We start from the raw sequence: 56,214 nt of genomic DNA, 5'->3' as shown, positions 1-56,214 counted from the left end.
GGGCCATTCACACAGCCCGAAAAGGGCGCGCTGTTCGAGGTGGCTTTCAAGTTTCTTGGGGCCAAAACACCCAACCGGGGACCACAGAACGCGGGTTAGAAAAGGAAAGACGCATGTTTGCGGTCCTCAAGACTGGCGGCAAGCAGTACAAGGTTCAGGCGGGCGATATCCTCCGCGTTGAAAAACTGGCTGCCGACGCAGGTGAAAAAGTTCAATTCAACGATGTTCTGATGCTGGGCGGTGACGCTCCGGTCGTTGGCGCACCTTTCGTTGCAGGCGCAGGCGTTCAGGCCGAAGTGATCGAACAGATCAAAGGTGACAAGGTCATCAAGTTCGTCAAACGCCGTCGTAAGCACAGCTCGAAGCGTACCGTTGGCCACCGTCAGAAACTGACACTGGTCAAAATCACCGACATTCTGGCGTCGGGCGCCGACAAATCCGGCATCAAAGCTGCAACCGGTTCCGCTCCGGCTGGCGAGGCGGCACCCGCTGCAAAGCCTGCCAAGAAAGCCGAAGCCAAGGCTGAAGCACCCGCTGCTGTCGCTGCTGACGATCTGACCCAACTGAACGGTGTCGGCCCTGCCGCCGCCAAGAAGCTGGTTGAGGCCGGTATCGAGAGCTTTGCCGCTCTGGCCGCCTTGTCGGATGAGCAGATTGCTGCTATCGAAACGGTCAAAGTGAAACCCGAATGGGTTGAGCAAGCCAAAGAATTGGCTAAAGGCTAAGGAGAGAGAGAATGGCACATAAAAAAGCTGGCGGTTCCTCCCGTAACGGTCGCGACTCAGCTGGTCGTCGCCTTGGCGTAAAACTGTATGGTGGCCAGGCCGCTATCGCAGGCAACATCATCGTGCGTCAGCGCGGCACCAAGTTCTGGCCGGGCGAAGGCGTAGGCATTGGCAAAGATCACACCATCTTTGCAACTGTCGATGGCGCCGTGAAGTTCCACAAGGGACTTAAAAACCGCACCTTTATTTCGGTCCTGCCAGTGGCGGAGGCCGCAGAGTAAGCCGAGACCCAGAAGGTTTAAGAAAAATTCATGGGGGACCGGCACAAAGTGCCGGTCCCCTTTCTCGTTTTAACGCAGTCGTGATCGAAAGAACCGATGACAGTCGCAACCACCAGTTTCCTGATCTTTGCCGCCTCTCAGGTCGGTACGCCGGGGCCGGCCAACATGGTCCTGCTGGGAACGGGTGCGCGCTATGGGTTTCGTGCCGCATTACCTTTTGTGGCCGGTGTCGTGCTTGGTAAGCAGCTGATTATCTGGCCCGTGGGCTTTGGTCTGCTGGAACTGGCGGAACAGGTTCCGACGGCCTTTGCGGCGCTGAAATATGCTTCGGCTGCATATATTTGCTGGCTGGCGTGGAAGATCGCGAATTTGCGACTGTCGCGCGAAACTGCGGTTGGTGATGCTCCGGGATTCTGGGCGGGGTTGATCGTGCATCCGCTGAATCCAAAAGCCTGGGCCATGATTGTTGCAGGTTTTACGGGCTTTGTCGCGGCGGGGACGTCCAGCTTTGACGCAACGCTCACGATCGCTCTTAGTTTGTTGATCTGCCAGATTGTTCTGCACCCGATCTGGACTTTTGCGGGGGATAGAATCGCGCATGCGGTTGAAGGTCGCCCGGCGGAAAAATATCTGATGTGGACGTTGGCGGGTCTTACGGTCGCGTCCGTACTATTCGTGTTGTTCGGAGGAGGAACACACCAATGAAGCTTGAGACAATAATAAATCAGCCGGTCATTGAAACCGAGCGGTTCGACCTGCGACCCCTGCGCCGGTCGGATATGGGCCTTATCGAGCATTACGCAGGTGATGAGCGCGTGGCGCGGATGACCACCAGTATTGCACATCCACTGGCCCCCGGTTCGATCGAAGCCTTTGTAACCCGTTCGATGGCTGACAACCGGGACGAGGACGTCTGGGTCATGGATGCCACCAAGGACGGTGGCCCGGAACTGATCGGTGTAATTTCGCTGAAACGGCTTGATCGGAATCAGTCTGAAGTCGGCTATTGGGTCGCGCCGATCTATTGGAACACGGGCATTGCCTCGATGGCTGTGGAAGCGCTTGTTAACGCCAACCCGCTGGAAAACGCGACGATGTTTGCCAGTGTGTTTCAGGATAATCCGGCCTCGGCCCGGGTCCTGACCCATTGCGGGTTCCAGTATCTGGGCGATGCGGAAAGCTATTCGGTGGCGCGCGATGCGAATGTGCCCACCTGGACATACAGTAAAAAACTCTGACTTGTGGCCGATGGGGCCTTTGCAGTAGGGGACACACATGAAATTTCTCGATCTCGCAAAGGTCTACATCCGGTCCGGGGCCGGCGGTAGCGGCTGCGTCAGCTTCAGACGCGAAAAGTTTATAGAATACGGCGGCCCCGATGGCGGGGACGGCGGCAAAGGCGGGTCTGTCTGGGCCGAAGTTGTGGATGGGCTAAACACCCTAATCGACTTCCGCTATCAGCAGCACTTCTTCGCCAAAAACGGGCAACCGGGCCGGGGGCAGCAACGCACCGGCAAGGATGGGGACGATATCGTTCTGCGTGTGCCGGTTGGCACTGAAATCCTGGACGAAGACGAAGAAACCGTCATCTGCGACCTGACCGAAGTCGGGCAACGTGTTCTGCTGGCCAAGGGCGGCAATGGCGGGTTTGGCAACCTGCATTTCAAATCTGCCACAAATCAGGCCCCGCGCCGCGCCAATTCGGGGCAGGCGGGGATTGACCGCACAATCTGGCTGCGGCTCAAGCTGATCGCCGATGTGGGTCTTTTGGGTATGCCGAATGCAGGCAAGTCGACCTTTCTGGCGGCCACGTCGAATGCGCGGCCCAAGATTGCCGACTATCCGTTTACCACGCTGCACCCCAATCTTGGCGTTGTCGGCGTGGACAACGTCGAATTTGTTGTGGCCGATATCCCGGGCCTGATCGAAGGTGCTCATGAAGGCCGTGGCATTGGTGACCGTTTTCTGGGTCACGTGGAACGCTGTGCCGTGTTGTTGCATCTGGTCGACGGCACCTCTGCGACGGTCGCCGATGATTACCGCACGATCATTCACGAGTTGGAAGCCTATGGCGGCGAGCTGGCTGAAAAGCCCAGGATCACTGTTCTGAACAAGATTGACGCGCTGGATGACGAAGAACGTGCCCTTGCCGTCGCAGAGCTTGAGGAGGCCGTGGGCGGCCCCGTCATGACGATGTCCGGTGTGGCGCATCTGGGTGTAACCGAAGTTCTGCGGGCGCTGCGCAGCCAGATTGACGACAACCGTGTGCGTCAGAAACCCGCTGAGGAGGCACAGCCTTGGCAACCCTGACCTCGGCACGCCGTCTGGTGGTAAAAATCGGGTCGGCTTTGCTGGTTGATCGCGACACCGGCCTGCTGCGGTCTGACTGGCTGCTGTCGTTGGCGCAGGATGTTTCCTGGCTCAAGGGGCAGGGGAAAGATGTAATCCTTGTTTCGTCCGGTTCGATTGCACTGGGTCGCGGCGTTCTGGGCCTGCCGATGGCGGCGCTGCCCTTGGAACAGTCACAGGCAGCTGCTGCGGTTGGGCAAATCCGGCTTGCACGCGCTTATGAAGAAGCGTTGGCACCCCATGGGATCACCACGGCGCAGGTTCTGGTGACGCTTGAAGACAGCGAAGATCGCCGCAGGTATCTGAACTCACGCGCAACCTTGGAAACTCTGCTTGGGTTGGGCGTCGTTCCGATCGTCAATGAAAACGACACGGTTGCAACGGACGAAATCCGGTATGGCGACAATGACCGTCTGGCCGCGCAAATCGCCGTGACAGTAGGGGCCGACCAACTGATTCTGCTGTCGGATGTGGATGGCTTCTATTCGGGCAATCCTAAGGAAGACACTTCGGCGAAGCGCTTCGAGACAATCGACAGGATCACACCCCAGATTGAAGCCATGGCCGGTGATGCGGGCTCGGGCCTGTCAAAAGGCGGGATGAAAACAAAACTGTTGGCGGCCAAGATGGCAACCGCGGGCGGTTGCGCCATGGCGATTACCGAAGGGTCGGTTCTGAACCCTCTGAAAACGCTTGAAAACGGTGCCAATTCCACATGGTTTACTGCGACATTGGATCCACATGCAGCCCGCAAACGCTGGATTTCGGCAATGAAACCTCGGGGTGAGATCACAGTGGACGAGGGGGCGGCCAAGGCACTGGCCAATGGCAAAAGCCTGCTACCTGCCGGGATTGTGGAAGTGACCGGAGATTTCGGTCGTGGCGATCCTGTCGCCATCCTTGATCTGGAGTCCCGTCGTCTGGCTCAGGGGATCAGCCGGTATACGGCGCAGGAAGCCGATGCGATCAAGGGGCGTAAGTCTTCTGAGATTGAATCGACGCTGGGCTATCCAGGCCGCGCAGCCCTCATCCACCGGGACGACCTGGCCCTTTAACTTTCAATAAGATGATCTGAAAGGCACGCGATATGAAAGACTTCGACAGCATTCCTGCTCTGATGGAAGATCTTGGGAAACGTGCCAAAGCCGCTTCGCGTGAACTGGCTTTCGCAACAGCTGAACGAAAGCACGCAGCGCTGATTGCAGCCGCAGATGCGGTTTGGGCCAATCGGGCACGGATCATCGAAGCCAATCAAAAAGATCTGGAATTCGGCCGCGACAAGGGTCTGAGCCCCGCAATGATGGATCGCCTGATGCTTGATGAGGCGCGTGTTCAGGGCATGGTGGACGGGCTGAGAACCGTCGCGGAGCAGGCCGACCCGGTGGGTGAGGTTCTGTCTGAGTGGAATATGCCCAAGGGCCTTAACATCCAGCGCGTCCGGACGCCGTTGGGGGTTATTGGCGTGATCTACGAAAGCCGACCCAACGTGACTGCGGATGCCGGGGCGCTGTGCCTGAAATCGGGCAATGCGGTAATCCTGCGTGGCGGATCCGAAAGCTTTCATTCCTCAACCGCGATCCATGCCTGTCTGGTCGAAGGGCTGAAGGCCGCGAACCTGCCTGAAGACGCCATTCAACTTGTGCCCACACGCGACCGCGCTGCGGTGCAGGAGCTGCTGACGCTGACCGACTATGTCGACGTCATCGTTCCACGCGGAGGCAAGGGACTGGTGGGCCTTGTACAACGAGAGGCCCGTGTGCCGGTCTTTGCCCATCTCGAAGGCATCGTGCACATTTACATCGACAAGGCTGCTGATCCGCAGAAAACGCTGGAAGTGGTACTGAATGCCAAGACTCGCCGCACTGGTATTTGCGGAGCCGCTGAATGCTTGCTGGTTCATCAGGATATCGCCGACACACTGGGGCGTGACGTGGTTGCGGCACTGGTCCAGTCAGGCGTCGAGGTTCACGCCGACGGTGTCCTCGCTGGGGAGGGTACAGTTGCTGCTACGGCGGAAGACTGGGGAAAAGAGTTCCTCGACAGCGTGATCGCGGCGAAGCCCGTTGCCGATATTGATGCCGCGATTGCTCATATTCAGCAATACGGCTCGAACCACACCGATTGCATCATGACCGAGGATGACGCAGCAGCGGCCCGTTTCTTTGAGCGTCTGGACAGCGCAATCCTGATGCACAATGCCTCGACTCAGTTTGCGGATGGTGGCGAGTTTGGCATGGGGGCAGAAATCGGAATCGCGACGGGCAAGATGCACGCGCGCGGACCGGTTGGGGCGGCGCAATTGACCAGTTTCAAATATCTCGTGCGCGGGAACGGAACGATCCGGGCTTAAAACCGAAGTGACACGCGGGTTGCCGAGGTTTCAACGGCAATCCGCCGACCCATCGCAGCTGCCGTTTCAGGCAGCAACGCGAACTGAACGTGCGCGGGCGTGATCTTGGTGGGAAACCGACCTGTCACGACGTTCTTCCAAAGATCACCATCGACATTCAACCGGTCTGCAACCCCGGTCACTATCCAATTGTTGCCCTGATTGACGATTTCGACTGCGCCGCCCAGCGGCATGGCACTTTCGCAGCACATAAGCGCCAGAAAGGCCAGTTTGACCTGATTACGCGGCACTGGCCCGGTCAGGTTCCAGTTGACCCGTATCCGCCCGGCACGCTCGATATCTTTCAGCAGTTCGGTTACTTCGGTCCGACCAAGCGGCTGATCACTGGCCGAGCCAAAGGCAACGCGGAAAAAGCGTATACGTGCCCCGGCACTTCCGACACTGCCCGAGATCAGTTCCATCTCGGGGCCCTGTACGGCGCCCACCATATCCAACAGCTCAAGCCCGTTGGTGATCGCGCCGATCGGGCTGATCAGATCATGGCAAATCCGCGAACCGATCAATTCGGCCAGGTTGACGTTGCTCTCGCCCATGCGTACCTCCGACTGTATCTGCCGCACGTCCCGGAGGCCCCTATGACAGACATGAATGCTATACTTGCACCGGGCATGTTTGTCCGCCACCCGGATTTTCCCGAATGGGGCGTCGGACAGGTTCAGTCCAACATTGCAGGCAAGATCACCGTGAACTTTCGCGAGCAGGGAAAAGTGGTGATCGACGGAACGCGCATCGCCCTGATGCCGGTCTTTGATCTGTGAAAGTGGTTTAGGAAAGGTTAACAACGCTGACCGAAGCGGGGCTTGTTGCCTTTGGCTGAAAAATTGCGGTATCAGCAGCCAAAAGAACACGGATCGCCCCATATGCCGGATACTGGCCCTTCTTTCACTGTAAAACTGGCCGAGACCGAAGCCGACCTGCAAGCGGCTCAACGCCTGCGCTATGACGTCTTCGTGCGTGAGTTGGGGGGCGGCGGAGAGATGGTTGATCACGATGCTGGCCTCGAGAAAGACCGTTTCGACCCGTATTTCGATCATATGTTGGCCTATGATGATCACACCGGCGAAATCATTGGCGTCTACAGGATGTTACCGGGCGAACGTGCTGCGGAACTGGGGCAATTCTATTCCGAAGATGAATATGACCTGACCGTTCTCAAGAACAGCGGGCGCAAACTGCTGGAGTTGGGACGGTCGTGCCTGCACCCCGACTACCGTGGGGGTACGGCAATGTACCACCTGTGGAACGGTTTGGCCGCTTATGTAGCGGAACGTGACATTGAGGTGCTGTTCGGCGTAGCGAGTTTTCACGGAACAGACGTGACCACATTGGCGCAGCCCTTGTCGATGCTTCACCACAACCATCTGGCTCCGCCAGAGTTGCGCGTACGGGCGCAGCCCGATGTTTTTCAGTCGATGGACCTAGTGAAACCAGAGGCTTTGGACCGCCGCGCCGCCATGGTTCAGGTGCCAGCATTGATCAAAGCCTACCTGCGCTTGGGTGGTTTCGTGGGCGAGGGCGCCTTTATCGACCACACCTTCAACACAACGGATGTTTGCCTGATCCTCGACACGACGCGCATGAATGAACGGCAGCGTCGAATTTATGGCGGGGCGTGACGCTGTGAACGACCCGCTCTGGAATAGTGAAGACGCGCCCGATCCGATCGAGCTGGGCGTTACCGGATGGGTTCTGGTCATTCTGCGCGGAGTCCCGCTGGCGGCCCTTGTCTTTGGTGGCCTGATCATCCTTCTGGCCGTTCGCCTGATCGAGTATCCGATTTTCGGCGTCCGGCGACCTGTGACCCCGTTCATCACACAGTTTGTCTGCCGCAACGCGTTTCGAATTCTTGGCATCGGGTTCCGCACATCAGGCGCGCTGATGAAAGAGAGGGGGGCGGTGGTGGCAAACCACACGTCCTGGCTGGATATCTTTGCTCTGAACGCGCGCAAGCGGGTCTATTTTGTCTCCAAGGCAGAAGTTGCCAAATGGCCCGGTATCGGCTGGCTGGCCCTTGCGACCGGGACACTGTTTATCGAACGGGATCGCAAGAAAGCCAAGGAACAAACCAAGCTGTTTGAAACCCGCCTGAAAGTGGGTCACAAACTGTTGTTTTTCCCCGAAGGCACCTCAACCGACGGGCTTCGCATTTTACCTTTCAAAACAACGCTTTTCGCCGCGTTCTTTGCAGATGAGTTGCGTGATTTCATGTATATCCAACCCGTTTCTGTGGTGTTTCACGCGCCCAAAGGCCAGCCAAAACGCTTTTATGGCTGGTGGGGGGATATGGAGTTCGGGCCGCATTTGCTGAAGACCCTTGGCGCACGTCGGCAAGGAACTGTTGAACTAATATATCATGCGCCAGCGCGGGTCAGCGACTTTGAAAACCGCAAGGCTCTGGCCGCCCATTGTGAAGACGCCGTCAGGCATGCGCACGCATTGGCGCAGCTTGAAAAATAGGGGCGATTGGCCCTTGCGTAGCGCGCAAACCTGCCTTATACGCGCGCCATTCAAACCCGCAGGCGGGGTTTGGCCTTTTTGAGGGAGACATCCTCATCAAGACCGCCGGTTGGAGCGTCCGCTTCTTTCACCCCCGCCCAGGCGTAAACCGGAAAAGGAAAATTGCATGGCTCTTCCCGAGTTCACCATGCGTCAGCTGCTGGAAGCTGGCGTTCACTTTGGTCACCAGACACAGCGTTGGAACCCCCGCATGGGCCCGTTCATCTACGGCTCGCGCAATGGCATCCACATCATGGACCTGACCCAGACCGTTCCGATGCTGGATCAGGCTCTGCAGGCTGTTCGTGACACCGTCGCAAAAGGTGGCCGCATTCTGTTCGTTGGTACTAAGCGCCAGGCAGCTGGCCCGATCGCTGAAGCGGCTGAAAAGTCGGCTCAGTACTACATGAACCACCGCTGGCTGGGCGGCACGCTGACCAACTGGAAAACCGTTTCCCAGTCGATCAACCGTCTGAACCAGATCGACGAAGCCATGGAATCGGGCGCAGAAGGCCTGACCAAGAAAGAGCGTCTGGGCATGGAACGTGACCAAGGCAAACTTCAGGCGTCGCTGGGTGGTATCCGCGAAATGGGCGGCGTTCCGGACCTGCTGTTCGTCATCGACGTCAAGAAAGAAGCACTGGCCATCGCAGAAGCCAACAAACTGGGTATCCCGGTTGTGGCTGTAGTCGACACCAACTGCTCGCCCGATGGCGTTGACTACATCATTCCCGGCAACGACGACGCGGCACGCGCAATCGCTCTGTACTGTGATCTGGCCGCACGCGCCGCTCTGGACGGTATGACCGCGCAGATGGGCGCAGCAGGCGTTGATCTGGGCGCATTCGAAGAAGCTCCGGTTGAAGAAGCTCTTGCGGAAGAAGCCGCAGAAGCCCCTGCCGAAGCGTAAGCTGCCCGTCACGTAAATGACATATGGGGCAGGGTATGACCTGCCCCAATTCCGTTTGAATTGAGGAGAGCCAAAAGATGGCAATCACAGCAGCAATGGTTAAAGAACTGCGCGACTCGACCGGCGCAGGCATGATGGACGCAAAAAAAGCGCTGACCGAAACCGGCGGCAACATGGACGACGCCGTTGACTGGCTGCGTACCAAAGGCCTGGCCAAAGCGGCCAAGAAATCAGGCCGTACCGCAGCAGAAGGTCTGGTTGCTGTTCACGTCAACGGTGGCAACGGTGTTGCTGTCGAAGTGAACTCGGAAACCGATTTCGTTGCGAAAAACGCTGAGTTCCAGGAAATGGTCAGCAAGATTGCAAACGCGGCTGAAGGTGTGGACAACATCGAAGCGCTACTGACCGCTGATCTGGGCGGCAAAAGCGTTGCCGACACCCTGACCGACAAGATCGCCACTATTGGCGAAAATATGTCAGTGCGCCGCATGGCCAAACTGTCGGGCGACACTGTTGTGTCTTATGTGCACAACGCTGCGACCAACGGCATGGGCAAAATCGGTGTGCTGGTTGCACTGTCGGGTGGTGATGAAGCTATCGGCAAGCAGGTTGCGATGCACATCGCCGCTGTGAACCCGGCCGCCCTGTCTGAGGCCGATATGGACCCGGCAATTGTCGAGAAGGAAAAGCAGGTTCAGATGGACATCGCCCGCGAATCCGGCAAGCCGGAGCAGGTGATCGAAAAGATGATCGAAGGCCGCATGAAGAAATTCGTCGCCGAATCGACATTGCTGAGCCAGCAATTCGTTGTGAACCCTGATCTGACCGTTGAAGCCGCTGCAAAAGAAGCCGGCGCAACCATCACCGGCTTTGTTCGCCTGGAAGTTGGCGAAGGCATCGTTGTGGAAAAAGAAGACTTCGCTGCCGAAGTCGCAAAAGCTGCTCAGGGCTAAAGAAAGGCTCCGACAGGGGCCTTGCTGAACAAAGTGAAAGGGTTACGCGTCGCGTAGCCCTTTTTTGTTGGTGGCACATCATAGAATTGGCAAAGACGTGAAGGATTGGAGGGCCCCGCATGATGGGGATGGTCGAGGCCCCCCAAAATTCCGACACAGGTACGCGGACGAATAGGCGCCCCCTTGTCAGAGTGATTGGAGAGCTTTGAAATCGCAAAGATCCAACCGAATGTTCCCTGGCTAAAGCCACCACTCACGGAACACTCTCACTTTGCAACTTTTAGGTTAGATTTGAAAAGTAGTGATTTCCTTACCTAGGGTAAACTGACGCGGGATGGCGTCATAAAAACACTCCTAAACTTCCATAATGAACATCTGATTATGCAAAGATGCCTTCAAAACAGCCTGAGCCGTCGTTTCAACCGACAACGCCTCACGGGCGAGCCGAAGATGCTTTTCGACAGTTGCCGCTGTCAGGCCCATCAGCAAGGCTATGTCCTGCGTGGTTTTTCCGTCACCAACCCATTGCAACGCCTCGCGCTGACGCTTTGTCAGGGCCCGGTTCGGTGGGTTGAAAGGCAATGTCAGGATCTTCAGATGCGCAACATTGTTCATCAAAAGAATGTCTTCACCATGCTCTTGCCAGATCGCGTCAATGTCTTCCTGGCTCATCCCTTCCTTGGCGGATAGGGAAATCGCCCCTTTCGAGCGCACAGAGACCGAGTTGAAACTGATGGTGTAACCAGAAACGACGCCCATGGACTTGTTGAACTCGAAAACCTCACGCTCTTTATCGGTCATCGACCCGCGAGAGTGCATATCCAGCAACATTTTCCAGCTGGCGGCACCTTCATTGTCCAGCGCCCATTTCAACATGGGGGCGTGAAAATACAAACCGTCCTTGATGAAGCCATCCACATAGGCACGGTTATGGTTAGTCAGAATGACAAAGTCCTCTGGATCACCCAATGAGGTTGCCGTCCTGTATTGCGTGTGGCCGTAGATAAGACGATCGAACCCGAATTCCGCCATCTGTCGGCAATGCGCATCCCACAGGTCTTCCAGGGTCTTGGCATAGCTGACAAACCGCAGATAATCCCTGAGGGTCATGCCGTGCCACCTGCTTTCAAATGCGCGGCCAGCGCGTCCAGAGCAAGAACATAGCTTTGGGCGCCAAAGCCACAGATCTGCCCCAGAGCAACAGGCGCGATATAGGACTTGTGACGGAATGCTTCCCTTGCATGGATGTTGGACAGGTGAACTTCGACAACCGGCAGTTCAACTGACGCGATGGCATCCATCAACGCAACCGACGTGTGTGTGAACGCCCCCGCATTGATCACAAGGCCATCCTGCACACCGCGTGCGCCGTGGATCGCATCAATTAACACACCCTCATGGTTGGATTGCAGATGCGAGACTTCAAGGCCAATGGACGCGCCATGGCGCTGGCACTCTTCCTCGATCATCTTCAGAGTGGTGCTGCCGTAAACCTCGGGCTGCCGTGTGCCAAGCAGGTTGAGGTTTGGGCCATTCAATACCAAAACGTTGTGCATGTCTTCACGATCCCCATTAATGGTACATAGACGCCTAAAGGTTGGGTTGTCTACCTGCCTTTGCCGGATCGAGTACAGTCGAAAAACCGGTGTACGAAGCGGGTCGCTGTTTTGTTCACGGCTTCAACTTTCCGCCATGGTGACAACGATTTTCCCCAGAACGGATCGCTGCGACAATTGTTCAAGCGCCTCGTGCGCGCGGGCAAGCGGGAACCGCGCGCTAATTCGCGGTTTGATTTTGCCGGCTGTGTAAAGATCGAACAGGTTCTTGACGTTGTCAGCATGGCCGATTGGATCGCGGAAAACTGACGCGCCCCAAAACACACCAACGATCTGACATCCTTTCAAAAGGGCCAAATTCAAGGGAATCCGCGGAATGCCCGCTGGAAAACCGACGACAAGGTAACGACCTTTCCAGGCCATGCTGCGCAGGGACGGTTCGGCCAGCGTACCGCCAACAGCGTCGTAGACGATGTCTACGCCTTCAGGACCGGCAAGTTTCTTAACTTCGGCTGAGAAGGCTTTTTGCGCATCCTTGTCCATGTCGCGCGGGTAAATCACCACGTCATCGGCACCAATCTGGCTACAGAATTCGGCCTTTTCAGGTGATGAAACGGCTGCGATCACCCTGGCACCCATGGCTTTGCCCAGTTCAATGGCGGCTGACCCCACACCTCCGGCGGCACCCAGTACCAACAGGGTTTCACCGGGTTGAATCTCCGCCCGATCCTTCAACGCGTGGCAGGACGTGCCGTAGGTGAAAATGAAACAGGCGGCATCTTCATAGGGCATCGCATCAGGAATTCGGATTGCAGTGTCCGCCTTGAGCGTGACATGGGTCGAAAACCCACCATGCCCGGTTAGGGCCAAAACACGGTCGCCTGGCTTCAATCCATTGACGCCTTCGCCCACAGCCAGAACTTCACCCGCAATTTCACCGCCCGGAGCAAAGGGCCGTGGCGGCTTCATCTGGTACAGATCGCGGATAATCAACGTGTCCGGAAAATTCACACCCGCTGCTTTCACACCGATCAAAAGTTGGCCTTTGCCCGGCTGCGGATCTGGTAGGGTCGTAAGCTCCAGGGTTTCGGGACCGCCCGGTGCGACGCTGAGTAATGCTTGCATACCGCCTCTGATCTGCCTGTACTTTGTGTCGAGGAAGTTTTGGTGCAGCATGGTTTTTTGTCAACGCTACGGTCCAACGCCTGCCGCGACGGCAAGAGGAACGCAATTTGTATCACGATGAACTGGTGACAAAGAAACTGAGGAGCACAAAATGACCCCCGACACCCTCTTTTCGCTTCACGGCAAAACCGCTTTGGTAACAGGTGGGGCGACAGGTATTGGCCGCATGGCAGCCGAGGCGCTGGTTCGTGCGGGCGCGCGCGTGCTCATTGCCTCAAGAAAAGGAGACGCCTGTGCCACGGTCGCCGCAGAACTGAACGCGCTGGACGCGCCGGGCAGCGCCGAAGGCTTTGCCGGTGACATTGGCAGCGCAGCCGGTATAGGCAAGCTGGTCTCTGACATTCAGGCGCGTACGGACAAACTAGACATCCTGATGAACAATTCGGGGGTGTCCTGGGGTGCTCCCATGGGGCAGTTTCCCTACGATGCATGGGAAAAGGTCATGTCTGTCAACGTGACAGGGATATTTGAACTGACCCAGCGGCTTTTGCCAATGCTAATGAAATCAGGCACCGCCGAAGACCCGGCGCGCATTGTCAATGTGGGGTCAGTCATGGGTGAAGTCCCAATGGGCGATGGGGCCTACAGCTATTCGGCCTCAAAGGCTGCTGTTTTGCACCTGACCAAGGTCTTGGCCAAGGAACTTTCGCCGCACCACATTACGGTTAACGCACTCGCTCCGGGGCCGTTTGTGTCGCGCATGACTGCCTTTGCGACAGCCGATGAGGATATCAGAGAACGGGTTGGCAAGTCTGTACCTCTGGGTCGCGTCGGACGGGACGAGGATATTGCAGGCTGTATGTTGTTCCTGTGCGGTCGCGGCGGCAGCTATGTGACAGGCGCAGTGATCCCGGTTTCGGGTGGGATCAACGTGGTGACCGCCGGAAACATCTTTGCCGAGGCCCTGTGACGGGAAGACAGCCGATGAAAACCGAAACCAATCTGGATCTGGCGGCGGTAGATGCGTATCTGAGCGCGCATCTTTCCGGCTACAACGGGCCATTGGAGGCGAGGAAATTTGATGTCGGGCAATCCAACCCGACGTTTGAGTTACGCACACCAGAGAAGGAATACGTACTGCGCCGAAAACCCGCCGGCGTATTGCTGAAATCGGCACATGCCGTTGATCGCGAATTTCGGGTTCAAAGCGCCCTTGCCGGGAGCGAGGTTCCGGTGCCCACGATGTATCTGCTGTGTGAAGACGACAGCGTCATCGGCTCGGCCTTCTATGTGATGGAACGCTTGCAGGGCAGGGTGTTTCCGGACCCAACCCTGCCCAAAGAAAGCAACGAAACCCGCGCCGCCATCATTGACGAAATGAACAGGGTTCTTGCCCAATTGCACATGGTGGATATCGATGCCGTTGGCCTGTCTGACTATGGGCCGATTGGCAACTATTACGAGCGTCAGATCGCGCGCTGGACCAAGCAATACCGCGCGTCCGAGACCTCGGCCATTGCGGATATGGATGCGCTGGCTTCAGCGCTAGAGACCTCGGTACCGGCCGATGACGGGCAGCGCACGCTGGTGCATGGGGATTACCGCATCGATAACCTGATGTTTGCGCCGAACCGGGCGGAATGTATCGGAGTGTTGGATTGGGAACTGTCGACGATCGGTCACCCTTATGCAGATCTGGCCGCAGTAATCATGCAATGGCAGTTGCCGCCGGGAAAACAGGGCCGGGGGCTGGCGGGTGTGGATCGAAACAGCCTGGGCCTGCCCAGCGATGAGGCATTCATTGCCCAATACTGCAAACGTCGAGGCCTGGATGGCATAGACAATTTCGGCTTTTATCTGGGCTTCAATTTCTTTCGCATGGCGGGCATTCTACAGGGTGTCTACAAACGCGCGCTGAATGGGAACGCGTCAGACCCCGACCGCGCAAAGGCTTTTGGCGCATATGTTCCTATATTCGCCCAGCACGGCCTGAAAGCTCTTGAGTCCACATTAGAGTGACGACCTATCAAGCTGTTTTTATGTCACTATCTTGCCTTGAAAGTTCAACTTCAAGATTTGGCAGACTGTTCTTTCCAAAAAACAGCTCAGCCCCGGTGAACATGCTGGGAACCCCAAACACACCTCGCCGAACCGACGACTTGGTTATCTCTTTTAGTTTCAGTTTAACGTCTGGGCTCGACATGGCTTCGCGAATTTTGCGAACGGGCAAGTCGTTTTCATGCAGGATATCCGTTAAGACACCGATCTCGTCCGCCTTCTGACCATGCACCCAAATTGCATCAAAAATCGCGTTTATATATTTGACTTCCCAAGGTTTTCCATTGGCAAAGCACGCACCGCGCATGGCAAGTTTGGTATTGATCGGAAAATGCGGGCTCATATGAAAGCTCAGCCCACGACGGCGGGCAAACCTATGCAGATCATGCGTCAAATAGGCCGTTTTCTGGCGGTTTTCGGAGTATGCCTGAAACGGGCTTTGGTTATGCGTCGCCTTGAACACCGCAGGTAGAAGGACAGGCACATATGTAATGCTTGCGTTATGGCGCTCGGCAAGTTGGGGAAGTATCTTATGGGCGAGAAACGCGTTCGGGCTGCAAAAATCGTAAATGAAGTCTATGGTCTGCGTCATAGGGTTCCTCCGTTTCGGTCCCTTGAAATCTTGTTCATTGAACTTCAGGCGAATCTGCGTCGAAATCAGTCTAACATTTCATTGTGAGACACGCTGATGAAGTCTGTTCACGAATTTCTCTGCAACACGCAGCTTTTTGCTGTTATTTCAGGTCACAAGCTTAAACAGTCGCAATTCAGAACCTCACGGAAGCTCGCGAATGTCCCACAGGCAATCCATGTTTGATCAAACCCGGCTGGATCGGCTTAGCCATTGGATGGAGAGCTATGTTGAGCAGCGCAAATATGCTGGATCATCCTTTTTGCTGCGCCAAAAAGGGAATGAGGCCTTTTTTCATGCCTGTGGTCTCAGCAGCCTGGAGACTGGCCGGCCCTTCCAACGCGACACGTTGGTGCGCATTTATTCCATGACCAAACCGGTCACATCGGTCGCGTTGATGACATTGGTCGAACGCGGGCTTGTTCACCTGAACGCGCCTGTGTCTGAGTTTCTACCTGAATTCAAAGATTTGCAGGCACTGGTCCCGGGGGCGGAGAAACTAGATCAGACCGAGGCTGCACCGCCTCCCACTCTGCATCAGTTACTGACGCATACCAGTGGGCTAAGCTATCCGTTCAACCCCGGGCTTTTGCCCCAAGCGATGGATGAACGGGACCTTATTTTCAAACCCAATCAGGGGCTTCTGGAACATCTTGTGCGCGATCTGGCAGGGCTGCCACTGGCGTTCCAACCCGGTGCACGCTGGGAATACTCGGTCGGGATTGACGTGCTGGGTCGAGTGATCGAGGTGGTCTCGGGCCAGTCATTGGAGCAGTTCTTTCGAAGCGAAATCCTTGAGCCGCTGGACATGCGCGAAACAGGTTTTTCCGCACCCGCTGGGGCAGGGGATCGTTTCGCATCGCTCTATACCCCATTGGCTGGCGACGCGATGGCGCTGAATTCCGCGGATCACGGTAGCGAAAGCCTGCGACTGTTCGATTCCCACATAGGATCCCCGTTCGAAAACACGACGACCTTTTCCGGCGGTGGCGGTCTGATTTCGACAATCGATGATTATGCCAAATTTGCGGACATGCTTCGAAATCGGGGGGCCGGGAACGGGTGCCGCATACTTGGTCCGAAAACAGTCGATTTCATGATGCGCAATCACCTTCCCGGCGACATTGCGTCAATGGGTCCGCAGAGTTTTGCAGAGCAACCGATGGACGGAATGGGCTTTGGGCTGGCCGGAGCCGTCGTCCTGAACCCCGGTCTGGTAAAAGTTCCCGGCTCAATCGGAGATTTCAGCTGGGGTGGCATGGCCTCGACTTATTTCTGGATTGACTGGCAGAATGACCTGACGGCGATTTTCTTTACCCAACTGTCCCCCTCAAGTTCGTACCCATCCCGCGCCGAACTCAAGGCACTGGTTCATGCGGCCATGATTGAATGATTTCCTCTGTACTGATACCCGGTGCCGGACGACACAACTTGCGAGCAGACGATGACCGAAGCGGAACGTATCTTACTGGATCTTCTGGATATTGAACGTCTTGAGGTCGATCTGTTTCGCGGGACAGGGTCGGGCGGTGAAACGCCCACACGCATCTTTGGCGGACAGGTCATCGCGCAGGCGCTGGCTGCGGCGTATCGGACTGTTGAAGAACGGTTATGCCATTCGCTGCACGCCTATTTCATTCGCCCGGGCGATCCGGAGAAACCCGTTATTTATCAAGTTGATCGAGCCCGAGACGGAGGTTCTTTCACAACCCGCCGCGTGGTTGCGATTCAGCACGGAAAGCAAATCCTGAACATGTCTGCATCGTTTCATGTCCAAGATGAAGGCTGGGACCATCAGCATCCGATGCCCGTCGTGAACGCACCGGAAGCGTACCCGTCCCGATCTGAATTGCGTAAAACATACGTTGAACGTGTTCCCGAAAGGTTGAGGGGCGAATTGCTGCGCGAGCGCCCGATAGAGGTTCGGGAAGTCGATCACCTGGATCCATTCACACCGAAAGTCTCTGACGATCGAAACCAGACTTGGTTCCGTATGCCTGCAGCCGCTTCCGTTGACGCCAGAACGCAGCACTTACTGCTGGCTTATGCGTCTGACATGAACCTGATGTCCTCTGGATTGCGGCCACACGGTCTGAGCTGGTTTAGCGGAGAGTTCAACGGCGCAAGTCTGGACCACGCGCTATGGTTTCACGCACCGGTAAATTTTCAGAACTGGCATCTGTACGTAATGGACTCGCCGTGGACGGGGCAGGGACGCAGTTTTAACCGTGGATCGATCTATTCCGAGGACGGTACCCTTGTTGCATCTGTCGCACAGGAAGGATTGATGCGCAGAATTCGCGCACGACCTTAAGTATTGCCAATAAACCTTTGATTTAACTTCTGCATTCCGCTAAGCCACCGATCGTAATCAGCCGCTTTGAATTGCAAATAATCAGCGACTTGTGGATGAGGCAGAATCAAAAACCGTTCATTTCGAATAGCTTGCACACAGGATTCAGCCACATCTCTGGGCTCAAGCATCCCATCAATCGAAGCTACTGAGATTTCATGGCCTTCGGTCATTTTCGAACGTACCGCCTGCGGACACAGGACCGAGAGTTTCAATCCTTCAGCGCCATATGTCAGCGAAAGCCATTCGGCAAATCCTACAGCCGCGTGTTTGGTAACCCCATATGGGGCTGCACCAGGTTGGTTCAGCAAACCTGCCGCAGACGCAGTTATCATTATATATCCGCCGCCGCGACGAACCATGCGTGGAACCAGATGGCGAGCAGTCCAGACATGGGACATGACATTGATCTTCCAGATCCGATCCCAATCTTCGTCCGCAACATCGAGACCGCCAAGCGTCAGAATTCCGGCATTTGCGCAAAACAGGTCAATTGGACCGACAGTTTCTTCAACAAAATCAATCAGAGCCTTGATCTGCGCTTCGCTGGAAACGTCGCAGGGATACGCCTGACCACCAATTTGCTCTGCGACCAAATTTGCGCCAGCGATGTCGACATCCGAGCAGATTACACGTGCACCTTCTTGGGAAAACCGTTCTGCAAGACCACGACCAATACCTTGGGCAGCGCCGGTGACAACGACAGTTTTGTTCTTAAGCTCCATGCGTATTCCGGACAGGTTCGTTACAGTGTTTTCAATGTGTTGGCTTGCCTTCCGTATTACAAGTATTACGTTTTTACCATAATACCAATTACACGCTAATTGAAAGTAGCGGAGATATACTCAGATTCCACTGCAATCAGTCATCAGACCAATGCGATCAACACAGGTCTGATGCGATTTATCCCAACGCGTAACCTGCACCGCGGACTGTTCGAACCGGATCATCCCCGCCGTGTTGCGTTAAGGCTTTGCGCAGTCGTCCAATGTGAACATCAACGGTACGCGTATCGACATAGATGTCGCGTCCCCAGACCCGATCCAGCAATTGTTCACGGCTCCAGACCCTGCCCGGCTTTTCCATGAACGTGCTAAGAAGCCGGAATTCGGTTGGACCAAGTTTCAAGGGCTTGCTGTCACGGCTGACCTTGTGGGTTTCCGAATCCAGAATGATGTCATCGTACTCCAGTCGCAAGCCAACAGTTGCAGGTCGGACGCGGCGCAGTTGTGTTCGGACACGCGCCATCAGTTCGACGATCGAATATGGTTTGACCACATAATCGTCGGCACCAGTTTCCAGCCCGCGAACCTTGTCTACCTCTTCTGATCTGGCCGACAGCATTATTATCGGGATCGAACGTGTGTCCGGACGGCTTTTGAGCCGGCGGCAAACCTCAATCCCGCTTAGGTTGGGCATCATCCAGTCCAGAACAATGATATCCGGGCAGTCTTCGTCGACCAGCAGCATAGCTTCGTCACCGTTGGCCGCCTTTGAGACGCGAAAACCTTCGGCTTCAAGGTTGTAGGCCAGCACCTCGCGTTGGGCCAACTCATCCTCGACCACCAGAACCGTCGGTTGATCTGCGGACATCTCAAGCCTCTCCTACGCTGTTTGCGACGTTATATCGGCCTTGGGCCGAGCCTCGGTCGGGCGGTCGCCTGTAACCAGATACACCACCTGCTCGGCAATCGAGGTTACATGGTCGCCCATACGCTCGATGTTCTTGGCGATGAAATGCAGGTGCATACAGGCCGAAATATTGCGCGGATCCTCGGCCATAAAGGTCAGGAATTCGCGGAACAGGCCGTTATACATCTGGTCGACCTCTTCATCGCGGTTGATGACGTCGGTGGCCAGTTCCGCGTCGCGCTGAATATAGGCGTCCAACGCGTCGCGCAGCATACGTTCAACTTCGCGCGCCATGCGGCGTAAGGCAGCTGCGCTGCCGCTGATCTCGCCCGCATTGGCCAGAACGGTCGTACGCTTGGCGATGTTCTTCGCGTAATCGCCAATCCGCTCAAGATTGCCGGATACTTTCAGGACCGAAAGAACCAGTCGCAGGTCACTGGCCGTGGGCGCGCGCAACGCAATCAGACGCGCGGTTTCCTCGTCGATCAGGTCTTCCAACGCGTCGATGGCCTTGTCACCTTGTCGTATTTCCTGGGCCAGCTCAACGTCACGGCTTTCAAGCGAGCGCGCCGCGCCCATGATAGCGGCCTCAACCAGACCGCCCATCTTCATGATATGCGCCTGGATTGTTTCGAGGTCGCGGTCAAAAGCAGATGCAATATGTTGTTCGCTCATTGTTTGATACCTGTGCTTAGCCGATACGGCCTGTAATGTAGCTTTCCGTGCGCGGATCGACCGGATTGGTAAAAATCTGACCGGTTTCACCGAATTCCACCAGATTACCCAGGTGGAAAAAGGCCGTTTTCTGACTGACGCGCGCGGCCTGCTGCATCGAGTGTGTGACGATCACAACCGAATATCGGGAACGCAATTCGTCGATCAACTCTTCGACCTGTGCGGTTGCAATCGGGTCCAGCGCCGAGCACGGCTCGTCCATCAACAGGACCTCCGGTTCGGTTGCCACGGCGCGCGCGATACACAAACGTTGCTGTTGCCCCCCTGACAAACCCGTGCCAGGCGCATCCAGACGGTCCTTGACCTCATCCCAGATTGCGCCTCGACGCAGGGATTTCTCAACGATCTCATCCAGTTCCGCCTTATTCTTGGCCAAGCCGTGGATGCGCGGACCATAGGCCACGTTGTCGTAGATCGACTTGGGGAACGGGTTCGGTTTTTGGAACACCATGCCGACTTTGGCGCGCAACTGAACGGGGTCGACCCGCTTGTCATAGATGTCTTCGCCATCCAAAAGGATATCACCTTCGACTCGGCAGATATCGATGGTGTCGTTCATCCGGTTCAGACACCGCAGGAAGGTCGATTTTCCACAACCCGAAGGGCCGATAAAGGCCGTGACGGTCTTGTCTTCGATCCCAACACTCACGTCCTTGATGGCGTGGGTATCACCGTAATAAACCTGAACCTTCTTCGCGTTGATCTTGATGTCTTTGGAGTCCACGGTTCTCTCCACTCGTGTCATGTCATTCATTGTTGCCCCCAGTTACCAGCGGCGTTCAAAGCGGCGACGCAGGATGATAGCGATGATATTCATGGTCAGCAGGAACATCAAAAGGATGATGATTCCGCCCCAGGCCTTTTCGTAGAACCCGACATCAGCGCGTGCGGCCCAAGTGTAAATCTGGGCGGGCATTGCCGAGTTCGGCTCGGTAAAGCCGGCAAGGAACCCGTCGGGATATCCCCGCGCCACAAAACCTACCATGCCGATCAGCAGTAACGGTGCGGTTTCACCCAAGGCTTGTGCCAGACCGATGATGGTACCGGTCAGAATGCCCGGCGCGGCCAAAGGCAGCACGTGGTGGAACACAGCCTGCATCTTCGAGGCCCCTACCCCCAACGCTGCATCACGGATCGACGGCGGAACCGCTTTCAGCGAGGCGCGGGTCGAGATGATGATCGTCGGCAATGTCATGAGAGTCAGAACCAAACCGCCAACCAGCGGTGCTGATTGTGGCAGGTGCATGAACTGGATAAACACGGCCAGACCCAGAATACCGAACACAATCGACGGCACGGCGGCAAGGTTCGAGATGTTCACTTCAATCAGGTCGGTGAATCTGTTCTGCGGGGCGAATTCTTCAAGATAAATCGACGCCGCCACACCAATGGGCAGTGACAGGCCCAAAACCACCAGCATCATGAAGAACGACCCAATGACCGAGGCGCCGATGCCCGCACCGCCCGGGTTGTCAACGCCAGAATCCGCGCCGGTGATGAACGGCCAGTTGAAGGCCTGCTTGATGATGCCTGCCTGTTTCAGCGCATCAACCAGATCCAGATCGCTTAGCTGTAGAAACCGGCTGTCCTGCAAGGTGTCACGGGACACGCGGCCTTTGAAATACCCGTCAACCCGGCTGGATGCGGCCAGATCAAACTTGACCGGATCACCCAGCTTGCCGGGGTTATCGGCATAGTAAGTTCGGATGGTTCCACCGATTTTACCAAGAAGACGTTCGATGGCCGCTTCGTCGAAATCAACGCTGATCCCCTGGTCTTCCAGTTCCTTGCTCAACTGAGCGATGAACAGGTTGGAATAGGCTTTGGTCTTGAACAACGTACTTTCCGCCTCGTCTCGTTGCGCAGCAGACAGGGTGAAATCCACGCTGACAACAGTGCGCTGAAAAGCCGGAATGCCCTGCGACAGGATCGAGGCGAACAGAACGATCAGGAAGAACAGGCCCGTTGCAATAGCGACAATCCCGTAGGCCCGAAATCGTTTCTCTGCATTTGCACGTTTTTTGGTATGTGCATCCGCTACAGTCAGCGAGACAGAGCGATGATCTGTTTCAGGGCTTTGCATGCTGGCGTCGGTCATTCGTATTGCTCCCGATACTTACGCACGATGTAGAGGGCAAAGATGTTCAGCCCAAGCGTGAGAGTGAAAAGGGTCATACCCAGGGCAAAGGCCACAAGCGCTTCGGGCGATGCGAAATCCGCGTCTCCGGTCAGCTGGCTCACGATTTTTGCGGTGACCGTCGTCATGGCTTCAAACGGGTTCAGGCTCAGCCGCGCTGCCGCCCCTGCCCCGAGAACCACGATCATTGTCTCACCTATGGCGCGCGATGCGGCCAGCAGGATCGCCCCCACGATACCTGGAAGAGCCGCAGGTAAAACAACCTGACGGATGGTTTCGGATTGCGTTGCACCCAGTCCGTAAGAGCCGTCGCGCATGGCCTGCGGCACCGCGTTGATGATGTCATCCGACAACGAGGACACAAACGGGATCAGCATGATGCCCATGACCAACCCAGCGGTCATGACTGCCGTGCCAGCCTTCATCCAGCCAAGCCCGTCATCCCCGAACAGGCCAAGCAAAAGCGGACCAACAGTAAGCAGCGCAAAAAGGCCGTAAACGATGGTCGGGATACCGGCCAGAATCTCGAGCAGCGGTTTTGCGACGGCGCGGACACGGGGTGACGCGTATTCGCTGAGGTAAATCGCGGCGAACAACCCGATCGGGACAGCCACCAGAAGGGCAACGAGCGAGATATAGAATGTCCCCCACAACAAGGGAATAATACCAAGTTCAGACGACCCGCCGCGCCCCGAAAAGCTGGGGGCCCATGTCGTGCCGAAAAAGAAATCGGTTGCAGGGTAGAGTTTGAAGAATTCCCAAGTGTTGAAAACCAGGGACAGGACAATCCCGACAGTGGTCAGAATTGCGATGGATGCGGCCGCCAGCAACAGGATACGCACCCCCTGCTCGACCACATTGCGCGCGCGGTATTCCGCGCGAGTTTGAAACCAGCTGGCCGCAGCACCGGCGAGTGCCGTCAGTATGACGGCGACAGTCATGACCGAATAGCCGGTCGCATTCATGATCCGATAGCTTTGCGCCGCGCGCAGCACAGGTTGCGTGATATCCGACGTCACCACCTGCCCGGCATCCTTCAGACGCTGGGTCATGTCGATTACATCCGCGCGCGCGTTGCGCGCCAGTTCCTCGGGTATCTGCCCGGCGGCAACCGCGTTGTCCAGACCGTACGCGGTGCGACGGACCTCGGCCATGACCAGATTTAGGGACGCGCCGTCTTGGATGGCAGAACCCGAGATCGTTTCAGAAACCTGAGAGTTCACGTAAAGCGGTTGTACCAGCAACCAGAGGATCATAAGGCCAAATGCGGGTACGATCGTCTTGAGAGCGACATTTGCGCCATAATACGACGGCAGCGAGTGCAAAGCCCGGATATCTCCTGTGACGCTTTGCAGGGCGCGTGAGCGCCCCAACACGTAACCGACTGAAGCAATCGCAAGCACGATCAGAACGAGCCATACTATCGGCATGAAACCCCCATTTGGTCTTGGCCGGGAAAGCTGAAAAATGTGGGGGCGACATAAATGCCGCCCCCGGTATTTCGAACCAAAGGCCGGATTAGCTGCCCGAACCCATGGTTACTTCGTTGGCGATTGCATCCTGAGTCTTTGCCAGCTCAGGGTCCGCAACCAGACCATAATTTGCCAGAGGACCCGAAGCACCTGCGATTTCGTCGTGGGTAAAGAACTGGGCGTATTCTTTCAGGCCGGGAATCACGCCGATATGGGCTTTCTTCACGTAGAAGAACAGCGGGCGCGAAACCGGATATTCACCGGTCGAGATGGTTTCGGTCGAAGGAGCGATACCCGACATGGTGGCCACTTTCAGCTTGTCGGTGTTGTTCTCGTAGAACGCCAGGCCGAAGATGCCGATGCCATTGGGGTTGGTGTCGATACGCGCCAGCGTTTCGGTGTAGTCACCATCGATGTCGACCGCTTTCCCGTCGGTACGAACGGCCAGACATGCATCTTCTGCGTCGTCTTCGCTCATGCCGCCAGCAATCATGGCTTCCATCGCGCCAGTCGCTTCACAACCGATCAGCAGAACTTTTTCTTCGAACACTTCACGGGTGCCGTGTTTGGTGCCCGGAATAAAGCCCGCGATTTCTACATCAGGCAGTTCAGGGTTGAATTCGGCCCAGGTGGTGTAAGAGTTATCAACCACTTCGCCGTCTTTCAGAACTTTTGCGCCCAAAGCGTTAAAGATGTCAGCAGGTTCAAAAGCGGTGAAGGCAGGACCGGTCTGCTGGCTTGCAAAAACGATGCCATCATAACCAATGCGGACTTCCATGATGTCCGTCACACCGTTTTCGGCGCAGGCTTTGATTTCTTTTTCACGGATCGCGCGCGATGCGTTTGCAATGTCGATGGTGTTTTCACCAACACCCTCACAGAAACGCTTCAGACCAGCTGACGAACCGCCCGATTCAACAACCGGGGTCGGGAAGTCGGTGTTCTCACCAAACAGTTCCGCGACGATCGAGGCATATGGCAGAACGGTCGACGAACCGGCAACCTGAACGTTGTCACGGGCAGCGGCGGTGGTTGCCGAGACGGCGGCGATTGCCAGCGCAGAAGCCGACAGTTTCACAAAGGACATTTCAGTCTCCTTGAAAAGGTATGATTGATCACCCCCATGATGATCCTGCGTGCACCCCTAGGGGCCGTGCGTAAGCCTTTTGTGACAAGTGTGTAACGCTTTTATGACAACTCTCGAATATCCTGAGATTTCGGGTCAAAAAATCGTAACGAGGAAGATTTCGTAGGGTGGTAATGCGGGAAGGGCTACCGTGGTAAGATGACCGTAAACACGGAACCTTTTCCCAACTCACTTTCCACGCGCAACCGTCCGCGGTGGCGATTGACGATGTGCTTGACGATGGCCAGCCCCAGCCCCGTTCCACCCAACTGGCGGGACCTGTGGTTGTCGGCGCGATAGAATCGCTCGGTCAGGCGTGGCAGGTGTACGGAATCAATTCCTGGCCCCTTGTCGATGACCTTCACCCGCACCCCTGGCCCACGCATCGCCGCGTCACGCTCTGATGACAGAACGCTGACTGTGACGCTACCACCGCTGGCACCGTATTTTATTCCGTTTTCGATCAGGTTGGTGAATACCTGCCGTAACTGATCGCTGTCTCCGGTAACGGAAAGCGGGCCGTCCTGTGCGTCAAGCGTCAGCGTCAGCGTCACGCCCGCCTCTTCCGCAAGGGGGCGCAAAGAGTTCATGGTGGATTGCAGCAGCCCTGTCAGCTCCAGCTGTTTATTTGGGCGAACTCTTTCTTCGCTTTCCACGCGGTTCAGTGACAAAAGATCGCCAACCAGCCGGTTCATCCTGTTGGCTTCATCGGCCATAATTTGCAGGAACCGGTCGCGCGCAGCCGGATCGTTACGTGCAGGGCCGCGCAAGGTTTCAATGAAGCCCATCAGCGCCGTCAAAGGCGTCCGCAATTCGTGACTGACATTGGCAACAAAGTCGCGGCGCATCTGACTTGCCTGCTCCAGATGCGTGACATCTTGAAAAGTGGACAGAACGGCCCCGCCCGACACGGCTCCGACCCCGTTCATATACCGGCATTGCACATCAAACGTTGTGTCTTGCGCGCCATCATTGGAAAGATGACGCGCTGCCTTGGTTCCTTTGGACTGAAGGCTTTGTTCAATCGCTTCAAGAACCTGTGGCTGCCGCAGGATGGTCGCAAAATGCCGCCCCACGATACTCTGCCCCAGAAGGGTTTTCGCATCCGTATTGGCGGCAATGATCCGTTCGGTCTGATCCACCATCAGCGCGGGCATTGGGATGGCCTGAACAAATCCGTCTAGAAGGTCATCTGACATGCTTCAAACCCCGATCAATCCGCGCGCTTTATTGAACAGGTCTCAGAGTGTCCCGAAACCTGCGCATGTTTTCCTGATAATGCAGCGCGCTTAGGGTAATCCGTTTTGCTGCGGCCTCGTCAAGCTGGCGCACCACTTTGCCCGGAGACCCCATCACAAGGGAATTATCCGGAATCTCCTTGCCTTCCGTGATCAGGGCCCCTGCCCCGATCAGGCAATTCCGCCCGATCCGGGCACCATTCAGAACAATCGCGCCCATTCCGATCAGAGTATTTTCTCCGATTGTGCACCCGTGCAACATCACTTTGTGTCCGATGGTGCAATTCGGACCGATCGACAAAGGATACCCGGCGTCGATGTGCATGACGCAGTTTTCCTGAACGTTGCTACCTGCACCAACGCGGATTTCCTCGTGATCTGCGCGAATCGTGCAGCCGAACCAAACCGAGGCGCCCTGTTCCAGCACAACCTTGCCGATCAGGTTGGCATCGGGTGCAACCCATGTGTCCTCGTGAATTTCGGGCATGTGCTCGCCTAACGCGTAGATCGTCATGACAGCCCCTCGAATTCGTTTTGAAGCTTGCGCACGTGTTGTTGCAGATTTGGCTGTTGAATACGGCGCATCCGTTCGGCGCTGACAATGGTCTTCAGCTTCTTTTCGGTCGCCTCAAGATCGTCATTGATCAGGACATAATCGTAATAGCCCCAATGGCTGATCTCATCCCAGCTTTTGAGCATCCGCCGTGCGATAACTTCATCGCTATCTTGCCCACGTGATTCCAGACGGCGGCGCAGTTCGGGGATCGAAGGCGGCAGGATGAAGATCGACAACGCATGCTTACCCAGATCCGAGTTGCGGATCTGAACCTCGCCTTGCCAGTCCACGTCGAACAGCACGTCCTTGCCTGCGTGGATCGAACTGCGAACGGGATCAGCGGGTGAGCCGTAGAAGTTACCGAAGACATGCGCATGTTCCAGCATCTGGCCATCGGCGACCTTCTGCTTGAACTCGTCTTCAGAAAGAAAATAGTAGTCCCGCCCATCTTCTTCCCCCGGACGCGGGGCACGGGTTGTGGCCGAAACCGAAAACTCAAGGTCCTTGTCCCAGTCCATCAACCGCTTTGCCAGGGTGGATTTGCCTGCCCCGGACGGGGAAGACAGGATGATTAAAAGGCCTCGGCGATCCGCCATATCAGTCGTTCCCATCTTTATTCTACGTTTTGCACTTGTTCGCGCATCTGATCGATCACCGCCTTCAGTTCCAGCCCGACAGCCGTCAGCTCCGTACTCTGAGCCTTGGAGCATAGCGTGTTGGTTTCGCGGTTGAACTCTTGCATCAGGAAATCAAGCTTGCGTCCGACAGCCCCTTCCTGCCCAAGCAGCTCTCTTGCTGCGGCCACATGTGCAGACAGGCGGTCGATCTCTTCGGTAATGTCGGCTTTGACCGCGATCAAAGCCAGTTCCTGCGCAACGCGATCCGGGTCCGCGCCCTGCGCGTTGTCCAGTACCTGTGTCAGATTGTCCCGCAGTGTCGCGGCCATCTTGTCCTTACGATGCAAGGCCAGATCGGCTGCCTGTTCTGTCAGCGCCGCAACCTGATCCAGCTGAGTGTTCAGCACGGCAGTCAACGCTTCGCCCTCGGCCTGGCGCATATCGACAAAAGCGGCCAACAGGTCGTTGAAATCTTCGGTCAGGCGCGCAACCAGCGGAGCGGGATCATCCGCATCTGCGGTTGCATCCAACATGCCTTTCAGTGCCAATAGGTCCGAGGCGCGCGCCGGCTCCAGAGCAATACCGCGCGCAGCTGCCATCTTATGTGTTTGATCCAATGCGCTCAGGGCAGCGGCCATAGCGACCTCGTTCAAGGCCAGCTCCGAGGCAGAGTCCTCGCGGGTCAGACGCATTGACAGGGTCACATTCCCACGGCTCAGGGATTTTGACAGCGTGGCCCGAAGGGCCACCTCAAGCCCGGTCAGCCAATCAGGGACGCGCAAGCGCATATCAAGGCCTTTGCCGTTGACACTGCGCAACTCCCACGTCCAGCTGTGCGGTCCGTATTCCCCCTTCCCCGAGGCAAACCCGGTCATGGATCTGATCATGACTGTCCTTTCCTGTGACCTCACCCATTTGGATGTGTGCCGCACCTAATGCGATTGGCCGGTGCAGAGCAAGAGTTTGCTGAGGCCGCATTTGTTTGGCGTAAGTTAACCATTCGTTAAAGAATTGCTCCAAAATTGAATAAACCCGAGTCAAACTACCCCTGGTAATGGCTTGCAGGCCACAAATGCTCCGGTTGTGTTGCATTTTATGAAAATGGCGGCCAATTGACGTAAGGGTGAAGAAAATGAAAACCTTTTTCGGGACTGGTTCCGGGTCAGAATTTGGAAAGATCGTCGCAATGGATCGCTTTGACAGTGGGCGCAGCCTTACGCCGATCCGCCAGGCCGAGGCGTATTGGACTGCATTGCTGAGCGGTGACGGTGTTCCGATGCGGTCTCAGGTCGACCCGCGTGGACTGGAAAACATACTTGAATATACTTTCATTCTTGAACGGATCGCGCCCGGCCTGGCCCGGTTTCGCCTTGCCGGAAGCCACTTGAACGCACTTGCGGGGATGGAGGTTCGCGGCATGCCTGTGACGGCCTTTTTTCAACCTGATGACCGCGCCAGTCTTAAGGACGTTCTGGAGCAGGTTTTCGCAGCACCCGCCGTTGCCGAACTGGGGTTGGATTCGAGCGGGATACTGGGACGTACCCGGATGCAGGCCTGCATGATCCTTTTGCCGCTCAAAAGCGATCTGGGCGACGTCAGCCGGGTTCTGGGTGTCATGGTTGCGGATGGTGCGATTGGTAAAACCCCACGCAGATTTTCGATTACGGATACGCGGATCAAATCGTTTTCGGAAGTTCAGGCACCAGTTCCTGCTGTGCCTCAAACCGTTGACGGTTTTGCCGAAGACCAAACGGATTTCAAACGCGCGGCCAAACACCTTCGTCTGGTCGTGTCGCGCGATGACTGAACCAGTTTGAACACCCGGAACAAAAAAATTAGCGGACCGTTGGCCCGCTGTTTTTCCTTCTTTTCGCACGCTTAACTTGCGGCGCGTTTTGATCCGTTACGGCGCAGGTTGGTCAGTTCTTCCGCCACAAGGAACGCCAGTTCCAGTGACTGAGACGCGTTCAGGCGTGGGTCGCAGGCGGTGTGGTAACGATCCGACAGATCCTCTTCGGTCACGGCCCGCACACCACCGGTGCATTCGGTAACGTCGAGACCGGTCATCTCGAAATGGACACCGCCAGGGATCGTGCCCTCGGATTGATGCACACCAAAGAAATCGCGCACCTCACGCAGGACAGAATCGAACGGGCGGGTTTTGTAGCCCGTGGCCGATTTGATCGTATTGCCGTGCATCGGGTCGCAGACCCAGGTGACCTTGGCGCCTTCTTCCTTCACGGCCTTGACCAGACGCGGAAGGTGTTCACCCGCCTTACCCGCACCAAAGCGCGCGATCAGGGTCAGGCGGCCCTCTTCATTTTCAGGGTTCAGCTTCGACATGAGAACCTTGAGGTCTTCTGCCGTCGTCGTCGGACCACATTTCAATCCGATCGGGTTCAGAACGCCACGACAAAACTCGACATGTGCGCCGTCAGGCTGGCGTGTACGGTCGCCAATCCAGATCATATGGCCAGACCCGGCCAGCCAGTTGCCCGAGGTCGAATCCAGACGGGTCAGCGCTTCTTCATATTCCAGCAACAGACCTTCGTGACTGGTGTAGAATTCAACGGTCGAGAATTCGTGCGTCGTGTCTGCCGTGATACCAGCCGCTTCCATGAAGTCGATGGTGTCCTGAATGCGGTCCGCAACTTCGGAATACTTCTGAACGTCCTGTTCGTCGGTAAAGCCCAGCGTCCACGAATGAACACGGCTCATGTCGGCGAAGCCACCGGTTGAGAAGGCACGCAGCAGGTTCAACGTGGCCGCCGCCTGCGTGTAGGCCTGCAACATCTTTCCGGGATTCGGAATCCGCGCTTCGGGCGTGAACGCCAGTTCGTTGATGATGTCACCCCGGTAGCTGGGCAGTTCTACACCATCCACAACCTCGGTCGGGGCGCTGCGCGGCTTTGCAAATTGACCGGCCATGCGACCGACCTTCACCACGGGCACCTTGGCACCATAGGTCAGAACCATCGCCATTTGCAGCATCACCTTGAAGGTGTCACGGATCGCATCGGCGCTGAATTGTTCAAAGCTTTCAGCACAGTCCCCGCCCTGAAGCAGGAAGGCCTCGCCGCGACCGGCGGCACCAAGATGTTGCTTGAGGCGCCGCGCTTCACCGGCAAAGACCAGCGGGGGATACTGCGAAAGCTGGGCCTCGACCTTGGCCAATGCGGCCGCGTCGGTATAGTCTGGCATCTGAACCCGGGGCTTGTTGCGCCAGTTCGACTTTTGCCATTCGGTCATAGCTTTGATCTCCGCTGAAGTGTTCAGGTCGCCTCTATACAAAAAGCAATGAAGAGTGACCATATCCCATTTGCGCCTCTTGACGCCGCAAACAAGCTTTGATCATGGTGACTGCCAAATACGTCGCCGGATACCAGGTTTTCCCGCGCAGAATTAAGGACATTTTGTCATGCAAGTGCAACGCCAAGCAGTCACGGTGGAAAATGCTGGGGCCACACCCCGCCATTTCGTTTTTGTCCTGCTGGACAAGTTTTCGCTGCTGTCTTTTGCGTCGGCGCTCGACAGCCTGCGCATCGCAAACCGCATGGCCGACAAACAACTTTATACATGGACGCTTTCAGGTGAAGGCGGAGATTCGATTTCATGCTCGGCCGGAACCGAATTCAAACTGGATCGTGACCTGGACGAACTGCAACGCGACGATGTCGTTCTGATTTGCGGGGGCGTTGACGTACAAGCCGCGACCACCAAACGCATTCTGAACTGGTTGCGGCGCGAGGCACGGCGCGGATTGCGGATCGGCGGCCTGTGCACGGCTGCTTATACCTTGGCCAAGGCCGGCCTGCTGGACAACAAGCGCGCCACGATACATTGGGAAAACTCAGACAGTTTCATCGAAGAATTCGATGAGGTCGAGTTGACGAAAGCTGTCTTTCAGATTGACGGCGGTCGTATGACGACGGCTGGAGGGACCTCGTCTATCGATCTGATGCTCAAGTTGATTGCAGACGATTTCGGCGAAGACCTGGCAAATGCGGTGGCGGATCAGATGATCTATTCGTCTATCCGGACAGATCAGGACACGCAGCGCCTATCTACACCGACACGGATTGGCGTGCGTCACCCCAAGCTGAGTCAGGTCATCCTGATGATGGAAAAGAACATAGAAGAGCCGATCTCTCCTTCGATTCTGGCCAAGGAAGTCGGTATGTCGACTCGCCAGCTTGAGCGTCTGTTCCGGCGCTATCTCAGCCGCTCGCCCAAGCGGTACTATATGGAACTTCGCTTGCACAAAGCGCGGAACCTGCTGATGCAAACAGATATGAGCGTCATCAACGTAGCCCTGGCATGCGGCTTTGCCTCGCCCAGCCATTTCTCGAAATGCTACCGCGCGCATTACAACACCACACCCTATCGCGAACGCGGAGCGCAAAGCGGGCGGCTATCGGTGTAAGGTCACTCCGCCGGAGATATTCTGTAAACTGCCCCCTTACCAACCGAAATAAACCAGATCGACCCGTCTGGCGCTTCGACGATATCGCGGACGCGCTCGGTTTCAGGGCTTCTGATCTGTTCGGCCTCATGCATTGGATCGCCCTGAAGTCGGGCGATATAGTCAAATTTCAAAGATCCTACGAAAACATCACCTGCCCATTGCGGCCAGAGCTTGCCGGAATAAACCAGCAGGCCGGACGGCGCGATGGAAGGATCCCAGTAGTGAGCTGGCTGTTCTAGCCCTTCTTTGGATGTACCTTCCCCGATTTTTTCACCCGAATAATGCGTACCATAGGAGATGAGAGGCCAGCCGTAATTGGCACCTGCGCGGGGTTGGTTGATTTCATCTCCACCCCGCGCCCCGTGTTCCGAGGTCCAAAGTCGGCCAAGCGCGTCCAAATCCGCGCCCTGCGGATTTCGATGACCGTATGACCATATTTCGGGTTCGATATTCGATTGCCCGACAAAGGGGTTATCTGCCGGAACCGTCCCATCGCGGTTGATACGGATGACCGAGCCCATGGGATTGGACCGATCCTGTGCATTCTCCGCCTGCCCACGGTCACCGAGGGTCACGAACAATGTCCCGTCCAGCGCTTCGACCACACGACTGCCAAAATGCCGACCACCCGTACCACCGGGCGATGCCTCGAAAATTACTCGGAAGTTCTGAAGGTTTTTGCCAGTCTCGGATAGGTGCGCAACCGCAACCGCAGTCCCTGCACCGTCGCCCTGAGGTTTTGCGAAGGTCAGAAAGATCTCTCGGCTTTGATTGAAATTGCGCGAAATCGTGACGTCCAGCAATCCGCCCTGCCCCAGAGCGGCAACCTTTGGAACGCCTGAAACATCCCCAACTTGTCCATTTCGCACATACAGCAACCTTCCATCCCGTTCCGTGACGAGGAAGCTTTCATCGGGCAAAATGCCAACCGCCCATGGGGTCTCTAGCCCGCCGATCATTTCTTCCAGTTCGATCATCCCGGTGGAAACCGACAACGTCTGGGCTGCGGCATTCAAGGCGCAGAGTGAGAAAGACAGAATCATCGCCGTTCTGAGCATTCTGGTCCCTTTCGGTGACAATCAGGGGTGAGTCCCAACAAAACAGATAGATTTTCAACCGAAAAAGACACGTTTGCGTTAGGACTTTTCTTTTCCGAACAGCTTGCCTAGGGTCGTCGCCAGAACGAATACGTTCACAACTGGGAGTAACCATATGAAAAAGCTGCTTACTGCAACTGCAGCAACTGCATTGCTGGCCGGCGCAGCCATGGCCGAAGATGTCAAACTGGGGATTTTGATCGGCTTTACCGGCCCCATTGAATCGCTGGCCCCTGCCATGGGGTCGGGTGCTGAGCTGGCAATCGCCGAAGTCAACGAATCCGGCAAGTTCATGAACGGTGCCAGCGTGGCTGGTGTACGTGCCGATACCGGCTGTATCGACAATGGTCTGTCCACCTCGAACGGCGAGCGTATGATCGCCGACGGCGTTGCAGGCATCATTGGCGGCGACTGTTCGGGTGTAACCGGCGCGATCCTGCAGAACGTTGCCATTCCAAACGGCATGGTCATGATCTCGCCTTCGGCGACCTCGCCCGGCCTGTCGACCATGGAGGACAACGGCCTGTTCTTCCGCACCGCGCCGTCGGATGCGCGCGAAGGTCAGGTTATGGCTGATATCCTCAAGGATCGCGGCATCAACTCGATCGCGCTGACCTATACCAACAATGACTATGGCAAAGGTCTGGCCGATGCGATCCAGACGTCCTTCGAAGCGGTTGGCGGAGAAGTGACCATCGTTACGGCGCATGAAGATGGCAAGGCCGACTATTCGGCTGAAGTTGGCGCGCTGGCTTCGGCCGGTGGAGACATTCTGGTTGTCGCGGGTTATCTGGACCAGGGTGGTCTGGGCATCATCCAGTCGTCGCTGGACAGCGGTGCGTTTGACACCTTTGGTCTGCCCGGTGGCATGATCGGTGACTCGCTGCCCGCAAATGTCGGCCCCGACCTGAACGGCTCGTTCGGTCAGATTGCCGGGTCGGGTGGTGAAGGTGCAGAAAAGTACTTTGCACTGGCCGAAGCAGCCGGATTTGACGGTTCGTCGCCCTATTCGCCCGAATCCTATGACGCGGCAGCGCTGTTCATGTTCGCCATGCAAGCCGCCGGTTCGACCAACCCGGCAGATTACGCGGGCAAAGTTATGGACGTCGCTAATGCACCGGGTGAAAAGATCTATCCGGGTGAACTGGCCAAAGGTCTGGAACTGCTGGCCGCCGGTCAGGACATCGACTATGTCGGCGCGTCCGGTGTCGAGTTGATCGGCCCCGGCGAAAGCGCAGGGTCGTACCGCGAGATCGAAGTGACCGACGGCGAAAACAAGACCGTCAACTTCCGTTGATCCCGCATATCAAGCTATAAAATCAGACAGCCCGGGCCTTGTGTCCGGGCTGTTTCAATGACAAAAGGCTGCACCTCGTTTCACGGGGACAAGGCAAGGGGATACCATGATCGTCGTCGAGGACGTGCATAAGCATTTCGGCGGGTTTCACGCGGTGGACGGGGCGTCGCTGGAAATCCAAAAAGGGTCGATCACCGGCCTGATCGGGCCCAACGGGGCCGGAAAAACCACTCTGTTCAACGTGATCGCCGGTGTTTTGCCTCCGACCAGCGGAAAGGTGGTTATGGATGGTGAAGATATCACTGGCCTGCCTCCGCATGAGCTGTTTCACAAAGGTTTGCTGCGCACGTTCCAGATCGCGCATGAATTCTCGTCGATGACCTGCCGCGAAAACCTGATGATGGTGCCCGGTGCGCAATCGGGTGAGGCGCTGTGGAATACCTGGTTCGGACGCAAGCGCATCGCTGATGAAGAGCGCGCGTTGAAAGCCAAGGCAGACGAGGTGCTGGAGTTTTTGACCATCGAACATCTGGCCGATCACAAGGCCGGTCAGGTTTCGGGCGGTCAAAAGAAACTGCTGGAACTTGGTCGTACCATGATGGTGGACGCCAAGATCGTATTTCTGGACGAGGTCGGAGCAGGCGTGAACCGCACCCTGCTGATGACCATCGCTGATACGATCCTGCGCCTGAACAAAGAGCGTGGTTATACGTTTGTTGTCATCGAGCACGACATGGATTTCATCGGCAAGATCTGCGACCCGGTCATCTGCATGGCCGAGGGTAAGGTTTTGGCCGAGGGTACTCTGGATGAGATCAAGGCAAACGAGCACGTGATCGAAGCCTATCTTGGCACCGGCCTCAAAAACAAAGACAAGCTGGAGGCCCAGACATGACCGCTGGCATGAGCGACAACCCCTATCAGGACGACAAGGGCAACAAGGACGCATCGATTACCAACACGCAAGGTATCGGAACAATGACGCCTGCCCATCGTAAAAGCGGGACGACTCATCGCGTTGAAGGCGGCCCGTTTCTGATCGGCGACACCATGACCGGCGGTTATGGCAAAGGCCCGGATATCCTGCATGACTGCACCATTGCCGTGGACAAGGGTGAGATCGCCGTTATCGTCGGCCCCAACGGTGCGGGCAAGTCAACGGCGATGAAGGCCGTGTTTGGGATGCTGGATGTGCGCGCCGGCTCTGTACGTCTAGACGGCGAGGATATCACCAGCCTCACCCCACAAGATCGCGTGATCCGCGGTATGGGCTTTGTTCCTCAGACATCGAACATTTTCACCTCGATGACTGTCGAGGAAAATCTGGAAATGGGTGCCTTTATCCGTCACGACGATTTCTCGGACACGATGGAGCAGGTCTATGATCTGTTCCCAATTCTGCGTGACAAACGCAACCAACCTGCCGGCGAACTGTCTGGCGGTCAGCGCCAACAGGTTGCCGTGGGTCGCGCGCTGATGACGCAACCCAAGGTCCTGATGCTGGACGAGCCCACCGCAGGTGTCTCACCCATCGTGATGGATGAGCTTTTTGACCGCATCATCGAGGTCGCACGCACCGGCCTGCCGATCCTGATGGTTGAACAAAACGCCCGCCAGGCACTGGAGATTGCCGATAAGGGATATGTGCTGGTTCAGGGGCGAAACGCCTATACCGGTACGGGCAAGGAATTGCTGGCTGATCCGGAAGTGAGAAAGAGTTTCTTGGGCGGTTGAGGATGAGACGGCGCACAAACTCCCATTTGGTGCGCACCGTCCTCCTCATTCTAGCAGTGGGTTCGCAGAAACACGTTGCTTCAAGGAAAACAGTGTAGAAAATCACTGCATAACTAAGTGCAACCGCCTTCCTAATTCTCACCCCGCCGGATTGCTACAATATCCGGAGTCATTCGCGGCATGTGGACCTTTGACCGACATGTCATAGTGCAGGTTATCGAAATCCACCACAAAGGTCACCACGTCCTGATCCATGATATGCAGGAAGGTGAGCGAGTTCAGACCGGGAATAATCTTCGCCTCGCCCTTGATGTTTTCGGCCACGATGAACCCCTTGTCCGTCTCACCCGACCGCGCCAGAGTCACCGATCCCCCGTTTTTGTCGGAGAGGCAATTGACGACAAAATCCGCGCCATTCAGCGGGTCGTCGATTGCAGCTTGTACGAATGTGGGCATCAACAGGCCAGCCGTGATCAGCGCGGTAAATCTCATGAGTTTCTTCCTTCTGTTACTTATGCCTGCCTTCGCGCGCTATTACGCTCGCGAGATCAGCCTTATATTTCGGTCCTGGCTGCGCTCGACAATCACATCTTCCGCAGCTCAACGAAGTGAATTTAGGAAAAACCCTTTCGTATCATAGACCTGAACCAGCTATTTCACCGGAACTTGAGGCCTGGTGAGGTGGTGTGCGCTCAGCTTGAGACAAGAACAATCTGGGGCCCTAGATTGGCAGACAGAACGGCCCGGCGCGGGTCACTTTGAACCTGAATCGCTCAACCCATGTCTGATTGTGTTTTCAATATGTCAGGATAATGGTGCGTTAAATTTGAGGACGTTAAACATGACTATTATTTATTTGTTTTAATGGCTCTTTCACGAGACCAAATCGGTTATTTTCACGCGTTATTCAAAGGGCAAAAAACACGCTTAAGTTCAATTTGTGACATAATGGAGCTTTAGGCGGGCCATCCACGCCGGTCGGGCCATATTACTGAACCAATGGCTCGACAGTTCGAAGGCGAATGCAAAATCGAAGACAAGGACCCGCAGACTATGAAACTCTGGATCGCTTTGCCGCTTGCCCTATTTTCGGCCACTCAGGCAGTAGCCGAAGAACGCCACCTATTGTGCACCTCCGACCGCGACGGCAGCGAAATCCGCCTTAGCCGTGCCGCGGACGGTGACAAAGGTAACATTGAAACCCCAATAGCCGCAGGCGATGCTGTGATCCTCAAAGGCGTGGGAAGCATGACGTTCATGTATATCGAAGGTCAGAACGTGATGACGCTGGTGGTTCAACTTGACGACATGTCCTATGATCTGTCTGTCAAAGGTCCCCATGCCGACGAGGATTTCGGCAAATGCCAAGAAGTTCAGGCGTGACTTTGCATCCAAGCAATACTGCCGGGTGGCCACGCTGACCTCAAAAGTCGCGCGGCTTCACCTGCGCGTTTGGTTCTCGGAAACTCACAAGCCTTGCTGGTTCCGCGTTACCCTGGCAAAAAACGTTCGCCCAATTCGTTGAAAACCATAGCCGTGTGTTGAATTACCAATGGTACACATGCCATAAAGCCGCACCCGGACAGTGAGAAGAATTCATGGATTTACTGAACGCGTTGGTCACACTGGCCAACTTTGTCATCGTGCCTGCGATTGCCTATGGCAGCCAGCTGGCATTGGGAGCGCTTGGCGTGACCCTGATCTACGGCATCCTGCGGTTTTCGAACTTTGCACATGGTGACACCATGGCCTTTGGGGCGATGATCGCTGTGCTTGTCACTTGGGGCTTACAGGCCGCTGGTGTCAGCTTTGGGCCGTTGCCGACTGCCCTGCTCGCCCTGCCCTTTGCCATCCTTGGCTGCATCCTGCTGGTGTTGGTCACGGACAGGCTGGTCTACCGCTTTTACCGCGAACAAAAGGCCAAGCCGGTTATCCTTGTGATCGTATCAATGGGTGTAATGTTCATCATGAACGGTTTGGTGCGCTTTATCATCGGGCCGGATGACCAAAAGTTTTCGGACGGTGCAAGATTCCTGATATCCGCGCGGGACTTCAAATCCATGACGGGCCTACAAGAGGGTCTGGCTATCAAGACCTCGCAAGGGATCACACTGATAGTGGCCGTTATTGCCGTGGTCTTGTTGTTCTGGTTCCTCAATAAAACACGAACCGGGAAATCGATGCGCGCCTATTCCGACAACGAGGATCTGGCGCTTTTGTCCGGCATCAACCCTGAACGTGTTGTGATGATCACCTGGATCATCGTGGCCGCCTTGGCGACCACAGCGGGTGTTCTTTACGGGTTGGACAAGAGCTTTAAACCCTTCGTCTATTTCCAGCTTCTGCTGCCGATATTCGCTTCGGCCATCGTGGGTGGCCTTGGTAACCCACTGGGCGCAATTGCCGGCGGGTTCATCATCGCGTTTTCCGAGGTGACGATCACCTATGCCTGGAAAAAAGTACTGACCTATGTGGCCCCCGAAAACCTGGAGCCGTCCGGATTGGTCCAGCTCCTGTCCACCGATTACAAATTCGCTGTCAGCTTTGTCATCCTGCTGATCGTGCTTCTGTTTAAGCCCACGGGCCTGTTCAAGGGAAAAGCAGTATGACCGAATCTGTCAAAAACACTCTGCTTTTCATAGCTATTGGCAGTCTCATTCTGCTGACCGGTTTCACGCAAAGCTGGAACACTGCCGTTCTGATCCTGAACATGGGGCTGATCTCGGCCATCATGGCGATCGGTGTGAACCTGCAATGGGGCTTTGCGGGCCTGTTTAACGTAGGGGTCATGGGCTTCGTCGCGCTGGGCGGTCTGGCGGTTGTGCTGGTATCAACAGCGCCTACCCCGGGCGCCTGGGGCGCAGGCGGTTATGGTATCGTTCTGTCCTTGCTTCTGGGGGCTGCCACCGTTGTTGCAGCCGTACTGGTGGCAACAAGAATGCCCAAAGGCCGGGTGCAGACTCTGACAATAATCACTGTCCTTATCGTCGGCTTCTTCCTCTACCGGGCCGTGTTCGACCCCAATGTTGCCGCGGTCGAGGCCATTGACCCGGCGATTGCCGGTAACATCGGTGGACTGAACCTGCCCGTTCTGCTGGCCTGGCCTGCCGGAGGTCTGCTGGCTGCCGGGGCGGCGTGGCTGATTGGCAAAACCGCGCTAGGGCTGCGGTCAGATTATCTGGCAATTGCCACGCTGGGTATCGCCGAGATTATCATCGCCGTCATGAAGAACGAGGATTGGCTGGCCCGCGGCGTGAAGAATGTCTATGGCATTCCGCGCCCCTCACCGGTTGTCGGGTACGAAGTTGAATTGCAGCAAGATCCGGCTTTTCTGGCCCGCGCCGAATGGCTGGGGCTGGATCCGGTCACTGCATCCACCCTCTCGGTGAAACTTGGGTATTCGCTGCTGTTCATGCTGGTTCTTCTGGCGTTACTCTGGATGGCGCAGATGGCGCTGAAAAGCCCGTGGGGTCGCATGATGCGCGCAATCCGCGACAATGAAGTCGCGGCCGAAGCCATGGGCAAGGACGTCACCCGTCGCCACTTGCAGATTTTCGTATTGGGGTCGGCCATTTGCGGCATCGCAGGCGCTATGATGACCACTCTGGACGGGCAGCTGACGCCAGGCACCTACAATCCGCTGCGCTTTACCTTTCTGGTTTGGGTCATGGTGATTGTTGGCGGTTCCGGCAACAACTTCGGAGCCGTACTTGGCGCGTTCCTGATCTGGTTCTTATGGGTCCAGGTCGAGCCGATTGGTTTGTGGTTGATGAGTGTGATCACCGCTGGCTTACCGGATGGCAGCGCGCTGAAGTCACATCTTATTGATAGTGCCGCACATATGCGCCTGTTCACGATGGGCCTGATCCTGTTGATTGTTCTCAGATTCAGCCCAAGGGGTCTGATCCCCGAGAAATAGGTCAACGCCACGTTCCAATACGCAAAACCGCGCCACTAATCTGGCGCGGTTTCTTGATTCTTAAGGTTTTTCTGAATAAACGAACCCACCACAGTGTTTTTGATTTGCAGCAGGTCCCTGGCACTCACACCCGCCTATACCGTTTTAATCAATCAACATGACGAGTAGACAAGAGTAGAAAATGAAAGCACCACATCTGAAATCACTCATTCTGTTTTCGGCTATTGCCGTTGCAGTATCCGCCTGCGTCCCCAGTCCCGAAGATCTTGAGACGACGCCGGTCAAAGTACAGACACCAAAAGGTGTCGTGACCTGTCAGCTATATCGTCAGGATCGCGTGACCTGGGACCGTGCAATCGACTTCCCGGCCACGAAGATGTCGGTTCCCGAGGCTGACGCCTATTGTCGTCAGGAAGGCCAACGCCGACTGAAGTAAACGCGACAGCGCCCTCAAAGGGCGCTGCGTTACTTACCTGTTGCGAAACAAACCGCCAAGGATACCGCGCACAATCCGGCGCCCGGTTGTACCTTTAAGCTCTTTGATCACCGCTTCGGTCATTGCCGTGGCGAAGGTGTCCTGCTTGCGCTCAACCCGGGATGAGGACCGACCGACCCGGCTGCCGGAGTATCTGCGGGCGGAAGAGTATTCGCGTTCGATCGGCGATTGCGCTTCAAGAACTTCGTCGGATTCCGCCCGTTCCGCTGCACTGGCCGCAGCTTGGGCTCGCGCCTGAAGAATCTCGAAGGCAGATTTTCGATCTACGCTCTTATCGTATTTCCCTGCCATCGCCGAGGCGGCAAGGATATCCCGGCGTTCGGCATCTGAAATTGGCCCCAGCTGAGATCCCGGTGGACGAATAAGCGTACGCTCGACCACGCCCGGAACGCCTTTCTTTTGCAGCATTGAGGTGACAGCTTCGCCAACGCCGACTTCGCGAATTGCCGTTTCCGTGTCGAAAGTCGGGTTTTCGCGATAGGTTTCAGCGGCCAGCCTCAGGTTCTTTCGGTCCCGCGCCGTGAATGCCCTTAGTGCGTGCTGTATACGGTTGCCCAGCTGTCCAAGAATATCTTCCGGGATGTCAGCAGGGCTCTGAGTGATAAAATATACCCCCACACCCTTTGAACGGATCAGGCGGGCGACCTGTTCAACCTTGTCCACCAGAACCTTAGGCGCATCGTCAAACAGCAGATGGGCCTCGTCAAAAAAGAACACCAGCTTTGGTTTTTCTGGGTCCCCAACCTCTGGCAACTCTTCGAACAGTTCGCTCAGCAGCCATAACAGGAACGTTGCATAAAGCCGTGGGGCAGCCATCAGCTGATCGGACGCCAGTATGTTCACCATCCCCTGCCCGTTTTCGTCAGTTCGCATCAGATCGGCCAGATCCAGTGCAGGCTCGCCAAACAGCTTTGTACCACCCTGATTCTCGAGAACCAGCAGACGTCGCTGAATCGCCCCAATCGAGGACGTGGATACGTTGCCGTATCGCAATGACAGTTGCGCCCGATTCTCTCCGATCCAGACCAGCAGCGCCTGTAAGTCCTTGAGGTCCAGCAGCGGCATCCCTTCTTCGTCGGCCACGCGGAACGCGATATTCAGGATACCTTCCTGCGCCTCGCTCAACTCCAATAACCGCGACAGCAAAAGCGGACCCATTTCCGTCACTGTCGTACGCACCGGATGGCCCTGTTCACCGAACAGATCCCAGAATGTCACCGGGCAGGCAGAATAGGCAAAATCCTCGAACCCGATCCGACTGGCCCGGTCCTGAAAGGCCTGATTCAGTTTGTGGGTCTCGCTTCCGGGAAGGGCCAGCCCAGACAGGTCCCCTTTCACATCCGAGAGGAATACCGGGACACCCGCCTGAGAAAAACCTTCTGCAAGAATCTGCAATGTCACGGTCTTGCCGGTACCAGTTGCCCCGGCAATCAATCCATGGCGGTTCGCATATTTCAACGTAAGTTCCTGCGGCTGAGCATAGTTTACACCGCCACCGCCCAAAAAGATATTCGTGCCCATTAACATTGCCTTATTGTTCACCGATCCGCCGCCAGCATACAAAGTTAACCTTTGACTGCGATAGTCTATTTGCCTTGCGTTGCGGGGCAAACTTCCTCCCTGTCGACTGGCCGTGCCTGCTGGCACGGCCCTTTTGGTTCGGCCCCTAGATTATTATTCTGGCGCATAGATTAAAAATTGAGGATAGCTGTTGACCCGTGTGCGCCCCTTCCGTAGGGTTTGCGCATAAATAAGTCGGCCAGTCCGACGGGGAGAAACTTATGGGGAAGGGAGCTGGTCGAACAGCTCCCTTTTTCTAATCTCCGAAGGTGCGGCTTCATCCCTCAGGCAAGAATCCGTTCACGTTCACAAAGGCTGCTCTGTTAGTGCCTGACACTGGTTCAGAAGAGTGTTAAACGAAGCAAAAAGATCAATCATCAACCCGAGGCATTCATGTTCAAGAAAATCCTCTCGTTCAACACGATCGCCGCTGTTCTGCTATCCGGCGCAGCGTATGCACAAGACACACCCACAACAGCGCCAGACGCCGGTCTGGACCTTGGTCAGGAAGGCCCCCGGGTCGGAGAACAGTTCGTAAAGGAAGAATTCGGCGATTGGGACGTATCCTGTATCAAGGCACAGGAAGGCGAGGATCCTTGCGCCATCGTTCAGGTTCTGGAGGGTAAAAATGGTGATCCGATCGCAGAAGTTTCCATCGGGAAACTGCCAGAAGGTGGTGCCGCCGTTGCTTGGGCAAATGTGATCGTACCCCTCGAAACTCTGCTGCAAGCGCAACTGGCCCTGTCAATCGATGGCGCGCCGCGTAAATTGTACAACTACCACCAATGCGTTCCCGTGGGCTGCATCGCGCAACTAGGTCTTAGCCAAGGGGATATCGACGCGATGAAAGCTGGTACCAAAGCGACGTTTTCACTGGTTCCCGCCCGTTTCCCGGATCAGGTTCTTGAAATGGACATGTCGCTCTCCGGCTTCACATCGGGCTTTGACGCTCTGAACGTCAACACAAACTAAGAAAAAACATCCGTGGAAGCCGCCGTTTTATCAACGGCGGCTTTTTCACTAAACCCGCTTCAGGGCCAGTACGGCATTCAACCCACCGAAGGCGAATGCGTTGCTAAGCGCGACGTCGACCTTTGCTTCGCGTGCTTCGTTCGGTACCACGTCCAACGCGCATTCCGGGTCCGGTTCCTCATATCCAATCGTCGGTGCAATGACACCGTCCCGCAGTGCCATGATGCAGGCCAGCAGCTCAACAGCTCCGGTCCCGCCTATCATGTGGCCGTGCATGGACTTCGTGGACGATATCATCAGATCGTCTGCGTGCGGCCCAAACACGTCGGCCACGGCTGCGCATTCGGTCTTGTCATTTGCAGCTGTTCCGGTGCCATGCGCGTTGATATAACCCACATCTTTTGCGTTCAGCTTCGCATCGGCCAAGGCACCGGCCATGGCACGCGCGGCCCCTTGTTTGCTGGGCATCACAATGTCCGAGGCATCCGATGACATGGCAAAGCCGACAACTTCGCACAGTATTTCGGCCCCTCGGGCGCGGGCGTGTTCGTATTCCTCAAAGACAAAGACGCCAGCCCCTTCGCCCTGCACCATTCCGTTGCGGTTGGCACTGAACGGGCGGCACGCGTCTTTCGACATCACGCGCAGACCTTCCCAGGCTTTTACACCGCCGAAACACAACATCGATTCGGACCCGCCCGTAACCATGACCGGAGCCGCGCCGCTGCGCACCATCTGAAAGGCCTGAGCCATCGCATGGTTTGATGACGCACATGCTGTCGACACGGTGAAACTGGGGCCCTTCAGGTTATGTTCCATTGAAACATGACTGGCGGCTGCATTGTTCATGAGCTTTGGAACGACAAAGGGGTGTACCCTGTTCTTCCCATCCTCATAAACAGAACGGTAATTGTCATCCCAAGTCGAAACACCACCACCCGCGGTTCCCAGAACAACACCTGATCTTGCTGCCAACTCGCCGTGAAACTCGATGCCCGACTGCTCAATCGCCTCTTTGGCCGCCGTCAGGGTGAATTGCGTGAAGCGGTCGTACAGCGACATCTGCTGTCGGTTGAACCGCCCTTCCGCCTCGAAACCCCGGACCTGTCCGCCGATCTTGATGGCCAACCGATCAACATCCCGGAATTCAAGTTCCGAAATACCACAACGACCTTCGCGCATTGCTTCCAGCGTGTCAGGGACCGAATGGCCCAGCGAATTGATCGTACCTGCTCCGGTAATGACAACGCGTTTCATGAGCGTGTGTCAGACCTTTTCCGACACAAGCTTTTCGATCCCAGAGATGATCGCGGCCACATTGGAGATATCGAAGTCATTGGCCTCGGGCTCGTTGGCATTGAAAGGAATCGAAATGTCGAACTCTTCCTCGATGGCAAATATGCTTTCGACCAGCCCGAGGCTGTCGATACCCAGATCTTCCAGCGTGCTTTCGGGCGTTACATCCGATGGCTCCAGAACGGCCTGCTCTGCAATGATCGCGATGACGCGGTCGCTGATGCTCATGTCGATCCCCTGATTATCAGTTTGAGGTTGATTTAATCGCTCGGGGTCTGTTTGAAAACAGCCTTTTTCAATGCCTCGACGTCGCGTGCCATACGGGGCAAACGCCGTTGTGCCTTGTAGATGTCCGTATGCGTTTCCATTTTGACTCCGGGATACCCCATGATCACGCGACCAGCGGGTACGTTGGACAGTATCTTAGTGCCGCCACCGGCAATAACCCCATCCCCGATGAAAATGTTGTCGACAACGCCGGTCTGACCGCCCAGAACCACGTTGTTTCCGATCTCAACCGAACCCGACACACCAGTCTGACCGCACAACAGGCAGTCCTGACCGACTCGGGTGTTGTGCCCGACATGGACCAGGTTATCCAACTTCGAACCGTGGCCAATATACGTATTTCGGATCGTGCCATTGTCGATTGTGCAATTCGCGCCAATTTCGACATCGTCACCGATTTCCACAGCACCCAGCGAGTGAATGCGCAGCCAGCTCTGAGCTTTGGCCTCACCCTGATCGCCCATTGTCTTGCGTACATTTTCGACGCCCGAGACTTCGGGGGTAACAAAACTGAACCCGTCCCCTCCGATCCGGGCACCGGGTTGCGCAATAAAACGATCTCCGATCTGCGCCCGTGCGCCAATGCTGACCATTTCGCGCAACACCGCCTGGTCGCCCAATATGGCATCCATTCCCACCGCGCAATGTGCCCCTATGACAGAGCCTGCGCCGATCCGGGCGCGCGCGCCCACAACAACCAACGGACCAATCGCCACATCCAGACCAATTTCAGCGGTCGGGTCTATCACGGCCGAGGGGTGAATCCCCGGCTCGACCCCTTGCCCCCGGTCCAGCATGGAAGTGATGCCAGCCATCGCCATACGGGGACGTTTTACAAAAATCGCCGCACGCAATCCCATCGACTGCCAGTCGGCCCCTTCCCATAGGACGGCCGCACGAGCGGCTCCGTTGGTAAGCGCCTCGGCGTACTTCGGAGACATAGCCATCGCCAGATCTGTCGGGCCTGCATCGCCCGGTTCGGCGGCGCGCACAATCGTCAGGCCGCCATCGCCCTGACATTCGGCACCCAGAGACTCGGCAATCTGTTGTACGGTAAACTGCATGGCGGGCTTCCTTTTGGCAGGATTTGCCCTGTGCTTACCCCTGAACGTCCGGCAGGGCCACCCCTGCCTTTTGTAGGGCATCCCAAATCTTGCCGTCCCGCCCATAGACATCGCGACGATACTGCACTTCGCCTTTGGGCCCGATATAGGCCGTGCGGTAAATCAGATGCACCGGAACTTTCTGTTCCAAATTGACTTTGGTCTCTTTTCCGGTGTTCAGAACGCGATGGAAGAATGCCTTTGGATCTTCCTCTTGTTTGGCCAGCAAGGCGTAAGCAAATTCAAATGGCTGGGCCAAGCGGATACACCCATGTGAAAAGGCCCGAACTTCGCGCGAGAACAGGTTTTTCTGTGGAGTATCATGCAGATAGATGTTGTGCTTATTGGGGAACATGAACTTCACCAGACCCAGCGCATTGCTTTGGCTGGGCGGTTGACGCATTGCGAAGGGAAAATTGCTGGTCGTAAACTGGGTAAAGTCCACCGCACCCCGATCGACCTGCCTGCCGCTTCTGTCAGTTATCAGAATATGTCCCACGGAATTCGGGTTTGATTGCAGTTTCGGAAGGTATTCCTTGGTCACGATCGAGCGGGGAACATGCCAGCTTGGGTTGATCACCATATGCTCCATCTCATCCGAAAATTCCGGACTTCTTCGATCATGCACATTTTTACCGATGACTGCGCGGGTTTCAAAAGTGACTTGCCCTTCGTCCACGATCTTGGCCGTGAAGTCGGCTTGGTTCACAAGGATATGACGCGTGCCGCGTTCCCGAGGCAGCCAGCGTTCGCGTTCCAACGCAACGTAAACGGCTTTCAACCGGTCTGTGGCTGGACGGTTAATTTCGGCAATCGTCCCCTTGCCCGCCACACCATCGGTTTCAAGCCCATGCGCGGATTGAAAGGCACGAACGCCTTCAAGCAACGCGCTGTCGAAAGACGGGCTGGCGGACGGTTTCATGTAACCCATCACCACCAGACGGTCGCGCAGCTTGACAACATTCGGTCCCGTGTCGCCGTATTCCAGTTTGCTTTCGGGAACTGTTGGCCCCCATCCCCCTTGAAATACCAGCTTTTCCAAGGACAACTTCTGCTTCATCAATTCGCGGTATTGATGTGATTGCGGCGCCAAGACTGTAAAGTAGGCCGCGCCCAGAGTGCTTATTCCCAGCAAATGCTCAACAGTGCTGCGTCGTTCTACGGACCGAACCAGCCCATCATCCACACTGCCGGGCCGGATTGCGCCCGCATAAAGCGCGTCGGCATATTCGACAAAGATACGGCTAAGTTCTGCTTCAACCGCACCGAGATCGCGCACCGAACGGGCCTTTTCCATCTTCTCCATCACGGCGGCAACAGTCGGCTCGGCCTGTGGAAGGCCGTGCAGATGCGCATTCGTAAGCGCATTGATCAGCGCCGCCCGGCGTTGAGTGTGTTCAGGCGTATCGCCGACCCAAAGCGGCAAAAACCCGTTTGCCCGGTAGAACTCAACCAGTTGCGGCGCCTGCTGAGTATGTTCAGCCATCGCCATCTGAAACGCAGTTCCTAGCGTAGCTTCAGACGACACATTGGCGACGGATGCGGTAGCCACGAAACACGCGGCAAACAGGATGCTGGTACTGGTGCGGAGAACAGAAAACATAGGATGGCCTTGGAATTCAATAGTTTGAACTGGTGATTTATACGTCGATCAACTATGCAGTCGTGCCAGAACGCTTGTCCACTCACGATATCCTTACCAAATCGCTTCTTCGTGGGCCTGATGCGCGTTTGCATCGGCTGCGCGGCCCAAAGCCCACAACTGCGAAATATTTGTGATGCTCTGTGGCAAATGCGCAAAAAACTGCCGAAAATTCCCCCTTGAAAAGGTAAAAATGAAACACTTCTTGGCCGTCGATTCCGATTGTGCCATAAATCCCGCATCTGGGATGGGAATAATTAAGACAGTGCACGTAACATCGTGTGCAGGCAGGAACAGTACGGGACGAAACCAAAATGACAGAGAGCAGTTCCTCGGGCTTGACCCGGCGTGCCCTATTGGGAGCGTTTGCAGCAACGGCAGTCGTAGCAGCACCCACCTACTCCAACGCAGCAGGCTTTTTACGCGGTGGCGGCGATATTCGTCGCATTCGTATGTATTCCGGTCGCACTGGCGAACGGTTGGATATGATCTATTGGGTCGATGGTAAGTATATCAAGGACGCTGTCAAAGAAGTGAACAACTTCATGCGTGATTGGCGCACAGATCAGGTAAAATCCATCGATTTACGCACGATTGATATCATGGCGGCATCACACAGCTTGATGGATGTCAACGAACCCTACATGCTGTTGTCCGGATATCGCTCACCTCAGACCAACGCAATGCTGCGTTCCCGATCCCGCCGTGTGGCGCGCAACTCGCTTCACATGGAAGGGCAAGCAGCTGATTTGCGCCTTGCCTCCCGCTCGGTATCGCAGATGGCCAAGGCGGCGATGTCGTGCCGCGCAGGCGGTGTTGGTCAGTATTATGGATCGAACTTCGTACACATGGATTGCGGCGTGGTTCGCACCTGGCGCGGGTAAAACCTGAACACATCGGTTCTGTTTGGAACTTTTGACTGACTGAGTTTCCCACTCGGTTTTCTAACATTTGTGGCGATTGGCGGCAGAGCCGCCAAATCAACTACTACAATAACTCCCGATACCCGACAGCGAATCCCTCCCTCAAATACTGCAACTCAGCAGTATTTTTGCACTCATGGGCCGTTGTGATGACTGCACGATCAACGCATTAAGCAATCCAATCGACAAGTCCGCTGTTCAGGGCTTCCGATTTCAATCCGACGTTGAATATTGGGTGGCGCACCTGAGATGAATCATACACACGTATAGGGTGATTTCTGAAACCCTATTTTTGTTATATTTCAAAGGCATTTAGAAGTCTGGACTCCACAAGAAAACGAGGGTACACCTCAAAATCAGTACAGAAATCAGTACAGAAATTGAGGTTCGAATGGCGAGCTTACATAGGCTCAGAGATAGCCAGTTGCGCGGAACAGAAAAGACAACCTTGAACGATGGCGGTGGGCTATATTTCCAACGCGAGAACGCGAACAGCGCGCATTGGTTTTTTCGCACCCAGCGCCGAGGCTTGCCACCCAAGACCGGGCTTGGCCCCTACCCCGCTGTACCCTTGGAGCGAGCAAGGAAACTAGCCAAGGATTGCCAAGAAGCGGCGGCGATAGGACGATCTCCACGTGACGTAATGGCGGAAGTCCGAGGAACGTCAGCTAAGTCCCTTACCTTCGCTGACGCCGCAAAAGCCACCTACGAGTCAAAGCGGCGCGGTTTTAGAGGAAAGAACCAATCTGGGGAGTGGTTGCGCATCCTCGAAATGCACACGTTTCCGAAGCTGGGCAAACTGCGCTGCCGAGACATATCTGTCAGCGATGTGGTCAGCGTTCTAAAGCCGCTGTGGTATGATCAATACCCAACTGCAAAGAAGGTCCGCCCCCGCATCAAAGCAGTCTTGAAGTATGCAGCGGCGGCTGACGCCGCTGTTGACGTAGAGCTAACCGACAAGGCAGCTACTCAGCTTGGTAAGTCAGGTCACAAACCCAAACCTCATGCTGCGCTTGGATGGCAAGACGGGCCGAAGCTATTCAAGAATATTCCCGAAAACGATATCCGCTTGGTAGCGCTCAAGTTCTATCTGCTGACTCTTCCACGTATGGCTCCTGTCAGGCTTATGAAATGGGGAGAGATCACAGCGGACGCATGGGTAATTCCGCCAGAGAACATGAAAGGTGGAGAGCAATTTATTGTTCCCTTATCAACGGCTTCCCAGATACAGCTTGAGTACGCACGGGCTTTGACGAAAGCCCATGATGCGGACGAGCTTGTTTTCCCATATGCAGGTTCATTCAAGCGCGGGATAATCTCTGAGAACTTCTTCAACAACTGGCTCAAGTCGAACAACTTTCCTTCGACGGGGCATGGTTTGCGCGCGACATTCAGAACATGGGCGACAGAAACAGAATCCTGTTCCAGAGACGTCGCCGAATTGGCCTTGGACCACAATATCCATGGTGACGTTGAATCGAGGTATGTAAGGGGGTCTCAATTCCGGCAACGCTTAGATGCCATGGAGAAATGGGGCATGTACCTTTCGGGTGGTATGGACGCTGATACACCGTTTCTTGTTCGAACTGATGACGAAGGACAGGATTGGTCCCTTTCTCTAAATGACCTTAAAGACTTCAGAGAGTACACTGAAAAGAAATCGAAAAAAGACAGAGAAGCTGATTGGAACAGTGACCCGAAAAACGTAGCGAATTGGTTTAGACATACGCAGATCGCTGACGGAAAAGAATGAGGATCACACCCGCGTTAGCGGGCGTCGGGATCACCGATTTCTTCGTCGGTTTCGTTTTCCTGATCTTCACGCGGACGGGGAAAACCTCTCTCATCAAGCCTGAGCTCTTTCCGACGTTTTAGCACTTTCGGATAGTGCATGCCCGTTGGGTGTCCGGGACTCTTCATTTCATATGCCATACTTTGCCTCCTGTTAGCTGTTTTTGGACAGAGAACGCTGCCCGCTGCGTGCCATGTCCGCTTCAATCTGACTGCGGCTGCGACGGAATGAATCGGAGTCTGGTGTAGTGATATTGAACGTCTGCGGTTGATTGATGACCGTATTGCCTGCCGCACCGTTAGCGCCTCCCATCTCAACCGGAATCTTGCGCCCTTTGCTGAGGGGTATGACCGCCTCGTTGGGATGGAGTACGGCAGGAATCCCGCTAGTATTTGCTGTTCCCTCACTGAAGTGTGGTGCATGCTGGAAATTCACCGGATGCGGGTTGGACGTCAGCCCCCCTTCCTTGAATACCATCGGTAGGAACGACAGGGCAGTAGACAAGATTCCACTGCCTCCTCCAAGCGCGCCCAAAATCGTCTTCCAGATCCCGCCACCTCCAGAACTTGAGCTTGCCATTTGGATTGCTTGGGCGTGGTTGTTTGCCCCAGAGTCGATAGCAGATTTGACCTTGGTGGCGTGTTGCTGCCCGCTCGTCTGGGTCGCCAGCCGAACTTGATGGCCGTGCTGGATGCCTGCCACGCGCTGCGCATTCGCCGCTTGGCTACCGCCCTGCGATATGGCGACACTCTGTGCCTGTCCAGCCTGCTGACCACCTTGCGTCATCGCCGCTGTGATGTTCTGAGATACCTGCTGACCGGCTTGGATCATAGCCTGACTGATAGACTGGCCTGCCTGAACACCCCCCTGCGCCACACCTGCACCTTCACTGGTGCCAAGCGCTGGAAGTTCGTCGCCCTGCGAACTGAACAGGCCACCAAGAACACCGCCCAACCCTTCGCCTTCACCGCGACCGAACACATTTGCCAACTCGGCGACGGCCTTGTCAGCGACGATATCCGAAATGGTTCCAAGGATCGCTTGGCCTAGTGATTCGATGTCAAACTTGCCTGTCTGCATCATTTCACTGATTGCACCTTTAACGTGATTGATTGCGCCGGACTCAATCTTCTGACCTGCTTCGACCCAGTTCGGGACGCTGTCCATCCACTTCTTCACCGGGTCTTCTGCGACCTTGCGCAGTTCTTCGTTGAGCTTTGCGGCAACATCGATCTGACGGATCATCGCTGCGGTTTGGCCGTCTACTGCGCCACCACTGGCAATCATGGCCTCAGCCATTGCGCGAGCACCCTCTGCGGTCTGGAAATGACCACTGGAAAGCAGGTCCATCTCCATTCGCTCAGCCCGCAGATTCAAAAGGCGGTCCCTCAAGTTGTCATTGAGCTGTTCCAGTGCCTTGGCTTCGCCGGACAAGGCCGCAGCGCGACCACCGGACTTCGAAGAGCTATTCGCTTCGCTGAGCTGCTTACGCAGCGCGGCCTGCGTTTTGGCAAGACCTTCCAATTCCTGAATCTTGGCGAATTCCGAAACGGCTTGATCCGGGGTCATTGCACCAGAATTCAGGAGGTCATCAAGTTGCACACGCCGGTTCGCCGCCTGACTGGACAGGCCTAGGTCAAGCTGAAGACTCAGCGACTTGTTTTCAGATTGAATGGCGGCAATCTGATCGTCCACAGAACGCCCCAACGCAGCGACTGCACCGGGGACTGCGCCCAACGTGGCAAGAAGCTGACGGGCGGAATCCGCAGCCGTTCCAAGCTGAGTTGACAGGCTGGATGCCGCGTTAGCGGCACGCGCGGTTGCCTTGCTCGTGCCATCCTGTGCGGCCATCAGCTTCTTCGCAGCGTCCTCGCTTTTGATAAGCTGCGTAAGAGCATCAAGCGCTTTCCCTTCTGCACGCCCCAGCCCGCCGGTAACGCGCTCAACCTCAGAACGCAGTCGGGTCACACTTGCGGCCTGTTCTTCGAAGGTCGCGGCGGTCTGGATATCCTGCATCAACGCGAGCATATGGCGCGCGGAATCGTTGGTCGTATCAAAGGCGCGACGAACCTCATCGACCGATCCGGTAAACGGATTTCCGTCACTGGTAAGGGCGTCTTCGATGGATGCAATCAGGTCCCGGTTGACGTTCCGTGCATCGATTTTGGCAACCTGCTGCAAGCGTTCAAGGTGAATTCGCAACTCTTCATTGACCGCACCGTACTCGCGGCGAAGGTTGGACAGATTGCCGGTTGCCAGCGCGTCTGAGGCACTTCGCAACGCTTGAATCTTACTGCTTGCGTCGGACAGGGCGTCACCGAAAGATTTGGTTTCTTCTGCGCTGCTGCTGAACCAACGGATAATCAAGCTACCGGCGGCAACAGCGCCCAATGCCACAAGCGAAAGCGGGTTAATAAGCGAAGTCACCGACGAAAGCAGTGTGCGAAAGACATTCACGCCGCCAGCGCGCATTGTTGCGAGTTGGCTTGAGATTTGGCTGCCCTGCTGAATCACTGTTTGGCCAAGACTTTGAAAATTTGCGCTTGAGACGATGAAAATATCTGAAATTTGGTGGCCCAGAAGGATGCCGTTTTGGGTCACAGAGTTGTTGCGGCGCATGGCTGCGGTATGCTGATCGGCGACAGTGGAAACACCGGCAAGTTGTTGCGCTGCGCGCTGACGCGCGTCAGCCGCCAGCTTAGCTGATATGGCCCCTTCACGTTCAGCAAGCGCGATTTCTTCAATCGCAGTTTCATAGGCTTTGCTGGCCTGATAAAGCGGATTGTACTTTGCCCGGAGGCGGTCCATTTGCGCCGCTTGGTCCGCTGCACTGCGCGCTGCCTCTTCGGTTTGGCGGGCAAGTTGTGCCTGTTCCCCGCGCAGATATTCAGCGGCGACGGCGTTCTGTAAAAGCGAACTGCGCAGATCATCAAACTGCGACTTGGCAGAGCGCACATCAAGGGTGCTGGTGGCGTTCACGAGATTGGAACGCAAACGCATCATAGCATCGTTGAGCTGTGCAAGGCCGCGTGCGTCACCAAGATCACCCATGCGCAGGGCAAGCCGCTGCGCCGCTTGTTCGGAGGTACGTAGAGCGGATGCAGATGCAAGCGCCGTTCTTTGGATCGTCGCAGCGGCCTTGTCAGTGGCTGTGCTTAGTTTCTCGGTGGCGGTGGTCGCCCGCGTTAGAGGGGTCACGTCGAACTGCGGTTTCGCGCCTTTGCGTAGCTTCGTGAATGTTCCATCTGTGCTTCGGTCAAGGTCTTGAATAGACCGCTTTACGGCTTCCACCGCTGTAGTAAATTTGCGCGCGCCGGATTCAGCAGCGGCGGCGTTGATCTTCAAACGCAATTCGTGCGTTTCACTCATGTGCTCAGTTCTTTCTTATCTGCTCGGAAAGGAGGTGGCGAGGATCAGAGGACAGGGGCAGAAATGACGCCCTGACCCTCGCCTAAGTTGCGCGCGACCAAAGGAAGAAAAAAACCGCGCGCGCTGACTTGGGGAGATGTGCTCAGTATACGAGAAGGTCGCTAAACTCGGAAGGAAACCGAAAAAACGGGTCACTTAACAATGCAACCTTTTGGCGGAAAATCTGGTAATTTTTTGCGGCCCGAATTGAATCGAAACAGGGGGTGGCGTCTTTCGGCTGGGTCCCCCGGTTCAAGTTGTACAAAAGACAGGGAAAGTTGCGCTATTTGTTCGAAAGTTGCAGGTGGTTTTATTAAGGTTGCACAACCACCTACCGGCAGTACCCCGCGCCGATTTGAGGCACCCCAATATCCCCAAGTGGGACCCTCCAATGAATTGTTATTACACTACTTTTTCACGTTTCGCCGCTGACGCGGCAACGATGAACAACGACAAAACAGCTTCAATGTCGTGTTATGATCCCGTCTATGCTATGCTGATCCGCCGGATACGCGTCACAAACGCTCCATAACGTACATTATGGTAAATTTCGGCATCCATGAATTGCCCTTATTTTTATGACAGAATCGCAAAAAGCGAACGAATTTCAATCGAGAGCAATACTCGCGAAATATTATTACTCAGCCGTATATGCCGTAACGCGTTGAAATAGCACAGCATTTCATATTTTCCCGAACTTCTTGCATCCCGCGTTAGCGGGGTGTCCGTTTGGTTCGTCTATTTCATTTTTGTATATACATTGCATGTGCAACTTGGCGTAGTTGGTGTGCGCCGCGTCAGCGGCGACTGACGAGCAATACGCCGTATTCAGCACACAGCTTTGCCGATGCTTGAAACTATGAACAAACTGGCTTTGTGAGCGTCGTAAGCTTCATCAAGTGTTGATCGAACCTCGCCATATCTGACTTGAGCAGTACAAGATACGTCGTCAATCGAGCTGTCCAGATTCAAGCGTACTCCGCATTGTTCTAACTGTTTCTGGAGTTTTCGCAGGTCATGAGTTTGACTGAAGTTTGCCCCTTTGATGGAAATCACTCCTTTCATGAACTTTTCAACAAATTGGAGTGACGACCATCGGGACTGACCAAAGTTTGGGTTTCGTGCTGTCAGGTGTATCACTGCCGCCGTAAGATCACCGCGAGACTGTTCAAACAGCGTGTGTTTTTTCATAAGCCCTTCAAATGCACGGTCCGTTTCTGAACCCAACACGAACTGCCGAAATGTTTCGCTTAAATCGGATGCTGCAAACATATTGAGGCGGTGCTGCGTAATGCCTTCGAGGTTGTCGCAGGGGTTTATCGATACCGGCCCCCTTGATATATTATTGCCGCCGCCCCCGAGCTTCCAAGACACCATGACTTCGGCGCTACCCAACAATATAGGCAGCCTCAACTTCCACAGGCTATCGTGCGCGAAAACAGCGACACAGTTACTTTCATCAGGGCCAATCTTGATACGATCACCATAGACCGCATTGTACCAATCATGGATTTTTTCCGCATAGACCCAGTTCCGGGCAATTTCGTCTGGTGCCCCATTTGGCGGCTTTGCTATTGGCATAGGGATCTGAAACCTTTGCCCAAACTCTCTTAGAGCATGTATCGAACGAGCGGTTTCCGAAAACCCCTCTGCCTTCAACTGCTCGTCAATCTCACGAATTATCGGTTCTATATCATCTGGAATACTGGACATTCTTTCGAACATTGTGTGTGTAAGACCTTGGCAGAAGCAAGATATAGCGCTTTGCAATTTGACTTACGAGAGGAATTTACCATGACGGCATTCGGTGATCCCGTAACGCAGGCTGCGTTCTCGATTCATGAAAACAAAGGAGTGTTTGCTCTGTTGCTTGGTTCGGGCATCTCACGGGCAGCAGAAATACCGACTGGCTGGGAAGTCACCCTTGATCTCGTGCGTCGAGTAGCTGAGGCAGAGGGAGTAGATGAACAAACAGACTGGGCGAAATGGTACGTTGAGAAGGAAGGTAAAGAGCCAGATTATTCTGACCTTCTAGCCAAGTTAGCCACGACGCAGGCTGAACGCAGGGCGATATTGCACAGTTATATTGAACCCAACGATGACGACAGAGAAGAAGGGCGAAAACTCCCTACAGATGCGCATAGGGCAATCGCGCGGCTCGTCAGAAGTGGGCATATCCGGGTGATAGTAACAACCAACTTTGATCGGTTAATGGAAAATGCACTGCGCGAAGAAGGCGTAGAACCGACTGTAGTGTCATCTGTGGACACCCTGAAAGGAGCTGAGCCACTTACGCACTCCGCATGTTACGTGTTTAAGGTCCACGGTGACTACAAGGACACTCGGATACTGAACACCGAAGAAGAACTGGATGGATACCCAAAGGAGTTCGATGTCCTTTTAGATCGCATATTTGATGAATACGGCCTAATCATCTGCGGATGGTCTGGCGAGTGGGATCAAGCGTTGCGAAACGCTATCACACGCGCACCAAACCGGCGCTACCCGCTATTCTGGGGTTCGCGCGGTGAGCTGAGAGGGAGCGCGAAAGACCTATCTAACTTGCGTGGGGGTATCACAGTTCCAATAAGCGACGCGGACACGTTCTTCCTAGACTTGGGCGAGCGTGTGAAGACGCTTGAAGAAAGCAGGCGGCGGAACCCGGTTGGTATTGACATGTTAGTGAATCGCGCAAAGCGCTATCTTGCAAAGCCAGAATACAGGATCGACTTTTCTGACCTTTTGAACGCGGAAATTTCACGCATAGTTGACGTTCTCGAAAGCGCGGAAATGGACCCGGTCAAGCCTTGGTCCGTCGAAGAATTCAATAGGCGGGTGAACGAGTATGAAAGCGTGTCAGAG

At 55.6% G+C, this 56,214-nt stretch carries 56 protein-coding genes (1 of these 56 cut by a window edge); 29 read left to right on the top strand and 27 right to left on the bottom strand.

The window, feature by feature from the left end; genetic code table 11:
• Positions 1–113 precede the first annotated feature (113 nt).
• The 7 genes from ACR0CE_RS03365 to ACR0CE_RS03335 all read left to right on the top strand — a co-directional run bounded on the left by ACR0CE_RS03365 (position 114) and on the right by ACR0CE_RS03335 (position 5,705).
• A complete protein-coding gene (locus ACR0CE_RS03365) occupies positions 114–725 on the top strand; it encodes a 50S ribosomal protein L21 (RefSeq protein ID WP_267364761.1) in 612 nt (203 codons plus the stop codon).
• Positions 726–736: 11 nt separating this feature from the next.
• A complete protein-coding gene (rpmA, locus tag ACR0CE_RS03360; protein ID WP_050602452.1) occupies positions 737–1,006 on the top strand; it encodes a 50S ribosomal protein L27 in 270 nt (89 codons plus the stop codon).
• Between the two features lie 96 nt (positions 1,007–1,102).
• Positions 1,103–1,711, top strand: a complete 609-nt coding sequence (locus tag ACR0CE_RS03355) for a LysE family translocator (protein WP_480830924.1) — start codon at positions 1,103–1,105, stop codon at positions 1,709–1,711.
• Positions 1,708–2,244 (top strand): GNAT family N-acetyltransferase, encoded by a 537-nt coding sequence (locus tag ACR0CE_RS03350; RefSeq protein WP_480472732.1) that lies wholly within the window; start codon positions 1,708–1,710, stop codon positions 2,242–2,244. The genes ACR0CE_RS03355 and ACR0CE_RS03350 overlap by 4 nt, the downstream gene beginning before the upstream one ends.
• Before the next feature lie 37 nt (positions 2,245–2,281).
• Entirely contained in the window at positions 2,282–3,316 is a 1,035-nt protein-coding gene (gene obgE / locus ACR0CE_RS03345) for a GTPase ObgE (RefSeq protein WP_209596239.1), read from the top strand.
• Complete coding sequence (proB, locus tag ACR0CE_RS03340; protein WP_480830922.1) at positions 3,304–4,410, top strand: glutamate 5-kinase; 1,107 nt, start codon at positions 3,304–3,306, stop codon at positions 4,408–4,410. Before obgE ends, proB begins: the two co-directional genes overlap by 13 nt.
• Positions 4,411–4,442: 32 nt before the next feature.
• Complete coding sequence (locus tag ACR0CE_RS03335; RefSeq protein ID WP_480830920.1) at positions 4,443–5,705, top strand: glutamate-5-semialdehyde dehydrogenase; 1,263 nt, start codon at positions 4,443–4,445, stop codon at positions 5,703–5,705.
• Here ACR0CE_RS03335 and ACR0CE_RS03330 read toward each other — a convergent pair.
• The gene (locus ACR0CE_RS03330; protein WP_480537855.1) at positions 5,702–6,298 is read right to left on the bottom strand and encodes a histidine phosphotransferase family protein; all 597 of its coding nucleotides are present in this window, start codon (positions 6,296–6,298) and stop codon (positions 5,702–5,704) included. The genes ACR0CE_RS03335 and ACR0CE_RS03330 overlap by 4 nt on opposite strands.
• A gap of 42 nt (positions 6,299–6,340) precedes the next feature.
• Here ACR0CE_RS03330 and ACR0CE_RS03325 point away from each other — a divergent pair, with 42 nt between their 5' ends.
• The 5 genes from ACR0CE_RS03325 to tsf all read left to right on the top strand — a co-directional run bounded on the left by ACR0CE_RS03325 (position 6,341) and on the right by tsf (position 10,124).
• Positions 6,341–6,523 (top strand): DUF3553 domain-containing protein, encoded by a 183-nt coding sequence (locus ACR0CE_RS03325; protein ID WP_267364751.1) that lies wholly within the window; start codon positions 6,341–6,343, stop codon positions 6,521–6,523.
• A 102-nt stretch (positions 6,524–6,625) separates the two neighbouring features.
• Positions 6,626–7,381, top strand: coding sequence for an L-ornithine N(alpha)-acyltransferase (gene olsB / locus ACR0CE_RS03320; RefSeq protein WP_480472740.1), 756 nt, complete (start codon positions 6,626–6,628; stop codon positions 7,379–7,381).
• The gene (gene olsA, locus ACR0CE_RS03315) at positions 7,347–8,222 is read left to right on the top strand and encodes a lyso-ornithine lipid O-acyltransferase (protein WP_480830917.1); all 876 of its coding nucleotides are present in this window, start codon (positions 7,347–7,349) and stop codon (positions 8,220–8,222) included. The genes olsB and olsA overlap by 35 nt, the downstream gene beginning before the upstream one ends.
• A 166-nt stretch (positions 8,223–8,388) precedes the next feature.
• Positions 8,389–9,171: a 30S ribosomal protein S2 gene (gene rpsB, locus ACR0CE_RS03310; RefSeq protein WP_209503940.1), complete on the top strand. Its 783-nt coding sequence runs from the start codon at positions 8,389–8,391 to the stop codon at positions 9,169–9,171.
• Positions 9,172–9,248: 77 nt separating this feature from the next.
• Positions 9,249–10,124, top strand: a complete 876-nt coding sequence (gene tsf, locus ACR0CE_RS03305; RefSeq protein WP_480564795.1) for a translation elongation factor Ts — start codon at positions 9,249–9,251, stop codon at positions 10,122–10,124.
• A gap of 354 nt (positions 10,125–10,478) precedes the next feature.
• Here tsf and ACR0CE_RS03300 read toward each other — a convergent pair whose 3' ends face one another.
• From ACR0CE_RS03300 to ACR0CE_RS03290, 3 genes are all read right to left on the bottom strand, one after another.
• Positions 10,479–11,234: an autoinducer binding domain-containing protein gene (locus tag ACR0CE_RS03300; protein ID WP_480564792.1), complete on the bottom strand. Its 756-nt coding sequence runs from the start codon at positions 11,232–11,234 to the stop codon at positions 10,479–10,481.
• Positions 11,231–11,680, bottom strand: a complete 450-nt coding sequence (gene aroQ, locus ACR0CE_RS03295) for a type II 3-dehydroquinate dehydratase (protein WP_480480949.1) — start codon at positions 11,678–11,680, stop codon at positions 11,231–11,233. The genes ACR0CE_RS03300 and aroQ overlap by 4 nt, the downstream gene beginning before the upstream one ends.
• Before the next feature lie 123 nt (positions 11,681–11,803).
• Entirely contained in the window at positions 11,804–12,805 is a 1,002-nt protein-coding gene (locus ACR0CE_RS03290) for an NADPH:quinone oxidoreductase family protein (RefSeq protein WP_480537860.1), read from the bottom strand.
• Positions 12,806–12,956: 151 nt separating this feature from the next.
• On the opposite strand from ACR0CE_RS03290, the gene ACR0CE_RS03285 reads away from it, so the two are divergent.
• Both ACR0CE_RS03285 and ACR0CE_RS03280 read left to right on the top strand, forming a co-directional pair.
• Positions 12,957–13,775: an SDR family oxidoreductase gene (locus tag ACR0CE_RS03285; RefSeq protein ID WP_480537861.1), complete on the top strand. Its 819-nt coding sequence runs from the start codon at positions 12,957–12,959 to the stop codon at positions 13,773–13,775.
• Between the two features lie 14 nt (positions 13,776–13,789).
• On the top strand, positions 13,790–14,824 hold the full coding sequence (locus ACR0CE_RS03280) for a phosphotransferase family protein (RefSeq protein ID WP_480537863.1): 1,035 nt from the start codon (positions 13,790–13,792) through the stop codon (positions 14,822–14,824).
• 7 nt (positions 14,825–14,831) lie between these two features.
• On the opposite strand, the gene ACR0CE_RS03275 is transcribed toward ACR0CE_RS03280, so the two are convergent.
• A complete protein-coding gene (locus tag ACR0CE_RS03275; protein WP_480537865.1) occupies positions 14,832–15,455 on the bottom strand; it encodes a DsbA family protein in 624 nt (207 codons plus the stop codon).
• A 217-nt stretch (positions 15,456–15,672) separates the two neighbouring features.
• On the opposite strand from ACR0CE_RS03275, the gene ACR0CE_RS03270 reads away from it, so the two are divergent.
• Together ACR0CE_RS03270 and ACR0CE_RS03265 are read left to right on the top strand one after the other, a co-directional pair.
• Positions 15,673–16,887: a serine hydrolase domain-containing protein gene (locus ACR0CE_RS03270; protein ID WP_480830914.1), complete on the top strand. Its 1,215-nt coding sequence runs from the start codon at positions 15,673–15,675 to the stop codon at positions 16,885–16,887.
• A gap of 51 nt (positions 16,888–16,938) precedes the next feature.
• Positions 16,939–17,808, top strand: a complete 870-nt coding sequence (locus ACR0CE_RS03265) for an acyl-CoA thioesterase (protein ID WP_480558669.1) — start codon at positions 16,939–16,941, stop codon at positions 17,806–17,808.
• On the opposite strand, the gene ACR0CE_RS03260 is transcribed toward ACR0CE_RS03265, so the two are convergent.
• The 11 genes from ACR0CE_RS03260 to ACR0CE_RS03210 all read right to left on the bottom strand — a co-directional run bounded on the left by ACR0CE_RS03260 (position 17,805) and on the right by ACR0CE_RS03210 (position 28,247).
• Complete coding sequence (locus ACR0CE_RS03260) at positions 17,805–18,572, bottom strand: SDR family oxidoreductase (protein WP_480830913.1); 768 nt, start codon at positions 18,570–18,572, stop codon at positions 17,805–17,807. The genes ACR0CE_RS03265 and ACR0CE_RS03260 overlap by 4 nt on opposite strands.
• A 178-nt stretch (positions 18,573–18,750) precedes the next feature.
• Positions 18,751–19,440 (bottom strand): phosphate regulon transcriptional regulator PhoB, encoded by a 690-nt coding sequence (phoB, locus tag ACR0CE_RS03255; RefSeq protein WP_480480935.1) that lies wholly within the window; start codon positions 19,438–19,440, stop codon positions 18,751–18,753.
• A gap of 12 nt (positions 19,441–19,452) precedes the next feature.
• A complete protein-coding gene (gene phoU, locus ACR0CE_RS03250) occupies positions 19,453–20,154 on the bottom strand; it encodes a phosphate signaling complex protein PhoU (RefSeq protein WP_480480933.1) in 702 nt (233 codons plus the stop codon).
• Between the two features lie 16 nt (positions 20,155–20,170).
• The gene (pstB, locus tag ACR0CE_RS03245) at positions 20,171–20,968 is read right to left on the bottom strand and encodes a phosphate ABC transporter ATP-binding protein PstB (RefSeq protein ID WP_480830911.1); all 798 of its coding nucleotides are present in this window, start codon (positions 20,966–20,968) and stop codon (positions 20,171–20,173) included.
• A 12-nt stretch (positions 20,969–20,980) separates the two neighbouring features.
• Positions 20,981–22,312: a phosphate ABC transporter permease PstA gene (pstA, locus tag ACR0CE_RS03240; protein WP_480830909.1), complete on the bottom strand. Its 1,332-nt coding sequence runs from the start codon at positions 22,310–22,312 to the stop codon at positions 20,981–20,983.
• Entirely contained in the window at positions 22,309–23,781 is a 1,473-nt protein-coding gene (gene pstC, locus ACR0CE_RS03235) for a phosphate ABC transporter permease subunit PstC (protein ID WP_480830908.1), read from the bottom strand. The genes pstA and pstC overlap by 4 nt, the downstream gene beginning before the upstream one ends.
• Before the next feature lie 88 nt (positions 23,782–23,869).
• On the bottom strand, positions 23,870–24,910 hold the full coding sequence (locus ACR0CE_RS03230) for a substrate-binding domain-containing protein (RefSeq protein ID WP_480830905.1): 1,041 nt from the start codon (positions 24,908–24,910) through the stop codon (positions 23,870–23,872).
• 185 nt (positions 24,911–25,095) lie between these two features.
• A complete protein-coding gene (locus ACR0CE_RS03225) occupies positions 25,096–26,148 on the bottom strand; it encodes an ATP-binding protein (RefSeq protein WP_480830903.1) in 1,053 nt (350 codons plus the stop codon).
• Positions 26,149–26,176: 28 nt separating this feature from the next.
• Complete coding sequence (locus ACR0CE_RS03220) at positions 26,177–26,701, bottom strand: gamma carbonic anhydrase family protein (protein WP_480480923.1); 525 nt, start codon at positions 26,699–26,701, stop codon at positions 26,177–26,179.
• Positions 26,698–27,339 (bottom strand): guanylate kinase, encoded by a 642-nt coding sequence (gene gmk / locus ACR0CE_RS03215; protein WP_209503922.1) that lies wholly within the window; start codon positions 27,337–27,339, stop codon positions 26,698–26,700. Before gmk ends, ACR0CE_RS03220 begins: the two co-directional genes overlap by 4 nt.
• Before the next feature lie 17 nt (positions 27,340–27,356).
• Positions 27,357–28,247, bottom strand: coding sequence for a YicC/YloC family endoribonuclease (locus ACR0CE_RS03210; protein ID WP_480830901.1), 891 nt, complete (start codon positions 28,245–28,247; stop codon positions 27,357–27,359).
• A 245-nt stretch (positions 28,248–28,492) separates the two neighbouring features.
• On the opposite strand from ACR0CE_RS03210, the gene ACR0CE_RS03205 reads away from it, so the two are divergent.
• Positions 28,493–29,167, top strand: a complete 675-nt coding sequence (locus ACR0CE_RS03205) for a PAS domain-containing protein (protein ID WP_480480919.1) — start codon at positions 28,493–28,495, stop codon at positions 29,165–29,167.
• Positions 29,168–29,238: 71 nt separating this feature from the next.
• On the opposite strand, the gene ACR0CE_RS03200 is transcribed toward ACR0CE_RS03205, so the two are convergent.
• Positions 29,239–30,609, bottom strand: a complete 1,371-nt coding sequence (locus ACR0CE_RS03200; protein WP_480485626.1) for a class II 3-deoxy-7-phosphoheptulonate synthase — start codon at positions 30,607–30,609, stop codon at positions 29,239–29,241.
• Between the two features lie 169 nt (positions 30,610–30,778).
• Between ACR0CE_RS03200 and ACR0CE_RS03195 the strand changes: the two genes are divergently transcribed.
• Positions 30,779–31,783, top strand: a complete 1,005-nt coding sequence (locus tag ACR0CE_RS03195) for a GlxA family transcriptional regulator (RefSeq protein ID WP_267365697.1) — start codon at positions 30,779–30,781, stop codon at positions 31,781–31,783.
• A 2-nt stretch (positions 31,784–31,785) separates the two neighbouring features.
• On the opposite strand, the gene ACR0CE_RS03190 is transcribed toward ACR0CE_RS03195, so the two are convergent.
• Positions 31,786–32,868 carry a PQQ-dependent sugar dehydrogenase gene (locus ACR0CE_RS03190; protein ID WP_480830899.1) on the bottom strand — a complete coding sequence of 361 codons (1,083 nt, stop codon included), beginning with the start codon at positions 32,866–32,868 and terminating at the stop codon, positions 31,786–31,788.
• A gap of 169 nt (positions 32,869–33,037) precedes the next feature.
• Here ACR0CE_RS03190 and ACR0CE_RS03185 point away from each other — a divergent pair, with 169 nt between their 5' ends.
• The 3 genes from ACR0CE_RS03185 (at position 33,038) to ACR0CE_RS03175 (ending at position 35,953) form a co-directional block, all read left to right on the top strand.
• On the top strand, positions 33,038–34,219 hold the full coding sequence (locus tag ACR0CE_RS03185) for an ABC transporter substrate-binding protein (protein ID WP_209503916.1): 1,182 nt from the start codon (positions 33,038–33,040) through the stop codon (positions 34,217–34,219).
• Between the two features lie 106 nt (positions 34,220–34,325).
• On the top strand, positions 34,326–35,114 hold the full coding sequence (locus ACR0CE_RS03180) for an ABC transporter ATP-binding protein (protein ID WP_209596275.1): 789 nt from the start codon (positions 34,326–34,328) through the stop codon (positions 35,112–35,114).
• A gap of 8 nt (positions 35,115–35,122) precedes the next feature.
• On the top strand, positions 35,123–35,953 hold the full coding sequence (locus ACR0CE_RS03175; RefSeq protein ID WP_267366696.1) for an ABC transporter ATP-binding protein: 831 nt from the start codon (positions 35,123–35,125) through the stop codon (positions 35,951–35,953).
• A 138-nt stretch (positions 35,954–36,091) separates the two neighbouring features.
• Here ACR0CE_RS03175 and ACR0CE_RS03170 read toward each other — a convergent pair whose 3' ends face one another.
• Complete coding sequence (locus ACR0CE_RS03170) at positions 36,092–36,445, bottom strand: hypothetical protein (protein ID WP_480505160.1); 354 nt, start codon at positions 36,443–36,445, stop codon at positions 36,092–36,094.
• Between the two features lie 507 nt (positions 36,446–36,952).
• Here ACR0CE_RS03170 and ACR0CE_RS03165 point away from each other — a divergent pair.
• From ACR0CE_RS03165 to ACR0CE_RS03150, 4 genes are all read left to right on the top strand, one after another.
• Positions 36,953–37,336 carry a hypothetical protein gene (locus ACR0CE_RS03165; protein ID WP_480830898.1) on the top strand — a complete coding sequence of 128 codons (384 nt, stop codon included), beginning with the start codon at positions 36,953–36,955 and terminating at the stop codon, positions 37,334–37,336.
• Between the two features lie 215 nt (positions 37,337–37,551).
• Positions 37,552–38,562 carry a branched-chain amino acid ABC transporter permease gene (locus tag ACR0CE_RS03160; RefSeq protein ID WP_480772701.1) on the top strand — a complete coding sequence of 337 codons (1,011 nt, stop codon included), beginning with the start codon at positions 37,552–37,554 and terminating at the stop codon, positions 38,560–38,562.
• On the top strand, positions 38,559–39,872 hold the full coding sequence (locus tag ACR0CE_RS03155) for a branched-chain amino acid ABC transporter permease (protein ID WP_480830896.1): 1,314 nt from the start codon (positions 38,559–38,561) through the stop codon (positions 39,870–39,872). The genes ACR0CE_RS03160 and ACR0CE_RS03155 overlap by 4 nt, the downstream gene beginning before the upstream one ends.
• A gap of 181 nt (positions 39,873–40,053) precedes the next feature.
• Positions 40,054–40,308 (top strand): hypothetical protein, encoded by a 255-nt coding sequence (locus tag ACR0CE_RS03150; RefSeq protein ID WP_480545571.1) that lies wholly within the window; start codon positions 40,054–40,056, stop codon positions 40,306–40,308.
• Between the two features lie 33 nt (positions 40,309–40,341).
• Here ACR0CE_RS03150 and ACR0CE_RS03145 read toward each other — a convergent pair whose 3' ends face one another.
• Positions 40,342–41,889 (bottom strand): helicase HerA-like domain-containing protein, encoded by a 1,548-nt coding sequence (locus ACR0CE_RS03145; protein WP_480831218.1) that lies wholly within the window; start codon positions 41,887–41,889, stop codon positions 40,342–40,344.
• Positions 41,890–42,321: 432 nt separating this feature from the next.
• On the opposite strand from ACR0CE_RS03145, the gene ACR0CE_RS03140 reads away from it, so the two are divergent.
• Positions 42,322–42,900, top strand: coding sequence for an invasion associated locus B family protein (locus ACR0CE_RS03140; protein ID WP_480772703.1), 579 nt, complete (start codon positions 42,322–42,324; stop codon positions 42,898–42,900).
• A gap of 48 nt (positions 42,901–42,948) precedes the next feature.
• On the opposite strand, the gene ACR0CE_RS03135 is transcribed toward ACR0CE_RS03140, so the two are convergent.
• From ACR0CE_RS03135 to ACR0CE_RS03120, 4 genes are read right to left on the bottom strand one after another with little or no spacing between them, the layout of a single operon-like run.
• Entirely contained in the window at positions 42,949–44,157 is a 1,209-nt protein-coding gene (locus ACR0CE_RS03135) for a beta-ketoacyl-[acyl-carrier-protein] synthase family protein (protein ID WP_480830894.1), read from the bottom strand.
• 9 nt (positions 44,158–44,166) lie between these two features.
• Positions 44,167–44,424 carry an acyl carrier protein gene (locus ACR0CE_RS03130; RefSeq protein WP_171723262.1) on the bottom strand — a complete coding sequence of 86 codons (258 nt, stop codon included), beginning with the start codon at positions 44,422–44,424 and terminating at the stop codon, positions 44,167–44,169.
• Positions 44,425–44,456: 32 nt separating this feature from the next.
• Positions 44,457–45,548: a UDP-3-O-(3-hydroxymyristoyl)glucosamine N-acyltransferase gene (locus ACR0CE_RS03125; protein WP_480830892.1), complete on the bottom strand. Its 1,092-nt coding sequence runs from the start codon at positions 45,546–45,548 to the stop codon at positions 44,457–44,459.
• Positions 45,549–45,582: 34 nt separating this feature from the next.
• Positions 45,583–47,190 carry a L,D-transpeptidase family protein gene (locus tag ACR0CE_RS03120; protein ID WP_480830890.1) on the bottom strand — a complete coding sequence of 536 codons (1,608 nt, stop codon included), beginning with the start codon at positions 47,188–47,190 and terminating at the stop codon, positions 45,583–45,585.
• A 353-nt stretch (positions 47,191–47,543) separates the two neighbouring features.
• Here ACR0CE_RS03120 and mepK point away from each other — a divergent pair, with 353 nt between their 5' ends.
• Together mepK and ACR0CE_RS03110 are read left to right on the top strand one after the other, a co-directional pair.
• Entirely contained in the window at positions 47,544–48,113 is a 570-nt protein-coding gene (gene mepK / locus ACR0CE_RS03115; RefSeq protein ID WP_480830888.1) for a peptidoglycan L,D-endopeptidase MepK, read from the top strand.
• Positions 48,114–48,543: 430 nt separating this feature from the next.
• Entirely contained in the window at positions 48,544–49,905 is a 1,362-nt protein-coding gene (locus ACR0CE_RS03110; RefSeq protein WP_480830887.1) for a tyrosine-type recombinase/integrase, read from the top strand.
• Between the two features lie 14 nt (positions 49,906–49,919).
• Here the strand turns inward: ACR0CE_RS03110 and ACR0CE_RS03105 are convergent, their stop codons facing one another.
• The 3 genes from ACR0CE_RS03105 to ACR0CE_RS03095 form a co-directional block, all read right to left on the bottom strand.
• Positions 49,920–50,084: a hypothetical protein gene (locus tag ACR0CE_RS03105; RefSeq protein ID WP_480830885.1), complete on the bottom strand. Its 165-nt coding sequence runs from the start codon at positions 50,082–50,084 to the stop codon at positions 49,920–49,922.
• 13 nt (positions 50,085–50,097) lie between these two features.
• Positions 50,098–53,313, bottom strand: coding sequence for a phage tail tape measure C-terminal domain-containing protein (locus ACR0CE_RS03100; protein WP_480830883.1), 3,216 nt, complete (start codon positions 53,311–53,313; stop codon positions 50,098–50,100).
• 867 nt (positions 53,314–54,180) lie between these two features.
• On the bottom strand, positions 54,181–55,065 hold the full coding sequence (locus ACR0CE_RS03095; protein WP_480830882.1) for a HEPN domain-containing protein: 885 nt from the start codon (positions 55,063–55,065) through the stop codon (positions 54,181–54,183).
• Positions 55,066–55,146: 81 nt separating this feature from the next.
• On the opposite strand from ACR0CE_RS03095, the gene ACR0CE_RS03090 reads away from it, so the two are divergent.
• Positions 55,147–56,214, top strand: the 5' portion of a protein-coding gene (locus tag ACR0CE_RS03090) for an SIR2 family protein (RefSeq protein WP_480830880.1). The gene runs 723 nt beyond the window's last position; 1,068 of the gene's 1,791 nt are visible here — the first part of the coding sequence; it begins with the start codon at positions 55,147–55,149; its stop codon lies off the right edge, out of view.

Source organism: Ruegeria sp. L11, from assembly GCF_056531755.1.
The sequence above is the reverse complement of the archived record's forward strand: the minus strand, read 5'-3'. Positions and strand labels throughout refer to the sequence as shown.

Bases quoted from the DNA above. Each gene is read 5' to 3' on its own strand.
- ACR0CE_RS03365 (WP_267364761.1), top strand. From the start codon at position 114: ATGTTTGCGGTCCTCAAGACTGGCGGCAAGCAGTACAAGGTTCAGGCG.
- rpmA (WP_050602452.1), top strand. From the start codon at position 737: ATGGCACATAAAAAAGCTGGCGGTTCCTCCCGTAACGGTCGCGACTCA.
- ACR0CE_RS03355 (WP_480830924.1), top strand. From the start codon at position 1,103: ATGACAGTCGCAACCACCAGTTTCCTGATCTTTGCCGCCTCTCAGGTC.
- ACR0CE_RS03350 (WP_480472732.1), top strand. From the start codon at position 1,708: ATGAAGCTTGAGACAATAATAAATCAGCCGGTCATTGAAACCGAGCGG.
- obgE (WP_209596239.1), top strand. From the start codon at position 2,282: ATGAAATTTCTCGATCTCGCAAAGGTCTACATCCGGTCCGGGGCCGGC.
- ACR0CE_RS03335 (WP_480830920.1), top strand. From the start codon at position 4,443: ATGAAAGACTTCGACAGCATTCCTGCTCTGATGGAAGATCTTGGGAAA.
- ACR0CE_RS03330 (WP_480537855.1), bottom strand. From the start codon at position 6,298: ATGGGCGAGAGCAACGTCAACCTGGCCGAATTGATCGGTTCGCGGATT.
- ACR0CE_RS03325 (WP_267364751.1), top strand. From the start codon at position 6,341: ATGACAGACATGAATGCTATACTTGCACCGGGCATGTTTGTCCGCCAC.
- olsB (WP_480472740.1), top strand. From the start codon at position 6,626: ATGCCGGATACTGGCCCTTCTTTCACTGTAAAACTGGCCGAGACCGAA.
- olsA (WP_480830917.1), top strand. From the start codon at position 7,347: ATGAACGGCAGCGTCGAATTTATGGCGGGGCGTGACGCTGTGAACGAC.
- rpsB (WP_209503940.1), top strand. From the start codon at position 8,389: ATGGCTCTTCCCGAGTTCACCATGCGTCAGCTGCTGGAAGCTGGCGTT.
- tsf (WP_480564795.1), top strand. From the start codon at position 9,249: ATGGCAATCACAGCAGCAATGGTTAAAGAACTGCGCGACTCGACCGGC.
- ACR0CE_RS03300 (WP_480564792.1), bottom strand. From the start codon at position 11,234: ATGACCCTCAGGGATTATCTGCGGTTTGTCAGCTATGCCAAGACCCTG.
- aroQ (WP_480480949.1), bottom strand. From the start codon at position 11,680: ATGCACAACGTTTTGGTATTGAATGGCCCAAACCTCAACCTGCTTGGC.
- ACR0CE_RS03290 (WP_480537860.1), bottom strand. From the start codon at position 12,805: ATGCAAGCATTACTCAGCGTCGCACCGGGCGGTCCCGAAACCCTGGAG.
- ACR0CE_RS03285 (WP_480537861.1), top strand. From the start codon at position 12,957: ATGACCCCCGACACCCTCTTTTCGCTTCACGGCAAAACCGCTTTGGTA.
- ACR0CE_RS03280 (WP_480537863.1), top strand. From the start codon at position 13,790: ATGAAAACCGAAACCAATCTGGATCTGGCGGCGGTAGATGCGTATCTG.
- ACR0CE_RS03275 (WP_480537865.1), bottom strand. From the start codon at position 15,455: ATGACGCAGACCATAGACTTCATTTACGATTTTTGCAGCCCGAACGCG.
- ACR0CE_RS03270 (WP_480830914.1), top strand. From the start codon at position 15,673: ATGTTTGATCAAACCCGGCTGGATCGGCTTAGCCATTGGATGGAGAGC.
- ACR0CE_RS03265 (WP_480558669.1), top strand. From the start codon at position 16,939: ATGACCGAAGCGGAACGTATCTTACTGGATCTTCTGGATATTGAACGT.
- ACR0CE_RS03260 (WP_480830913.1), bottom strand. From the start codon at position 18,572: ATGGAGCTTAAGAACAAAACTGTCGTTGTCACCGGCGCTGCCCAAGGT.
- phoB (WP_480480935.1), bottom strand. From the start codon at position 19,440: ATGTCCGCAGATCAACCGACGGTTCTGGTGGTCGAGGATGAGTTGGCC.
- phoU (WP_480480933.1), bottom strand. From the start codon at position 20,154: ATGAGCGAACAACATATTGCATCTGCTTTTGACCGCGACCTCGAAACA.
- pstB (WP_480830911.1), bottom strand. From the start codon at position 20,968: ATGAATGACATGACACGAGTGGAGAGAACCGTGGACTCCAAAGACATC.
- pstA (WP_480830909.1), bottom strand. From the start codon at position 22,312: ATGACCGACGCCAGCATGCAAAGCCCTGAAACAGATCATCGCTCTGTC.
- pstC (WP_480830908.1), bottom strand. From the start codon at position 23,781: ATGCCGATAGTATGGCTCGTTCTGATCGTGCTTGCGATTGCTTCAGTC.
- ACR0CE_RS03230 (WP_480830905.1), bottom strand. From the start codon at position 24,910: ATGTCCTTTGTGAAACTGTCGGCTTCTGCGCTGGCAATCGCCGCCGTC.
- ACR0CE_RS03225 (WP_480830903.1), bottom strand. From the start codon at position 26,148: ATGTCAGATGACCTTCTAGACGGATTTGTTCAGGCCATCCCAATGCCC.
- ACR0CE_RS03220 (WP_480480923.1), bottom strand. From the start codon at position 26,701: ATGACGATCTACGCGTTAGGCGAGCACATGCCCGAAATTCACGAGGAC.
- gmk (WP_209503922.1), bottom strand. From the start codon at position 27,339: ATGGCGGATCGCCGAGGCCTTTTAATCATCCTGTCTTCCCCGTCCGGG.
- ACR0CE_RS03210 (WP_480830901.1), bottom strand. From the start codon at position 28,247: ATGATCAGATCCATGACCGGGTTTGCCTCGGGGAAGGGGGAATACGGA.
- ACR0CE_RS03205 (WP_480480919.1), top strand. From the start codon at position 28,493: ATGAAAACCTTTTTCGGGACTGGTTCCGGGTCAGAATTTGGAAAGATC.
- ACR0CE_RS03200 (WP_480485626.1), bottom strand. From the start codon at position 30,609: ATGACCGAATGGCAAAAGTCGAACTGGCGCAACAAGCCCCGGGTTCAG.
- ACR0CE_RS03195 (WP_267365697.1), top strand. From the start codon at position 30,779: ATGCAAGTGCAACGCCAAGCAGTCACGGTGGAAAATGCTGGGGCCACA.
- ACR0CE_RS03190 (WP_480830899.1), bottom strand. From the start codon at position 32,868: ATGATTCTGTCTTTCTCACTCTGCGCCTTGAATGCCGCAGCCCAGACG.
- ACR0CE_RS03185 (WP_209503916.1), top strand. From the start codon at position 33,038: ATGAAAAAGCTGCTTACTGCAACTGCAGCAACTGCATTGCTGGCCGGC.
- ACR0CE_RS03180 (WP_209596275.1), top strand. From the start codon at position 34,326: ATGATCGTCGTCGAGGACGTGCATAAGCATTTCGGCGGGTTTCACGCG.
- ACR0CE_RS03175 (WP_267366696.1), top strand. From the start codon at position 35,123: ATGAGCGACAACCCCTATCAGGACGACAAGGGCAACAAGGACGCATCG.
- ACR0CE_RS03170 (WP_480505160.1), bottom strand. From the start codon at position 36,445: ATGAGATTTACCGCGCTGATCACGGCTGGCCTGTTGATGCCCACATTC.
- ACR0CE_RS03165 (WP_480830898.1), top strand. From the start codon at position 36,953: ATGGCTCGACAGTTCGAAGGCGAATGCAAAATCGAAGACAAGGACCCG.
- ACR0CE_RS03160 (WP_480772701.1), top strand. From the start codon at position 37,552: ATGGATTTACTGAACGCGTTGGTCACACTGGCCAACTTTGTCATCGTG.
- ACR0CE_RS03155 (WP_480830896.1), top strand. From the start codon at position 38,559: ATGACCGAATCTGTCAAAAACACTCTGCTTTTCATAGCTATTGGCAGT.
- ACR0CE_RS03150 (WP_480545571.1), top strand. From the start codon at position 40,054: ATGAAAGCACCACATCTGAAATCACTCATTCTGTTTTCGGCTATTGCC.
- ACR0CE_RS03145 (WP_480831218.1), bottom strand. From the start codon at position 41,889: ATGGGCACGAATATCTTTTTGGGCGGTGGCGGTGTAAACTATGCTCAG.
- ACR0CE_RS03140 (WP_480772703.1), top strand. From the start codon at position 42,322: ATGTTCAAGAAAATCCTCTCGTTCAACACGATCGCCGCTGTTCTGCTA.
- ACR0CE_RS03135 (WP_480830894.1), bottom strand. From the start codon at position 44,157: ATGAAACGCGTTGTCATTACCGGAGCAGGTACGATCAATTCGCTGGGC.
- ACR0CE_RS03130 (WP_171723262.1), bottom strand. From the start codon at position 44,424: ATGAGCATCAGCGACCGCGTCATCGCGATCATTGCAGAGCAGGCCGTT.
- ACR0CE_RS03125 (WP_480830892.1), bottom strand. From the start codon at position 45,548: ATGCAGTTTACCGTACAACAGATTGCCGAGTCTCTGGGTGCCGAATGT.
- ACR0CE_RS03120 (WP_480830890.1), bottom strand. From the start codon at position 47,190: ATGTTTTCTGTTCTCCGCACCAGTACCAGCATCCTGTTTGCCGCGTGT.
- mepK (WP_480830888.1), top strand. From the start codon at position 47,544: ATGACAGAGAGCAGTTCCTCGGGCTTGACCCGGCGTGCCCTATTGGGA.
- ACR0CE_RS03110 (WP_480830887.1), top strand. From the start codon at position 48,544: ATGGCGAGCTTACATAGGCTCAGAGATAGCCAGTTGCGCGGAACAGAA.
- ACR0CE_RS03105 (WP_480830885.1), bottom strand. From the start codon at position 50,084: ATGGCATATGAAATGAAGAGTCCCGGACACCCAACGGGCATGCACTAT.
- ACR0CE_RS03100 (WP_480830883.1), bottom strand. From the start codon at position 53,313: ATGAGTGAAACGCACGAATTGCGTTTGAAGATCAACGCCGCCGCTGCT.
- ACR0CE_RS03095 (WP_480830882.1), bottom strand. From the start codon at position 55,065: ATGTCCAGTATTCCAGATGATATAGAACCGATAATTCGTGAGATTGAC.